Annotated in this window: 64 protein-coding genes (2 of these 64 cut by a window edge); 47 read left to right on the top strand and 17 right to left on the bottom strand. The window is 66.2% G+C overall.

All coding sequences use genetic code 11. The features are described 5' to 3' along the window. The 5 genes in view from G6N43_RS28870 to G6N43_RS28850 are tightly spaced (each overlapping or abutting the next) and all read right to left on the bottom strand, a layout consistent with a single transcriptional unit that may run on beyond the window. Positions 1-662 carry the 5' portion of an MCE family protein gene (locus tag G6N43_RS28870; protein WP_083150611.1) on the bottom strand. 607 nt of this gene lie to the left of the window's left edge, so the window shows 662 of its 1,269 coding nt (coding positions 1-662); its start codon is at positions 660-662; the stop codon falls past the left edge of the window. Beyond that, a complete protein-coding gene (locus G6N43_RS28865) occupies positions 659-1,975 on the bottom strand; it encodes an MCE family protein (RefSeq protein WP_083150610.1) in 1,317 nt (438 codons plus the stop codon). Before G6N43_RS28865 ends, G6N43_RS28870 begins: the two co-directional genes overlap by 4 nt. Continuing rightward, positions 1,975-3,030, bottom strand: coding sequence for an MCE family protein (locus tag G6N43_RS28860; protein WP_083150609.1), 1,056 nt, complete (start codon positions 3,028-3,030; stop codon positions 1,975-1,977). The genes G6N43_RS28865 and G6N43_RS28860 overlap by 1 nt, the downstream gene beginning before the upstream one ends. Beyond that, entirely contained in the window at positions 3,023-4,051 is a 1,029-nt protein-coding gene (locus G6N43_RS28855; protein ID WP_083150608.1) for an MCE family protein, read from the bottom strand. Before G6N43_RS28855 ends, G6N43_RS28860 begins: the two co-directional genes overlap by 8 nt. Then, on the bottom strand, positions 4,048-5,316 hold the full coding sequence (locus G6N43_RS28850; protein WP_083150607.1) for an MCE family protein: 1,269 nt from the start codon (positions 5,314-5,316) through the stop codon (positions 4,048-4,050). Before G6N43_RS28850 ends, G6N43_RS28855 begins: the two co-directional genes overlap by 4 nt. A gap of 373 nt (positions 5,317-5,689) precedes the next feature. Here G6N43_RS28850 and G6N43_RS28845 point away from each other — a divergent pair, with 373 nt between their 5' ends. From G6N43_RS28845 to G6N43_RS28805, 9 genes are all read left to right on the top strand, one after another. Continuing rightward, positions 5,690-7,159 (top strand): aldehyde dehydrogenase family protein, encoded by a 1,470-nt coding sequence (locus G6N43_RS28845; protein ID WP_083150606.1) that lies wholly within the window; start codon positions 5,690-5,692, stop codon positions 7,157-7,159. Continuing rightward, the gene (locus tag G6N43_RS28840; protein WP_083150605.1) at positions 7,156-8,400 is read left to right on the top strand and encodes an amidohydrolase family protein; all 1,245 of its coding nucleotides are present in this window, start codon (positions 7,156-7,158) and stop codon (positions 8,398-8,400) included. Before G6N43_RS28845 ends, G6N43_RS28840 begins: the two co-directional genes overlap by 4 nt. Further along, positions 8,397-9,182 (top strand): SDR family NAD(P)-dependent oxidoreductase, encoded by a 786-nt coding sequence (locus G6N43_RS28835; protein WP_083150604.1) that lies wholly within the window; start codon positions 8,397-8,399, stop codon positions 9,180-9,182. Before G6N43_RS28840 ends, G6N43_RS28835 begins: the two co-directional genes overlap by 4 nt. After that, a complete protein-coding gene (locus G6N43_RS28830; RefSeq protein ID WP_083150603.1) occupies positions 9,179-10,432 on the top strand; it encodes a cytochrome P450 in 1,254 nt (417 codons plus the stop codon). The genes G6N43_RS28835 and G6N43_RS28830 overlap by 4 nt, the downstream gene beginning before the upstream one ends. Positions 10,433-10,438: 6 nt before the next feature. After that, complete coding sequence (locus G6N43_RS28825) at positions 10,439-10,873, top strand: nitroreductase family deazaflavin-dependent oxidoreductase (RefSeq protein WP_083150602.1); 435 nt, start codon at positions 10,439-10,441, stop codon at positions 10,871-10,873. 56 nt (positions 10,874-10,929) lie between these two features. Further along, positions 10,930-11,559: a TetR/AcrR family transcriptional regulator gene (locus tag G6N43_RS28820; RefSeq protein WP_083150659.1), complete on the top strand. Its 630-nt coding sequence runs from the start codon at positions 10,930-10,932 to the stop codon at positions 11,557-11,559. After that, a complete protein-coding gene (locus G6N43_RS28815) occupies positions 11,556-12,851 on the top strand; it encodes a cytochrome P450 (protein ID WP_083150601.1) in 1,296 nt (431 codons plus the stop codon). The genes G6N43_RS28820 and G6N43_RS28815 overlap by 4 nt, the downstream gene beginning before the upstream one ends. Continuing rightward, positions 12,848-13,357 (top strand): Rv2253/PknI dimerization domain-containing protein, encoded by a 510-nt coding sequence (locus G6N43_RS28810; protein WP_083150600.1) that lies wholly within the window; start codon positions 12,848-12,850, stop codon positions 13,355-13,357. The genes G6N43_RS28815 and G6N43_RS28810 overlap by 4 nt, the downstream gene beginning before the upstream one ends. A 107-nt stretch (positions 13,358-13,464) precedes the next feature. Then, positions 13,465-13,770, top strand: coding sequence for a cupin domain-containing protein (locus tag G6N43_RS28805; protein WP_197745395.1), 306 nt, complete (start codon positions 13,465-13,467; stop codon positions 13,768-13,770). Here the strand turns inward: G6N43_RS28805 and G6N43_RS28800 are convergent. From G6N43_RS28800 to G6N43_RS28785, 4 genes are read right to left on the bottom strand one after another with little or no spacing between them, the layout of a single operon-like run. Continuing rightward, positions 13,764-14,045: a cytochrome C oxidase subunit IV family protein gene (locus G6N43_RS28800; protein WP_083150658.1), complete on the bottom strand. Its 282-nt coding sequence runs from the start codon at positions 14,043-14,045 to the stop codon at positions 13,764-13,766. The two genes, G6N43_RS28805 and G6N43_RS28800, sit on opposite strands and share 7 nt — an antisense overlap. A 3-nt stretch (positions 14,046-14,048) precedes the next feature. Next, entirely contained in the window at positions 14,049-14,636 is a 588-nt protein-coding gene (locus G6N43_RS28795; protein WP_083150598.1) for a cytochrome c oxidase subunit 3, read from the bottom strand. A gap of 15 nt (positions 14,637-14,651) precedes the next feature. Next, the gene (locus tag G6N43_RS28790) at positions 14,652-15,398 is read right to left on the bottom strand and encodes a hypothetical protein (protein WP_083150597.1); all 747 of its coding nucleotides are present in this window, start codon (positions 15,396-15,398) and stop codon (positions 14,652-14,654) included. Further along, entirely contained in the window at positions 15,395-16,138 is a 744-nt protein-coding gene (locus tag G6N43_RS28785; RefSeq protein ID WP_083150596.1) for a hypothetical protein, read from the bottom strand. Before G6N43_RS28785 ends, G6N43_RS28790 begins: the two co-directional genes overlap by 4 nt. Positions 16,139-16,260: 122 nt before the next feature. Between G6N43_RS28785 and G6N43_RS28780 the strand changes: the two genes are divergently transcribed. Further along, positions 16,261-16,854: a TetR/AcrR family transcriptional regulator gene (locus G6N43_RS28780; RefSeq protein ID WP_083150595.1), complete on the top strand. Its 594-nt coding sequence runs from the start codon at positions 16,261-16,263 to the stop codon at positions 16,852-16,854. 125 nt (positions 16,855-16,979) lie between these two features. After that, positions 16,980-17,573, top strand: coding sequence for a TetR/AcrR family transcriptional regulator (locus G6N43_RS28775; protein ID WP_083150657.1), 594 nt, complete (start codon positions 16,980-16,982; stop codon positions 17,571-17,573). On the opposite strand, the gene G6N43_RS28770 is transcribed toward G6N43_RS28775, so the two are convergent. Continuing rightward, the gene (locus tag G6N43_RS28770; protein ID WP_083150594.1) at positions 17,557-18,069 is read right to left on the bottom strand and encodes a DUF2505 domain-containing protein; all 513 of its coding nucleotides are present in this window, start codon (positions 18,067-18,069) and stop codon (positions 17,557-17,559) included. The genes G6N43_RS28775 and G6N43_RS28770 overlap by 17 nt on opposite strands. Before the next feature lie 26 nt (positions 18,070-18,095). Here G6N43_RS28770 and G6N43_RS28765 point away from each other — a divergent pair, with 26 nt between their 5' ends. Together G6N43_RS28765 and G6N43_RS28760 are read left to right on the top strand one after the other, a co-directional pair. Further along, positions 18,096-19,151, top strand: coding sequence for a UDP-N-acetylmuramate dehydrogenase (locus G6N43_RS28765; RefSeq protein ID WP_083150593.1), 1,056 nt, complete (start codon positions 18,096-18,098; stop codon positions 19,149-19,151). Positions 19,152-19,166: 15 nt separating this feature from the next. Further along, positions 19,167-20,462 carry a L,D-transpeptidase gene (locus tag G6N43_RS28760; RefSeq protein WP_083150592.1) on the top strand — a complete coding sequence of 432 codons (1,296 nt, stop codon included), beginning with the start codon at positions 19,167-19,169 and terminating at the stop codon, positions 20,460-20,462. Positions 20,463-20,512: 50 nt separating this feature from the next. Here G6N43_RS28760 and G6N43_RS28755 read toward each other — a convergent pair whose 3' ends face one another. Then, entirely contained in the window at positions 20,513-21,274 is a 762-nt protein-coding gene (locus G6N43_RS28755; RefSeq protein ID WP_083150591.1) for an SDR family oxidoreductase, read from the bottom strand. 182 nt (positions 21,275-21,456) lie between these two features. Here G6N43_RS28755 and G6N43_RS28750 point away from each other — a divergent pair, with 182 nt between their 5' ends. From G6N43_RS28750 to regX, 6 genes are all read left to right on the top strand, one after another. Next, positions 21,457-22,761, top strand: coding sequence for an ROK family protein (locus G6N43_RS28750; protein ID WP_110810347.1), 1,305 nt, complete (start codon positions 21,457-21,459; stop codon positions 22,759-22,761). Between the two features lie 36 nt (positions 22,762-22,797). Then, a complete protein-coding gene (gene mshA / locus G6N43_RS28745; RefSeq protein WP_083150589.1) occupies positions 22,798-24,141 on the top strand; it encodes a D-inositol-3-phosphate glycosyltransferase in 1,344 nt (447 codons plus the stop codon). Beyond that, positions 24,138-24,656 (top strand): type III secretion system chaperone family protein, encoded by a 519-nt coding sequence (locus G6N43_RS28740; RefSeq protein WP_083150588.1) that lies wholly within the window; start codon positions 24,138-24,140, stop codon positions 24,654-24,656. The genes mshA and G6N43_RS28740 overlap by 4 nt, the downstream gene beginning before the upstream one ends. Before the next feature lie 10 nt (positions 24,657-24,666). Beyond that, positions 24,667-25,416: a phosphoglyceromutase gene (locus G6N43_RS28735; RefSeq protein ID WP_083150587.1), complete on the top strand. Its 750-nt coding sequence runs from the start codon at positions 24,667-24,669 to the stop codon at positions 25,414-25,416. 141 nt (positions 25,417-25,557) lie between these two features. Beyond that, on the top strand, positions 25,558-26,757 hold the full coding sequence (locus G6N43_RS28730) for a sensor histidine kinase (RefSeq protein WP_083150586.1): 1,200 nt from the start codon (positions 25,558-25,560) through the stop codon (positions 26,755-26,757). Continuing rightward, positions 26,754-27,440, top strand: a complete 687-nt coding sequence (gene regX / locus G6N43_RS28725; RefSeq protein WP_083150585.1) for a two-component sensory transduction protein RegX — start codon at positions 26,754-26,756, stop codon at positions 27,438-27,440. The genes G6N43_RS28730 and regX overlap by 4 nt, the downstream gene beginning before the upstream one ends. A 62-nt stretch (positions 27,441-27,502) precedes the next feature. On the opposite strand, the gene G6N43_RS28720 is transcribed toward regX, so the two are convergent. Then, positions 27,503-27,796, bottom strand: a complete 294-nt coding sequence (locus G6N43_RS28720; protein WP_179967941.1) for a YciI family protein — start codon at positions 27,794-27,796, stop codon at positions 27,503-27,505. Further along, entirely contained in the window at positions 27,793-28,578 is a 786-nt protein-coding gene (locus G6N43_RS28715) for a DUF3109 family protein (protein ID WP_083150584.1), read from the bottom strand. Before G6N43_RS28715 ends, G6N43_RS28720 begins: the two co-directional genes overlap by 4 nt. Positions 28,579-28,602: 24 nt before the next feature. Between G6N43_RS28715 and G6N43_RS28710 the strand changes: the two genes are divergently transcribed. The 9 genes from G6N43_RS28710 (at position 28,603) to G6N43_RS28670 (ending at position 36,318) form a co-directional block, all read left to right on the top strand. Then, a complete protein-coding gene (locus tag G6N43_RS28710) occupies positions 28,603-29,568 on the top strand; it encodes a Ppx/GppA family phosphatase (RefSeq protein WP_083150583.1) in 966 nt (321 codons plus the stop codon). A gap of 14 nt (positions 29,569-29,582) precedes the next feature. Next, positions 29,583-30,794, top strand: a complete 1,212-nt coding sequence (locus G6N43_RS28705) for an Rv0497 family membrane protein (protein WP_083150582.1) — start codon at positions 29,583-29,585, stop codon at positions 30,792-30,794. Positions 30,795-30,833: 39 nt separating this feature from the next. Beyond that, complete coding sequence (locus G6N43_RS28700) at positions 30,834-31,679, top strand: sugar phosphate isomerase/epimerase family protein (RefSeq protein ID WP_083150581.1); 846 nt, start codon at positions 30,834-30,836, stop codon at positions 31,677-31,679. A 25-nt stretch (positions 31,680-31,704) separates the two neighbouring features. Then, positions 31,705-32,532: a thioesterase family protein gene (locus tag G6N43_RS28695; protein ID WP_110810344.1), complete on the top strand. Its 828-nt coding sequence runs from the start codon at positions 31,705-31,707 to the stop codon at positions 32,530-32,532. Positions 32,533-32,562: 30 nt separating this feature from the next. Then, entirely contained in the window at positions 32,563-33,435 is an 873-nt protein-coding gene (proC, locus tag G6N43_RS28690; RefSeq protein ID WP_179967940.1) for a pyrroline-5-carboxylate reductase, read from the top strand. 139 nt (positions 33,436-33,574) lie between these two features. Then, positions 33,575-33,832, top strand: coding sequence for a helix-turn-helix domain-containing protein (locus G6N43_RS28685; RefSeq protein ID WP_083150579.1), 258 nt, complete (start codon positions 33,575-33,577; stop codon positions 33,830-33,832). 157 nt (positions 33,833-33,989) lie between these two features. Continuing rightward, positions 33,990-34,091, top strand: a complete 102-nt coding sequence (locus G6N43_RS28680) for a 30S ribosomal protein bS22 (RefSeq protein WP_003402602.1) — start codon at positions 33,990-33,992, stop codon at positions 34,089-34,091. 29 nt (positions 34,092-34,120) lie between these two features. Beyond that, positions 34,121-35,209, top strand: coding sequence for an SDR family oxidoreductase (locus tag G6N43_RS28675; RefSeq protein WP_083150578.1), 1,089 nt, complete (start codon positions 34,121-34,123; stop codon positions 35,207-35,209). 38 nt (positions 35,210-35,247) lie between these two features. After that, positions 35,248-36,318 (top strand): lysophospholipid acyltransferase family protein, encoded by a 1,071-nt coding sequence (locus G6N43_RS28670; protein ID WP_083150577.1) that lies wholly within the window; start codon positions 35,248-35,250, stop codon positions 36,316-36,318. A gap of 80 nt (positions 36,319-36,398) precedes the next feature. Here the strand turns inward: G6N43_RS28670 and G6N43_RS28665 are convergent, their stop codons facing one another. Both G6N43_RS28665 and G6N43_RS28660 read right to left on the bottom strand, forming a co-directional pair. Continuing rightward, positions 36,399-36,938, bottom strand: a complete 540-nt coding sequence (locus G6N43_RS28665) for an FAS1-like dehydratase domain-containing protein (RefSeq protein WP_083150576.1) — start codon at positions 36,936-36,938, stop codon at positions 36,399-36,401. Positions 36,939-37,001: 63 nt separating this feature from the next. Next, on the bottom strand, positions 37,002-37,904 hold the full coding sequence (locus G6N43_RS28660) for an HAD family hydrolase (protein WP_083150575.1): 903 nt from the start codon (positions 37,902-37,904) through the stop codon (positions 37,002-37,004). Between the two features lie 38 nt (positions 37,905-37,942). Here G6N43_RS28660 and G6N43_RS28655 point away from each other — a divergent pair, with 38 nt between their 5' ends. The 9 genes from G6N43_RS28655 (at position 37,943) to G6N43_RS28615 (ending at position 44,824) form a co-directional block, all read left to right on the top strand. After that, positions 37,943-38,197 (top strand): glutaredoxin family protein, encoded by a 255-nt coding sequence (locus tag G6N43_RS28655; RefSeq protein ID WP_083150574.1) that lies wholly within the window; start codon positions 37,943-37,945, stop codon positions 38,195-38,197. A gap of 90 nt (positions 38,198-38,287) precedes the next feature. Beyond that, positions 38,288-39,631, top strand: coding sequence for a glutamyl-tRNA reductase (locus G6N43_RS28650; protein WP_083150573.1), 1,344 nt, complete (start codon positions 38,288-38,290; stop codon positions 39,629-39,631). Between the two features lie 51 nt (positions 39,632-39,682). After that, entirely contained in the window at positions 39,683-40,612 is a 930-nt protein-coding gene (gene hemC, locus G6N43_RS28645) for a hydroxymethylbilane synthase (protein ID WP_407664930.1), read from the top strand. A 7-nt stretch (positions 40,613-40,619) separates the two neighbouring features. Continuing rightward, positions 40,620-42,296 carry a bifunctional uroporphyrinogen-III C-methyltransferase/uroporphyrinogen-III synthase gene (locus tag G6N43_RS28640; RefSeq protein ID WP_083150572.1) on the top strand — a complete coding sequence of 559 codons (1,677 nt, stop codon included), beginning with the start codon at positions 40,620-40,622 and terminating at the stop codon, positions 42,294-42,296. 9 nt (positions 42,297-42,305) lie between these two features. Beyond that, positions 42,306-43,286: a porphobilinogen synthase gene (gene hemB / locus G6N43_RS28635; RefSeq protein ID WP_083150571.1), complete on the top strand. Its 981-nt coding sequence runs from the start codon at positions 42,306-42,308 to the stop codon at positions 43,284-43,286. After that, the gene (locus G6N43_RS28630; protein ID WP_083150570.1) at positions 43,283-43,699 is read left to right on the top strand and encodes a hypothetical protein; all 417 of its coding nucleotides are present in this window, start codon (positions 43,283-43,285) and stop codon (positions 43,697-43,699) included. Before hemB ends, G6N43_RS28630 begins: the two co-directional genes overlap by 4 nt. 20 nt (positions 43,700-43,719) lie before the next feature. Further along, positions 43,720-44,103, top strand: a complete 384-nt coding sequence (locus G6N43_RS28625) for a hypothetical protein (RefSeq protein WP_165761861.1) — start codon at positions 43,720-43,722, stop codon at positions 44,101-44,103. Continuing rightward, on the top strand, positions 44,100-44,591 hold the full coding sequence (locus tag G6N43_RS28620; protein ID WP_083150568.1) for a transport-regulating membrane protein Mce1N: 492 nt from the start codon (positions 44,100-44,102) through the stop codon (positions 44,589-44,591). The genes G6N43_RS28625 and G6N43_RS28620 overlap by 4 nt, the downstream gene beginning before the upstream one ends. After that, on the top strand, positions 44,588-44,824 hold the full coding sequence (locus G6N43_RS28615; protein WP_083150567.1) for a hypothetical protein: 237 nt from the start codon (positions 44,588-44,590) through the stop codon (positions 44,822-44,824). Before G6N43_RS28620 ends, G6N43_RS28615 begins: the two co-directional genes overlap by 4 nt. A gap of 9 nt (positions 44,825-44,833) precedes the next feature. On the opposite strand, the gene G6N43_RS28610 is transcribed toward G6N43_RS28615, so the two are convergent. Beyond that, a complete protein-coding gene (locus tag G6N43_RS28610) occupies positions 44,834-46,231 on the bottom strand; it encodes a WS/DGAT/MGAT family O-acyltransferase (protein WP_083150566.1) in 1,398 nt (465 codons plus the stop codon). Between the two features lie 137 nt (positions 46,232-46,368). Between G6N43_RS28610 and G6N43_RS28605 the strand changes: the two genes are divergently transcribed. From G6N43_RS28605 to G6N43_RS28585, 5 genes are read left to right on the top strand one after another with little or no spacing between them, the layout of a single operon-like run. Continuing rightward, entirely contained in the window at positions 46,369-47,226 is an 858-nt protein-coding gene (locus tag G6N43_RS28605) for an oxygenase MpaB family protein (RefSeq protein ID WP_083150565.1), read from the top strand. Beyond that, positions 47,213-47,833 carry a TetR/AcrR family transcriptional regulator gene (locus tag G6N43_RS28600; protein ID WP_083150564.1) on the top strand — a complete coding sequence of 207 codons (621 nt, stop codon included), beginning with the start codon at positions 47,213-47,215 and terminating at the stop codon, positions 47,831-47,833. The genes G6N43_RS28605 and G6N43_RS28600 overlap by 14 nt, the downstream gene beginning before the upstream one ends. A gap of 44 nt (positions 47,834-47,877) precedes the next feature. Continuing rightward, positions 47,878-48,189, top strand: coding sequence for a hypothetical protein (locus G6N43_RS28595; protein ID WP_083150563.1), 312 nt, complete (start codon positions 47,878-47,880; stop codon positions 48,187-48,189). A gap of 19 nt (positions 48,190-48,208) precedes the next feature. Beyond that, positions 48,209-48,700: a pyridoxamine 5'-phosphate oxidase family protein gene (locus G6N43_RS28590; RefSeq protein WP_083150562.1), complete on the top strand. Its 492-nt coding sequence runs from the start codon at positions 48,209-48,211 to the stop codon at positions 48,698-48,700. Positions 48,701-48,710: 10 nt separating this feature from the next. Continuing rightward, positions 48,711-50,069, top strand: coding sequence for a cytochrome P450 (locus G6N43_RS28585; RefSeq protein WP_083150561.1), 1,359 nt, complete (start codon positions 48,711-48,713; stop codon positions 50,067-50,069). 4 nt (positions 50,070-50,073) lie between these two features. Here the strand turns inward: G6N43_RS28585 and G6N43_RS28580 are convergent, their stop codons facing one another. After that, positions 50,074-50,454: a nitroreductase family deazaflavin-dependent oxidoreductase gene (locus G6N43_RS28580; protein ID WP_083150560.1), complete on the bottom strand. Its 381-nt coding sequence runs from the start codon at positions 50,452-50,454 to the stop codon at positions 50,074-50,076. A gap of 445 nt (positions 50,455-50,899) precedes the next feature. Between G6N43_RS28580 and G6N43_RS28575 the strand changes: the two genes are divergently transcribed. From G6N43_RS28575 to G6N43_RS28555, 5 genes are all read left to right on the top strand, one after another. Then, the gene (locus G6N43_RS28575) at positions 50,900-52,867 is read left to right on the top strand and encodes a YncE family protein (protein WP_110810342.1); all 1,968 of its coding nucleotides are present in this window, start codon (positions 50,900-50,902) and stop codon (positions 52,865-52,867) included. Between the two features lie 212 nt (positions 52,868-53,079). After that, positions 53,080-53,973, top strand: a complete 894-nt coding sequence (locus G6N43_RS28570; protein WP_163658255.1) for a DivIVA domain-containing protein — start codon at positions 53,080-53,082, stop codon at positions 53,971-53,973. A 68-nt stretch (positions 53,974-54,041) separates the two neighbouring features. Next, positions 54,042-55,358, top strand: a complete 1,317-nt coding sequence (gene hemL, locus G6N43_RS28565) for a glutamate-1-semialdehyde 2,1-aminomutase (RefSeq protein WP_083150557.1) — start codon at positions 54,042-54,044, stop codon at positions 55,356-55,358. Continuing rightward, entirely contained in the window at positions 55,355-55,963 is a 609-nt protein-coding gene (locus G6N43_RS28560; protein WP_083150556.1) for a histidine phosphatase family protein, read from the top strand. The genes hemL and G6N43_RS28560 overlap by 4 nt, the downstream gene beginning before the upstream one ends. Then, positions 55,960-56,005, top strand: the start of a protein-coding gene (locus G6N43_RS28555) for a TlpA disulfide reductase family protein (protein WP_083150555.1). Its footprint extends 563 nt past the window's final position; the window shows 46 of its 609 coding nt (coding positions 1-46); it begins with the start codon at positions 55,960-55,962; its stop codon lies off the right edge, out of view. The genes G6N43_RS28560 and G6N43_RS28555 overlap by 4 nt, the downstream gene beginning before the upstream one ends.

Raw genomic sequence — 56,005 nt, 5'->3', positions numbered from 1 at the left:
TCCCTGTCGGCGGCAACGGTGCCCATCAGACGATTGAGTGCTTCGACCGCGGCATTGAAGCGGTCCCGTTGTCCATCAACGGTTCCCACAACAGCATCGAGTCGGGCGATCAGTTGGCGGATTTCGCCCTCGCGGCCCGCAAGCGCCGTCGAGGCGCTGTGGATCAACTCACCCACCTGTCCGAGACCGCCGGCATTGACCACGAACGACAGCGCCGACAGGGTTTGTTCGGTCGAGGGGTAGGTCGACGCCCTGTTCAGACCTATCGTGGCTCCTGGCTCCAGGCGGCCCTGTGGGGCCTCGCCCAACGGGGGATTCAGTGCCAGGTGCATCGACCCGAGCAGGCTCGTCTGGCCCACAGTGGCGACCGCGTTGGCGGGTATGACCACATCGCGCTTGACACGCACCTCGACGATGGCATGCCAGTCCTGCACCCCGATGGTGCCGACGCTTCCGACCACGACGTCGTCCATCATCACCGGTGAATTGGATTCCAGCGTACCGACGTTCGAGATGTGAACGTGGTAGACGGTGTTGTCGGAACCGCTGGCCACCGCACCGGGCAGGGGTAAGGAGTTGACGCCGCCGAACCCACATGACGCCACCGCGAGGGAGACGCTGAGGGCGATGGAAACCATACGGGCGAGGGCGCGTGTGCTCATGACGGTGGCGTCCCTTCGGCCGACGGTGGCGCCTCGGCGGGCAGTGGACCCGGCGGCGGTGCGAACCCTGGCGGAGGCGGGACATCGCTGGCACCGGTATACGCCGACACGGCTGGGGGAGGTTCGGGCGGGTCAACCGGTCCGACACCACCAGGAGCCAGCGCTGGATCGGTATAGATCAACTTGTCCGGGGTGACTGTCGATTGGAGGGCGAAGTTCTGCGGAACCGGCAGGTAGTTCAGGCCTACCGTGTTGAGTGCCGGACCGAGATACTGCGCACAGAGTTTGCCCGACTCCGCGGCGGTCACGTTCGCCGCGCCCGTGATCGCACCGCACAGGAAACTGAGCGGGTCGGAGATGTTGTTGAGGATGAACGATCCGACCGCGCCGGGATAGTTGGGGTTCAGGATGCTGTAGGCGTTGGCGAATGACGTCGGTGCGATGTGAAGAATGTTCTCGACATCCAACCGCTGGTCCGCCAGCACCTGTGTCACGTTGGCGAGGCGCGCCACCTGCTCGCTGGCCTTGTCGCGGGTACCTGCGATGAAGCGCTGGACTTCCGAAACCGCCACGGAGAGCTCTTTCATCGTGGCGTCGAGATCGCTTCTGCTGTCTGCGAGCACCGTGCTGAAGGTGGCAAGGCGGTCGCCGAACAGGACGAGTTCCTCACTGCTGTCGCGAAGCACGGTGACGAACGTCTGCAGGTTCTTGATCGTTGCGACGACGTCGCCGCTGCCGTCGGACAGGATGCGGGCAAGCTGCGAGAGCTGCGCGAAGGTCTGCCGTAGCTTTGCGCCGTTGCCCGCCATCGCGTCGGCCGTACTGTCGATGAATCTGCTTACGGAGGTGTCCGACAACTCACTCGTCGGGCCCAACTCGGTTGCGAGCCTGGTCAGTTGCGTCTTGACCTCATCCCACTCCACCGGCACGGCGGTGCGCTCCTGAGGGATGGTGGCGCCGTCGGCCATCTGCGGTTGGCCGCGCTTGTAGAGCGGAGCCAGCTGCACGTAACGCGCGGCCACCAGGTTCTGCGCGACGATCACCGCCTTCGCATCGGCGGGCACGCGCACGCCGTGGTCGATCTCCATGACGACGACGGCGCGATCGGGTTGCGGAGAGACGGCGCGGATCTTGCCGACCTTCACCCCGGCGATGCGAACCTCGTCCCCGGGGTACAGCCCGGTTGCCGAGACGAAGTCGGCGGTTATCGTCGTGGGCGCGAAGAATGATTGGCGCACGACGACAGCTGAGCCGACGACCAGACAGAGGGTCAGCACTGCGAGCAGAATGTTGCGCTTCCAGCGGTTCACCATTAACCCCCTGGAATCCCATTGCGGGGCCACTGAATCCGCGCGCGGGGTAGGTAGGGGTCACCGTCACGGAAGCCGAAGGCATAGTCGAAGAACGGCTGAACCAGACCTGGCAATGCGAGGTTGGGAACGTATGCGCTGTAGTAGGGCCCGTTGGCGACGGCTTCACTGGCGGTGATCTGGAATTTCTTCAGACCCGGTAACGCCTTGGAGATGTTGTCGCGGTTCTTCTCCAGCATCGCTGTCACCGAGTTGAGACGGTCCAGGGTCGGTGCGAGTTCCGCCTCGTTGTCGGCCACGAGACCGGTGAGATTTCTGGCCACCGCGGCGGTGTTCGCGAGCAGTTCGCTGATGGCGTGCCGCCGTTGCACCAGCATCGCGAGCAGATCGTTGGCGTTGAGGATCAGCGTGTTGACCTGCTGGCTGCGCTCGGCGAGCACATCGGTGACGGTGACGGCGCTCGTCAGCAGCTTTTGTAAAGATTCGCTGCGGCTGTTGAGTGACCGCGAAAGTCGGGACAGACCATCGAACGTCGGGCCCAGCTGCGGTGAGATCTGATCGAGTGTCGCCGAAAGCGTGTCGAGCGACTCGTTGAGAGCTCCCATGTCTGTCGCGGCGACGTTCGTCGTCAGATCGTTGACCGCCTCGTTGAGCGAATACGGCGAACCCGTACGCGACAGCGGGATGGTGTCGCCGAAACGCATGGGCTTCGAACCGGTGGGCTCCAGCGTGAGAATCCGTGCACCCAACAGAGATCCGGTCCGGATGTGTGCGGTGGTCTGGTCGCCAAGGCGCACGGTGTCCCTGACGACGAAGGTCACCACTGCCCCTTGCTCGCCGAGCGAGACATCGGTCACGGTGCCCACGTCGATACCCGAGACCTTGACGTCGGCGCCGCTGGCCAGACCGCCCGCCTCCGCAAACTCGGCGTAATAGCGGATACCTGTGGCCCAGGAGACCAGTCGCTCGGGCTGCAGTCCGATGGCTATGATCAGCGTCGCGAGCACGACGCCGAGGACTCCGACCCTGACGAGTTTGGCGTTGCGGTACTTAAGCATCCGGTTCCGCACACCTCCCGTCTTTCTGCTCGATCCACGGGAAGACGGCTGCGCGTCCCTGCAGGTCGGTCACCCGGACAGACAGCCCGCACAGGTAGTAATTCACAAAACTCCCATACGAGGCGGGCCGGATCAGCTTGCGGTAGTTCTCCGGTGCCCGTTGCAGCGCCACGTCGATTTGGTCCTTGCCGTCATCGAGTGCGGGAGCCAGCCGGTTGAGCTGGTCGACGGTATCCGCAAGGGGCGGACGGGCATTGGTCAACAGGTCGGCCATCGAAGCGGTGCCGCTGTTCAATGATTCGATTGCGGTTGCGATCGTGTCACGGTCGGCCGCCAGCTCGGTGGTCAGCTGTTCGAACCGATCGAGTGCGTCGGAGAACCTGTCGCCCTCTTTGCCCAGCGTCGAGACGACGGTCTCGAGGTTGCCGACAAGTTGTTCGAGCGCCTCGTTGTTGTCGGCCAGCGCGTTGGTGAATGAGGATGTCTGGTCGAACAGCGAGCGCATCGTGTCTCCCTGACCCTGGAATATCTGCAACAGCGCACCGCTCAAAGCGTTTACGTCCTGCGGGTCCAACCCGCGGATCACGGGTTTGAGGCCACCAAGCAGGAGGTCGAGGTCCAACGCCGGCTGGGTGCGGTCTTCGGGGATCTGCGAGCCACGCGGCATCACCCGGGTCGAGCCGGGGCTGTCCAGCAGCTCCAGATACCGATCGCCGACGAGGTTGAGGTACCGCACGGCAGCGCGCGTACCGGTCGTCAACACCACGGTGTCGTCGGCGTCGAAATCCACGACCACCGAGTTGTCCTCACGCAGAGTGACATCACTGACCGTTCCGACCCGTACCCCCGCCACCCGGACCGAGTCGCCGGGTTCCAGATCGGAGGCGTCGTTGAAGACGGCCGAGTAGCCGTGGGTCGAGCCGCCCCGATACTCACCGAAGATGAGGAACAAAGATGTTGTCAGCGCGGTCATGACGACAACGAAGGCACCGAATTTCACCAGTGTGCGGCGGACGCTCATCCCGGCATCCCCATCTGGGCGCTGTTGCGGGGCGGGCCGTCGAGCGGGCCGTACAGGATCTCTTTGAGCAGGTCGGAATTCACCAACGGACCCACATTGCCGTATTTGTACGGGTTCGTCCCGATGTCGGCGACGACCTTGGGCGGCCAGCTGTTGAATTGAAGCGGCAGTTGTCCCTTGCACTGTGGCGGTCCCGACGCGGCGACCTTCGGTAGGTCACCCGGATATCGATAGCGTTCGATTCCGAGTGCGAGCGCGCCGACGTCGGTGACGCCCGGGTTGGGCCCCGGTGGTTTCAGCACGTAGTTGTCGTAGATGCCGGCCAAGCTGCAGTCGAGCGCTTCGCGGTATTCGTAGATGAGGTCGGTGGTCGGCACCAGCAACCGCTGCCAGTCGGCGAGCGCATCGGAGTTGGAGCCGATGACGTCCTGGCCCGTGTCGGCCAGCCCGATCGTCGAGAACAGAATTCGGTCGAGGCTGGATTCCTGGTCGATCAGCGTAGTGCTGATTTGCGTTGCGTTGGAGAGGGTGTCGAGTAAGGCGGGTGCTGAGTCGGCGTACGAATTTGCGACGTCGGCGAACATCGCTATCTCGTCACCCAATTGCGGCAGGCTCGGTTCGATGGTTCCGAGAAATTGGTTGAAGTCGGTCAATGAGCGCCCGAAGGCCTCGCCCCGTCCGCTCATCGCCGTTGCGATCGCACCGAGGGTTTCGTTGAGTTTCACCGGATCGATGTGGGACAGAAAGGACTCGAGGTCCTGAAAGATCGTGTTCGCCTCGACGGTGACATGCCGGGAGTTGATCACCTGGCCTGCGCGCAGCGGCGTCGCCGACGGGTCCGCAGGGGGGAGCAGGTCAACCGACTTCGCACCGAAGACCGTGGTGTTGGCGATCTCGACTTCAACGTTGGACGGCACGATCTTCAGCCGCTCAGGGTCCATCGCCAGCCGGAGCTCCGCTTGCCCGTCCGGAGTCTCCTTGACCGCTGACACCGTACCCACCTGGGCGCCGTGCAACTTCACCTTTGCTCCGGGATCCATCAACAGCCCGGCTCGATCCGCCATGACGGTGACCGGAACCGAGTCGATGAACCTCCCGTTGAAGAGGGCGATCGTGACCATCACGACGATGACCGCCACCACCACCGCGATCAGTCCGGCGAGAGGGCGTACGTAGCTACGGGAACCGAAATCCTTGCCAGGCTCGGCAGCGACGGGACGCGCGCTGGTCGCGGCGCTCCAGGCCGCTCTCTTCATTCCCGGCATAGGAAGAGGCAGGGAAAAGCGGCCAACGATCCACCGGCAAGCGATGACCTTTCGGAGGCGATCACTGAGTTTCCCCTCATGGATGTGATCCAAATCGCATACTCGTAGTGACGAGAAGCGTACACAGGCGATATCAGAAGCTCAAGATGCTAATTGTGGTGGATAGATCTCGTTGTTACGAGAGCATGGTTCTACTATGAACTCGGTATATAGGTCGACGAGTGTGGTATGGGTGGGCCGGAAGATGTCCCATGCCCATTGAGGATCTGCCGCTATCGGCATCTCAACCGGCGTGGATCTTCTCAAGAATGTAGTTGCGCTCTAGATTCGATAAGAATAACGTTCTACTGCGAGCAGCGATTTTAGGAGCAGCGTGGAGATCCTCGCGGAGCAACGGACTTACATCGCGGGCGACTGGGTGACCGGCGAGGAGCTGCTGAGCGTCGAGAACCCGGCGGACGAGACCCACGCCGGCGACGTCACTGTCACGCCGCTGCCGGAGGTCGAGCGGGCCATCGCCGAGGCGCGGCGGAGTTTCGACGACGGTGTGTGGGCAGACCTGCCGGTCGGGGAGCGGGCCCGAATGCTCACCGAATTCGTCGACCACATCGAGGCAAGTGCCGACGCCTTGGTTCCGACCATCGTCGCCGAGGCGGGTCAGTCGACCCGGTTCGCCGAGATGACGCAGGTAGGCGCGGGAACCAGCATGGCCCGCCAGACCATCGACCTGTATCAATCGATGACGCACGAGCAGGCAAGTCCGGTGCCCGTCGACGATCTGGTGCGGGGCAGGGTGGCGCTGAGTATCCGCCGCCACGAACCGGTAGGGGTGGTCAGCGCGATCACGCCGTACAACGCCGCAGTGATCATGGGCTTTCAGAAGCTCATTCCCGCACTGATGGCAGGCAATTCGGTGATCCTGCGACCCAGTCCGCTGACGCCGATGTCGTCCTTGATCTTCGCCAAGGCCGCGGAGGCCGCGAATCTGCCCGCCGGAGTGTTGAGCGTCGTCGTCGAATCCGGAACGGCGGGAGCGGAGCTGCTCACCAGTCACCCCGCAGTGGACATGGTGTCGTTCACGGGGTCGACGGCGGCCGGACGCAGGATTCTCGCGCAGGCCGCACCGACCGTGAAGCGGGTCTCGCTGGAACTCGGCGGCAAGTCAGCTCAGATCTACCTGCCGGACGCGATCGACAAGGTCGCCATGGGCGCGGCAATGGTGGTGATGGGCACGGCGGGTCAGGCCTGTGTGGCCGCGACGCGCATGCTGGTGCCCGACGAACATCGCAGCCAGGTCGTAGAGGCCGTCAGCAGGGTCTATTCCACGATCAAGGTGGGGCCGCCCAGCCAGCCCGACGCCCTGATGGGCCCGGTCATCAGCGCGGCGGCGCGGGAACGATGCGAACGCATTGTCGCCGCCGCCGAGAACAGTGGCGGAAAGGTCGCCTGTGGTGGAGGGCGCCCTGAGGGTCTGGAGCGCGGTTACTACTTCGAGCCGACCGTGCTGGACGTCCCCGACAACGCGAATCCCGCTGCGCAGGAGGAGATTTTCGGTCCAGTCATCGCAGTGTTGGGGTATCGCGACATCGATGATGCGGTCGCGATCGCCAACGACAGCATCTACGGGCTGTCGGGCCAGGTGTATGGGGCTGATGTGGCCGCCGCCGTCGGCGTGGCGCGGCGACTGCGCACCGGCGCGGTGAATGTCAACACCACCGTCTTCTCGGCATACGCCCCGAGCGGGGGATACAAGCAGAGCGGTCTCGGCCGCGAACGCGGGCCCGACGGGATCCGCGAGTTTCAGGAAGTCAAGCACATGTCGATTGGAGAGCTGGCCAAATGACGATCACCGACTCGCGTAGTGAAACAGCCGAAAACGGGGGCGCCGATATCGATCTGAACTGGTTGATCTCCGTCGACGATCACATTCTCGAGCCGCCGAACCTGTGGGTCGACCGTGTCGCCGCCAAGGACCGGGACAAGGCGCCCCACATGGAAACGGGTCCCGACGGCGTAGAAGCCTGGGTCTACGACGGAAAGCGTTATCCGGGTTCGGGACTCAGCGCCGTCGTCGGCAAGTCCAAGGAGGAGTTCAGCCCCGAGCCCCTGTCGTACTCCGAGATGCGGCCGGGCTGCTACGACGCGGCGGCCCGCATCGAGGACATGGACCGCTCGGGAGTGCTTGCGTCTCTGTGCTTCCCGACGGTGACGCGGTTTTGTGGTCAGCTGTTCATGGAGGCCAGCGATCGCGAGTTCGGCTTCGAGTGCCTGCAGCACTACAACGACTGGCTGGTCGAGGAGTGGTGCGCTGCCGCACCCGGCCGCTACATCCCGCTGATGCTGATCCCGATGTGGGATCCCAAGCTCGCCGCCAAGGAGATGGAGCGGATGGCGGCCAAGGGCGTCACGACCTTCGCGTTCTCCGAGAATCCGGAACCGTTGGGGCTGCCCACGATTCACGACCCCAATGGGTACTGGGATCCGGTGATGGCGGCTGCCAACGAGCTGGAGATGGTCGCCAGCATGCACGTGGGTTCCTCCTCCCAGCTGCCGAAGATCTGCAGCGACGCGCCGTTCATGGCCAACCTCACCTGGGGTGCGTCGAGGACCTCGGGAACCATGCTCTCCTGGCTGTTCAGCGGGCTGTTCCAACGCTTCCCGAAGTTGAAGATCGCACTGTCCGAGGGCGAGGTCGGGTGGATGCCCTACTTCCTGGAGCGCGCCGAGCAGGTACTCGACAAGCAGCGGTACTGGGTCAAGCGCGGGACGAAGTTCATGGGCCACGCGGGAAACGACGCCGATCTCGACACCCTCGACATCCGGGAGACCTTCCGTAACCACATCTACGGCTGCATCATCGAGGATCGCCACGCCATCAAGAGTCTCGATGAACTCGGCGAGGACAACATCATGTGCGAGACCGACTACCCGCACTCGGACTCGACGTGGCCGAACTGCATCGACGTCGCCCGCAACACGATGGCAGGCCTCGCCCCCGAGGTGCAGTACAAGTTGTTGCGCGGCAACGCCGAACGGCTCTACCGCTTCACTCCGGCCGAGCCACCGGCACGGGCGGGCGTGTGACCGGCCTGCTGGAGGGCAAGAGCGCCATCGTGACCGGCGCCGGCTCCGGTGTTGGACGGGTCTCGGCGCAGCGGTTCGCCGAGGAGGGTGCGCGGGTGGTCGCGGCGGATATCAACGTCGACAACGCCAAGGAGACGGTCCGCCGGATCGAGGCGTCCGGCGGCACGGGTGTTGCTGTCGGAGTCGACGTTTCCGACGACGGTCAGGTGCAGTCGATGATCGCGGCGGCGGTCGAGGCCAACGGCAGGCTGGACATCTTGTTCAACAACGTCGGCATTCCGACGCCGCGCCTTGGCATGGTGTTCGAGGACCACACGCTGGAGGATTTCAACCGCCTGGTGGCGGTGAACCTCGGCGGAGTATTCCTGGGCTGCAAATACGCTGTGCTGCAGTTCAAGAAGCAGGGTGGCGGCGGCGTCATCCTCAACACCGCGTCCGTCGCGGGGCTGGTGGGATGGGGCGGCTCGGTCTACGGCGCCACCAAGGGCGGCGTCATCCAGCTGACCCGAGGCGTCGCGATCGAGGCGGCTCCGTTCGGGATTCGCGTCAACGCCATCTGCCCGGCCGCGATGCCACTGACCGGTTTCATGGCGGCGGGCGGGCTACAGGTCGACGAGGCCAAGCAGGCCGAAATCGCAGAGGCGGTGGGTGGTCAGCACCCGCTCGGGAAGGCCATCACGGCCGAGGACTGCGCCGAGGCGGCGCTGTACTTGGTGTCGGACGCCGCGCGCAACGTGACCGGGGTGGCGTTGCCGGTCGATGGTGGGTTCGTGGCGAAATGACCAGTCCCACGTTGGATCGTCAGCGGATCAGGGAACTCTTCGATCTGCGTAGCTCCTTCAACGAGTACATCGGGGGGCGCTACCACGACGATCCCTATCCGATATGGCACCGGCTGCGGGAACAGGGCCCGGTGCTGCCCGGGATCCTTCACGAACTCACCGGCGTGCCCGGCACGCTGTACTGGCACGGCCTGCCCAACCCGGATCGCCCGCACTTCACCACATTCGACTTCGAGACCGGCTTCGCCGCCTACCGCAATCCAGAAGTCTTGGCGTCCTCGCCGGAGCCGATCGATCTCGACAACGGACCGCTCGGGGTCATGAACAGCATGCTGTCGATGGACGGGGACCAGCACAAGCGGTACCGCGCTCTGGTGCAACCGTCGTTCTTACCGTCGAACGGCACCTGGTGGACCACGAACTGGGTCTCCGACATCGTGGATCTACTCATCGACGGCTTCGCGCGGGACGGGCGCGCCGAACTGAATGTCGACTTCTGCGCGGCGATTCCGTTGCTGACGATCACCGGCAGCTTCGGGGTGCCGATGGCTCAGGCACTGGAGATCCGGTCCGCACTCGCCCGCGACCCCCAGAAGGTGGTCGACATCGTCAGGCCGATCGTCGAGGCGCGTCGCAAAAATCCCGCCGATGATCTGATCAGCACGCTGGTGCAGGCTGAGATCACCGACGACGACGGTGTCAACCACCGTCTGACCGACCGGGAGATCGACTCATTCGTCCTACTGCTGCTGGGCGCTGGTTCAGGTACCACGTGGAAGCAGATGGGAATCACGTTGACTGCACTGTTGCAGCGCCCTGACGTACTGGAAGCGGTGCGCGAGGATCGCTCTCTGCTTCGACCGGCCATCGAGGAATCGGTGCGATGGATGCCCACCGACCCGATGTTCTCCCGACATGCACTTGTCGACACGGAATTGGGAGGTGTCGAGATCCCCGCGGGGTCGGTCGTGCACATCGGGATTGGGCCTGCGAATCGAGACCCCGCGCGGTGGGATCGTCCCGACGAATTCGACATCACTCGAAAGATGAAGCCCTCGCTGGGGTTCGGGCAGGGGTCGCACATCTGTCTGGGTATGCACGTGGCTCGTGCAGAGATGACCACGGCGATCTCGGCATTGCTCGATCGGCTGCCGAACCTGCGACTCGACCCCGATCAGGAGGCGCCTCGGATCATCGGGTTGTACGAGCGCGGAGCCACCGCCATTCCCGTCCTCTTCGATGCAGGATGAGGCATCGTGTCTGAGCAGAACTACACCGCACCGGATCTCGCGCTCGTCGGCGAAACCCACGTCGCGGCCTACCGCGAGACGAACGGCGAAACCGGTTATCTCTGGAACGGTGTACCGACGCTGCTGCTGACTGTGGTCGGACGGCGCAGCGGCGAGCCGAGGACGTCGGCGCTGATCTTCGGTCGCGACGGCGATGATTATCTCGTCGTCGCGTCGATGGGCGGCGCGCCGGTACACCCCAAGTGGTACTTGAATTTACAGGCGCACCCGGATGCCGAGATCCAGGTGCGTGACGCGCGAATTCCAGTGATCGCGCGCACGGCGACACCCGACGAGAAGCCGCGGCTGTGGCGCATCATGACCGAGGTCTGGCCCAATTACGATGTCTACCAGTCGCGGACGGACCGCGATATCCCCGTCGTGGTGCTCTCGCCGTCATGACCAGCGCGAGCAACTCGTCGGCTTGGCTGGAACGCGCCGTCGAGCGGTCGGCCGCCGTGCAGCGGTCACGGTCGCGGATCGCCGTCCAAATGCGACAGATGCTCGATGCCGCGAGGACGCTCATCGAAGAGAAGGGTGACGAGTTCACCACCCAGGAGCTGGCCGTCAGGGCCGGTGTTGCGCTCCAAACGTTCTATCGGTACTTCACCAGCAAGGACGAGCTTCTGCTTGCGGTCATCGGCGACGCGATGTCGGAAGCCTGTGAGCGGTGGGCGGATACCGCCGCGGGTTATGCAGACCCACTGGACCGTGTCCGCTTCTTCATCCTCTCGACACTGGACCGACTCGACGGTGACAACCGTAACGTCGCGATGTCGAAATTCGTGGTCGCGACCCGGTGGCGGCTGCACAGACAATTCCCCGAAGAACTTGCCGAAGCCGAGCAACCGTTCATCGATCTGCTGCGTGAGGCTATTGACGACGCGATCGAAGCTGGACAACTCAATCCGCAGGATCCGGAATGGGATTCGTGGTTCCTCGGTGAACTCGTGCGGTCGGTGTATCACTTCTACGCCTTCGCCGATCCCGATCCGGACATGATGGGCAGCGTCAAGGATCAGTTGTGGCGCTTCTGCGCGACAGCGCTGGGCGGTGCCACCGGAAACCTGAAAGGAAATGGGCAGTGACCGATTCTGATCTCGGCGCGAAGGACTTCTTCACCGACCCGTCGTTCGTGCCCGATCCGCAGCCCTACTTCGACTATCTGCGTAGCCAAGGGCCGGTGGTGCGGGAACCGCACCACGGTGTGGTCGCCGTGACGCGGTACGAGGAGACCCTCGAGGTTTACAAAGACGCCGAGCAGTGGTCGAACTGCGTGTCCGTCGGGGGTCCGTTCCCGCCGCTGCCGTTCACCCCCGAGGGCGACGACATCAGGCACCAGATCGACGCGCATCGAACTCAGATGCCGTTGCACGAGCATATGGTCGCCATGGATCCGCCGAATCACACCAGGGCGCGCTCACTGCTGAGCCGGTTGTTGACGCCCAGCCGCCTGAAGGCCAATCAGGATTTCTTGTGGGAGCTCGCCGACGAGCAGCTCGACGAATTCGTCGAAGATGGCGCGTGCGAGTTCCTCACCGCGTACAGCAAGCCGTTCTCGCTGCTGGCCGTCGCCGACCTGCTCGGCGTTCCGCGTGAGGACCACAAGAACTTTCGCGACGCGCTGGCCAACCCCCACCTGATGGGCAACATCGAAGGCGAGGCCGCTGCGATCAACCCGCTGCAGTTCCTCGACGAGAAGTTCACCGCCTACATCGAAGAACGTCGCGCGGATCCACGAGATGACGTGCTGAGCGAATTGGCCAATGCCACGTATCCGGATGGATCCGTACCTGCCGTCACCGAGGTTGTCCGCACCGCAAGCTTTCTCTTCGGCGCGGGCCAGGAAACCACGGCGAAACTGCTCGGTGCCGCGCTGCGAATCTTGTGCGACCGCCCGGAGCTGCAGCAGACACTGCGTGACGATCCGAGCCTGGTACCGGTCTTCATCGAAGAGACACTGCGGATGGAGAGTCCGGTCAAGACCCAATTCCGGCTGGCCGTCAGGTCCACATCACTTGGCGGGGTGGATATTCCGGCGGGCACCACCGTGATGATCGCACCGGGCGCGGCCAACCGCGACCCCGATCGTTTCGAATGCCCGCATGAGTTCCGTCTCGACCGCAAGAACGTCCGCGAACAGGTCGCCTTCGCCCGCGGGGTGCATTCGTGCCCCGGCGCGCCCCTCGCGCGTGTCGAGGGACGCATCTCGCTAGAGCGCATTCTCGCGAGGATGAAGGACATCGAAATCGATGAGCGCTTCCACGGGCCGGCCGACGATCGCAGGTTGACCTACGAGCCGACGTACATTCTGCGCGGGTTGACCGATCTGCACCTTCGGTTCACCCCCATCCCGTCGGGACCACACGACGCGCGATGACCAGCAGGGTGGCTCTGCGGGCCGCAGCGATCGTCGGAGCAGCGGCAATGGCCGGTGTCGCAACCGCTCCCGTCGCTCAGGCGGATGACTGGGCGCTCAACGGTAGGTACCTCGCAACATCCAACGGTGACTGGGCACAGATCAACGAGGTCTACCATGACTTGCCCTCCGTGCGTAGCACGTGGACCATCGCCATGACGTGCACGACCTACATCACCTGCTCGGGTCGCGTCGACAGCGACGAGGGATGGAGTGCCGACATAGTGATCACCAACAGTGAATACATCGTTGACGTCGTTCGGCCCAACTGGGAACCCTGTCCGGACGGCACCGCGATCGAGGGTCATCAGCGATTCCGGTTCTTCCCGGTCGCACCCAGCGGATTTCTGCAGCCGGGGTCGCGGGTCTTCGCAGGCATCGACAAGACCAGGGGACGAAGTGGCGGATGCGGTAAGAACGACACCCTCCAAATCGAGATACCGTTCCGGCTCGAAAAGCTCGACTGACGCGGAGGTAGTCCATGCCGGTAAGCAGACCCGCCGACCTACCAGTCGGCGGTGGCGGTCGGTGGCCCCTGTGCGGCAGCGGATTCCGGTCCGCACAGTGGGGCGACATGGAAGTCGGATACACCACGACCGGCGTTGGTGATCACACCCCGGTGTATCAGGGACTACCGGGTGGGGTGTGCCCAGTTCCGCACTACGGGTACGTCTTCACCGGCCGGATCCGGTGCCGGTTCCCGGGCTCGGACTGGCCCGACGAGGTGGCTTCCACCGGGGAGGCCTATTTCTTTCCCGCGGGGCATGTATTGATCTACGAGGAGGAAACCGAGGCGCTGGAGCTGAATCCGGCGGCGGCCCTGCAGACCCTGATGGACCACATCGAGTCGCTGGCTCAACGGTTCCGCGATTCTCAGTAGACGTAGATCACCAGCACGGCCGTCCACAGCGCGACGAGCCAGCCGTCGGTCGCCAGCTTGAGCCAGCGGGGCGCGGTCGCGACCTCCATGAAATAACGAATGATCAGGCGGCACTTGACGAAACCGACCACAATCACGGCCACTGTGATGGGCAGACTGGGTACCGCCGCAGCACCGCCGTGTGCCGGTGACAGCCACCAGGATCCGATCGTCAGGGCACACAGCACCAGCCATGCGGTCGTGATGCCCCGTAGACCTGTCATCGCTGTCGTCATCACTCACCTCATCACGTAGAGCAGGCCGAAGATCGCGACCCACAGCAGATCGACCATGTGCCAGTAGGTGGCGCCCTGCTCCACCAGCGAGACCCGGCGGCGCAACGGGCTGCGCAGTTCCCGCACGCATACCCCCAGAATGATCAGGCCGAGCGCGACGTGGAACATGTGCACTCCGGTGAGGACGTAGTAGAACGAGAAGAACTCGTTCGAAACCGTGTGTCCCTGAAGGAGTTCCGTCGACCATTCGTAGGCCTTGATGGCGATGAACAAGACGCCGCAGGCGCCGCCGGCGTAGATGAGCCGGATCGCCTCGCGGTGACTCCCGGCCCGTGTGGCGTACAAGCTGCGGGCGACCAGCCATGAACTGGTGAGCAACACCATCGTGTTGACGACGCCGACGGTCACGTCGAGATGCTGCTGCGCGGAGAGGAAGGCCTGCGGCGCCATCGCGCGGTGCACCATGTAGACGATGAAGTACGCACCGAAGATCGCCAGGTCGCCGAGGACCATCACCCACATGGCGCCGTCGCCGGGCAGGTGGGTGTCGTCGCGGTCGAGCACCGCCGGTGTCGACGTCGATGTGGTCATGTCCCTCTTCTAGATTCAGTCCGGCGGCCTGGTGCCGGCGAGATGTTCGTCGGTGGCCTTCTTCAGCAGCATGAACTGACAGTTGAGCCAGACCGCGAAGACGATGACCGCGAGCCAGAAGGCGATGGACCCGTTCCAGGCGAACGGCCCCGACGTCTGCTGCCACATCTGGGTGGCGATCACCTCTGTGACGACCTGCCAGATCGTCAGGTAGGCAAGCCATTTGGGGAAGATCTGGTTCTTATCCACGAGGATGGCAAGCGCGAATGCCAGATACGCGGTGGCGAAGCAACCGAGGGACCCGTTGAAGGACAGCATTCCCAGGTCGTAGAGCAGAGCGATGATTCGTGGCTCGCGCTCCGGTCGCAACGCCGCGGCTCCCCAGCAGACGGCGACGAGGAACATTCCGGGCAGCGCCCCGATCGCCAGTCCGCCCATGTACACGTAGGCGAAGGTGGATCCGGAGGTCATTCGCTTCATGTGGTAGGTGACAAACCCGTTGGCTACTGTGTGTCCGCCACAGACGAGACACAGCAGTCCCAGGCCGATGAGAATCGTGGTGCGGTGCGTGTCGAAGTAGTGGGTGATGTACTCGACGCCGACGTCGGGTCGCGGCGGCGGAATGACCCTGAACAACAGCACGAAGATGATCCCGAAGACCCCGAAGAAGACCGGGAAGATCCAGAGCACGATCCAGAGAGTGCGCTTGCTGGCGGGCGGCGCCGACGGGTCGGTGTCGGCGATGGTGGCGTCGACGCTCATACGGTCAGGCCTTCCTCCGCCGCCTGTCGATGGACGGCCTGCCACGTGACTACGAGCATGACGACGAGATACGTGCCAAAGGCGATGTTGCGCAACCAGAATGAGATGGCGCCGTTCCACGCGAACGGACCCGACATGACCGTCATCGAGAACGCCGAAGGCGCCATGGCGAGCGCGACGATCACCGAGAAATGGGCGACCCAGCGCGGATAGACGGGTTGGGGACCGTTGTCGAAGTAGATCGCCATCGCCAACATCAGGTTCTGGACCAGCGCCATGCCCACCGGCGCCACGAACACGATCCAACCGAGATCGTTGAGCACCAGGACAAGATCGGCGTCACGGTCGGGTCGAAATACGGCGGTGGCGAAGAAGATCGCGGAGAACGCGAAGAGCGTCCCGCCGCTGACCGTCGCCATCAGGTAGCAGTAGGCGAAGGCCTGACTCGGTGTCGCCATCCGCTTGATCTGCACGACGATGACGCAGAACAGCGGGAGCAGCATGATGCCGCACAGGTTGAAGGTCACCATGCTGAACCGGATCCAACCGGCGTTGTCGCGGTAGAAGTCGGCGACCTCCTGCGCCGACAGCTGCGGGGACATGGGCGGCCAAAAGCCGGGATAGAGCGCGTAGGCGACTGCCATGATCGCCATCGAGATCGCGGTGATCCACAGGGCCATCAACTGGGTGCGGACGTTGGACGTCCGGGGGAGGTCTTCGACCGCAGAGACGAGTTGCATCAACCCTCATTTCTGATCACCGTCAGTCCAGTGGCACCACAGACTCAGAAATACTGCATGTCATCGAACCACAGTGCGCATCAGATGGTATAGATTTCTGAGTTGAATCAGTTTTGGAGGGCATGGTGTCGGGTAAGGGCGAGCGGACCCGCGAGCGTCTGCTGGGCGCCGCCGTCGGCGAATTTCGGCGGGCGGGTGTGGCCGGAGCCGACGTGAAGGCCATCGCCGCGGATGCCGGCGTCAGCCCCGCCACGTTCTACTTCCACTTTCCGACCAAGGAACACGTGCTGATCGAGCTGGAACGGCGCGAAGAGGACCGCATCGCCGGCGAGCTCATCCGATTCTTCGGTGAGTCGCCCGGGCTGCCTGCCGCGTTGGCGAAGGTCGTCGAGGCCGTTGGCGGCCTGGAGGACCGGCTCGGCGCAACGTTGTTCAAAGATTTTCTGGCGCTGCACTTTTCGTCCGCCCGTCCTCCCGAGGAGATCTGGACGAACCATCCGGTGATCGTCGCCGTGGTCGACGAGTTGCGCCGCGCCCGCGACCGGGGACTGATCCCGCATGACGTTGACCCGCTCTACAGCGGCGTCTTCTTCCTCGTCGGGCTCTACGCCTTGATGATCACGCTGCCTTCGATGGAGCCGGCGCGTAGTCAGGTGCTCGAGCAGTACGTGCGAACATCGCTCTACGGAATGCGGATTGAGCCGACCCCGGCGTGAGGTGAGCGGCGCGGCTGCCCGCGTCGAGGTCTAGCATTTCCGGGGTGTCTTGGGTGGAGCGAGCCGTCGAGCGATCGGCGGCGGTACAGCGGTCACGCGAGCGCATCGCCGCCCAGGTGCGTCAGATGCTGGACGCCGCGCGGACACTGATCGACACCAAGGGTGACGACTTCACGACTCAGGAGCTGGCCGCGGAGGCGGGCGTCGCGCTGCAGACCTTCTACCGCTATTTCGCCAGCAAGGACGAACTGCTGCTCGCGGTGATCGGCGATGCCATGTCCAACGCCGTCGAGCGCTGGGCGGCCACGGCCGCCGAGCTACCCGATCCGTTGGCGCGGTTGAAGTACTTCATCACCTCGACGTTGGAGCAGCTCGCCGGCGACACTCGCGCCGCCGCAATGTCGAAATTCGTGGTGTCGACACGCTGGCGCCTGCATAAGCAGTTCCCGAAGGAACTCGAGGAGGCCGAAAAGCCGTTCGTCGATTTGGTACGCACCGAGATCGAGACGGCAATCGATGCCGGCCTACTCAATCCTCCTGACCCCGAATGGGATTCGTGGTTCCTCGTCGTACTCGTGCGCTCGGTCTACCACTACTATGCCTTCGCCGAGCACACCGACAGCGATCTGGAGACCGTCAAGGAGAAGCTCTGGCGGTTCTGCCTGACGGCGCTCGGCGGCGTCAACCCGGCCGGCTCTGGGCCTACGCGCTCTCGCTGATCCACACCGTGGTGAAGCGCTGTTCAGCGATCAACAGATCGACGAGCTGGCTCCCGATGAAGTTCTCGATCTTGCCGCCGACGAGCGGAATGTTCACCTCGACGGTGGCTTTGAAGTCGAGTCGCGAGCTGGTCGACGGATCTGCGGGCGACAGCGTCGCGTTGCCGCTCAGATGCGCCGGGGCATCCTCGATCCGAAGCTTGATGGTCGCGGTCGCCTGGTCGTCGCGGATCGGCGCCCACACCTCTTCTCGGATCAACACCAGATCGCCGCGGTGGAACTGCTGAACGATCCCGGGCAGGCGGTGGGCCAGCACCGCCTGAGTCGTCACGATGTCGATGCCACCGTCGTCGTCGACGATCAGCCTGTCCAGCGAGTAGGCGTCGGCGCCGGACTCCGTCAACCGGGCCAGCCAGTACCGTTCCTCGCGGAATGCGCTGTGGACCTGTTCGACAGTGCCCTCGTATTCGGTAGCCATGTCGAATGAACGCGGCATAGCTGGCCAGGCTACCGTTACCGCCCGTGGTCACTTCGCTCATAGGCGGCGCGTCCGTCTCCGAGTCGGTGCCGCTGGCGCCGCTGACCACTCTGCGTGTGGGGCCCGTCGCACGTCGGCTTATCACCTGCGACACCACCGAGAAGGTGATCGAGGCGAGCCGTGCGCTCGGCCCCGACAGCGACGCCCTGGTGCTGGCGGGCGGATCCAACGTGGTGCTGTCCGACGAGTTGACCGACCTCGACGTGGTGCTGCTCGCCAACACCGAGATCACCGTCGTCGGCAACATCGTGCGCGCCGAGGCGGGCGCGGTGTGGGACGACGTCGTCGTGACCTCGCTGGCGCACGGTCTGGGCGGGCTGGAGTGCCTGTCGGGCATCCCGGGCTCCGCAGGGGCCACACCGGTGCAGAACGTCGGCGCGTACGGCGCCGAGGTGGCCGACACCATCCGGCGGGTGCGACTTCTGGACCGCCGCGCCGGCGAGGACCGGTGGGTCGAACCGTCCACGCTGCAGTTCGGCTACCGCACGTCCGTCCTCAAGCATTCGGCGGCGGCGATCGTGCTCGAGGTGGAGTTCGAGCTGAACCCCGACGGTCGCAGCGCGCCGCTGCGCTACGGCGAGTTGACCAACGCGCTTGGCGCAGAACCAGATTCGCGGGTTGACCCGGCGCGGGTGCGGGAGGCGGTGCTGGCGTTGCGGGCCCGCAAGGGGATGGTGCTCGACGAGGCCGACCACGACACCTGGAGCGTGGGATCGTTCTTCACCAACCCCGTCGTCGCACCCGAGGTGTTCGAGCAGCTGCGCAGCCGCGTCGAGGGCGAGGTGCCCAACTATCCGGCGCCGGGGGGCGTCAAGTTGGCCGCGGGCTGGCTCGTGGAGCGAGCGGGGTTTGCGAAGGGCTATCCGGGTGACGGCGCCCCGGCGCGGCTGTCGACGAAGCATGCGCTGGCGCTGACGAACCGCGGCAGCGCGACGACTGCCGACGTGATCGCGCTGGCCAGGGCGGTGCGCGACGGTGTCGAAGCCGCATTCGGAATCCGACTCACCCCCGAGCCGATTCTGATCGGGGCCACTCTCTAGGTACGCTGGGTCCACGTGAAGCCAGCCGACGCCGTGCCCTCCATGCCGGCGGTATCCCGACGGCATGCCTTGGCCGCACTGGCGGTCGGGGTGATCGCGCCGGGCGCCTTGGCTGCCTGTTCGAAACAGTCGTCGCCGACCACACCAGGCGAGGCGAGTGCACCGTCCGCTCCGACGCTGTCCTTCGAGCCTGCCGATTCCACCGCCGACGTGGTGCCAACGGCGCCCATCGGCGTGAAGGTCTCCGACGGCTGGTTCCAGCGCGTGAAGTTGACCAACCCCGAGGGCAAGGTCATTGCGGGTGCGCTCAACCGGGCCCGCACCGCGTTCAACGTCACCGAGCCGCTCGGCTACGGCGTCGAATACACCTGGGACGGTTCGGTGGTCGGTCGCGACGGCAAGGCGGTCCCGGTCTCGGGCAGCTTCTCGACCGTCGTTCCGACTACTCAGGTCAACGGTCGCTTCCAGCTCGCCGACGGTCAGGTCGTCGGCGTCGCGGCGCCGATCATCATCCAGTTCGACGCGTCGATCAGCGACAAGGCGTCCGTCGAGCGTGCGCTCAAGGTCACCACCGAGCCGAAGGTCGAGGGCAGCTGGGCTTGGCTGCCCGACGAGGTCGGCGGGTCGCGGGTGCACTGGCGGACCAAGGAGTACTACCCGCCGGGCACCAAGGTGCACGTCGACGCACGGCTCTACGGCGTCCCGTTCGGCGACGGCGCCTACGGCGCGCAGGACTCGACGCTGACGTTCGAGATCGGCAGGCGCCAGGTGGTCAAGGCCGAGGCCTCGTCGCACCGCATCCAGGTGCTCGACGGCGCAGGCGCGGTGATCATGGACTTCCCGTGCAGCTACGGCGAGGGCGACGTGGACCGCAACGTTACCCGTAGCGGCATCCACGTGGTCACCGAGAAGTACGAGGACTTCTACATGACCAACCCCGCCGCGGGCTACGCGAACATCCGCGAGCGGTTCGCCGTGCGGATCTCCAACAACGGCGAATTCATCCACGCCAACCCGGCGAGCTCCGGTGCGCAGGGCAACAGCAACGTCACCAACGGCTGCATCAACCTGTCGACCGAGGACGCCGAGCAGTACTTCAACACCGCGATATACGGCGATCCGGTCGAGGTGACCGGGACGCGGATCCAGCTGTCGTACGCCGACGGCGACATCTGGGACTGGGCGATTCCGTGGGACGAGTGGAAGTCGATGTCGGCGCTGACGTCCGAGGCCTCACCCGCGGGGATCCCGAGCACGGCGCCCGCGACGCCGTCGGGTGCGCCACAACCCGTCGGCGGCCCCGGCCGCTAATGCGATTTGTGTGCATTCAGGAGCGCTCACCGCTCGCGAACGCACACAAATCACTGGGATCGGCGGTTGAAACGGGAGCCGCTCGCCCCGCTGACCTGATCCCGCGGCCTCACCACGATCAGATCCAGGTCGACGTGCGACGGCCGACTGGCGACGAAGCCGATCACCTCGGCGATGTCCTCGGCCACCAGCGGCGTGACACCTTCGTAGACCTTGGCCGCGCGCTCCTCGTCGCCCTCGAAGCGGTTCAGCGAGAAGTCCGTCTTCACCATGCCGGGCGCAACTTCGGTGAGCCGCACCGGTTTTCCGAGTAGCTCGCTGCGCAGAGTGCGGTGCAGTACGCCCTGGGCGTGCTTGGCGGACGTATAGCCGCCGCCGTTGTCGTAGATCTCGACGGCCGCGATCGACGTGACCGTGACGATCAGCCCATCGCCCGAGTCGATCAGCTTCGGCAGCAGCGCCCGGGTGACCAGCAGCGTGCCGAGCACGTTGGCCTCCCACATCCAGCGCCAATGGTCGACGTCCGCCTCCGCGATCGGCTCCAGTCCGCGCGCCCCGCCGGCGTTGTTCACCAGCACATCGACCCTGTTCAGGCTGTCTGCCAGCGCATTCACGGAGTCCTGATTAGTGACGTCCGTCACAATTGCGGTCCCGCCGATCTCGTCGGCGAGGGCCTTGATGGGCTCGGCTCGGCGGGCCGCGCAAACCACATGAAAGCCAAGGGCTGCAAGGGTTTTCGCGGTTGCCGCACCGATCCCGGCGCTGGCGCCGGTGACCACAGCGACGCGCTTGTCGGGCTCTGGTGTCGTCATAGGCCCAACTTTAGTTGGCGTGCTAAGTTCACCCCTATGTCCAGGAGCCAGGCTGCCCGCACCACGCGGCACTGTTGTTGTTGTTGTTGCGCACCTCGCCGCTCCTGATTCCGCTGTCCTGATTGACAGTCGCCGGGGCGGCAACCGAACCCACCGGCCGACTTCACAAAAGGACAACCCCCGTGCGCACTGCAACCGCCACCACTCTTCGTAAGCCCTCTTCCGCCGCTCACGCCAAGCGTGCGCTGCTCGCCCGCCACCACGTCGTCGCCCCGTCACTGCGGGTGGCCGAGGCCGCGGCGGGATCCGTCTTCGGGGCCGCCCGCCTGCGCGGCCCGATCGCGCGTGACGTCATCGCCCAGGTCACCCAGCTCAGCATCGCGACGGTCAACCGTCAGGTCACCGCGCTGCTCGACGCGGGTGTGCTGCGGGAACGCGCTGACCTGGCCGTCTCCGGCGCCATCGGCCGCCCGCGCGTCCCGGTCGAGGTCAACCACGAGCCGTATCTGACCCTGGGCATCCACATCGGCGCCCGCACCACCAGCATCGTCGCCACCGACCTGTTCGGCCGCACGCTCGACGTGGTCGAGACCCCGACACCTCGGGGACCGCAGGCCGCCGCGCTGGCCTCACTGGCGGCCAGCGCCCGTCGCTATCTGGCCCGCTGGCACCGCCGCCGCCCGCTGTGGGTCGGTGTCGCCGCGGGCGGTGTCGTCGACAGCGCGACGGGCTACCTCGACCATCCGCGGCTGGGCTGGTCGGACGCCCCCGTCGGCCCGGTGCTCGCCGAGGCGCTCGGACTGCCGGTGTCGGTCGCCTCGCACGTCGACGCGATGGCCGGTGCCGAACTGCTGCTCGGTGCGCGTCGGCTGCCCGTCAACGAGATCGCGGGCGTGGCCCCGGCGGCCAGCTCGACCAGCCTCTACGTCTACGCCCGCGAGACCGTCGGCTACGCGCTGTCCATCGGCGGACGGGTGCACTCACCCGCGAGCGGTCCCGGCACCATCGCCGCGCTGCCCGCCCACTCCGAACTCCTCGGTGGCACCGGTCAGCTGGAGTCCACCGTGAGCGACGAGGCCGTGCTGATCGCCGCCCGCAAGGCACGGATCATCGCAGGCGACGGGCCATCGTCGACGATGTCGGCGGTGCTGCGTGCCGCCAGGGGAGGCAATGAGCAAGCGCAGGCGCTGCTCGCCGAGCGGGCCAGGGTGCTGGGCGAGGCCGTGGCCCTGCTGCGCGACATGCTCAATCCCGACGATCTTGTGGTCGGTGGCCAGGCCTTCACCGAGTATCCGGAGGGCATGGAACTGGTCGAGGCGGCCTACGCCGCACGGTCGGTGATGCCGCCGCGGCAGATCCGGTTGACGGCGTTCGGCAACCGGGTGCAGGAGGCCGGCGCCGGTGTGGTGTCCCTCGTCGGGCTCTACGCCGATCCGATCGGGGCGATGAAGCGGGCGCTGAACCGACGCCCCGAAGTGAGTGCGTGACAAACCGCCGTCACCGCACGGTGTAGACATGACTGTGTGCGCCCAGCCACGGATCTGAGCCGACCGGACGTCGCCGGTCTCGGGGTTCCCCGACGAGTAGCCGTGTTGTCGGTGCACACGTCGCCCTTGGCGCAGCCCGGCACCGGCGACGCAGGCGGGATGAACGTCTACGTCCTGCAGAGCGCGCTGCACATGGCTCGGCGCGGGGTCGAGGTGGAGATCTTCACCAGGGCGACGTCGTCTACCGATGCGCCCGTCGTCCACGTGGCGCCGGGGGTGCTCGTTCGCAACGTCGTCGCCGGCCCGTTCGAAGGCCTGGACAAATACGACCTGCCCACCCAGTTGTGCGCCTTCACCGCAGGCGTACTGCGCGCCGAGGCCACCCACGAGCCCGGCTACTACGACATCGTGCATTCGCATTACTGGCTGTCGGGTCAGGTGGGTTGGTTGGCACGCGACCGATGGGCGGTCCCGCTCGTGCACACCGCGCACACCCTGGCCGCGGTGAAGAACGCGGCGCTGGCCGACGGCGACGCTCCCGAGCCGCCGTTGCGCGCGGTCGGTGAACAACAGGTGGTCGACGAGGCCGACCGGCTGATCGTCAACACCGAAACCGAAGCGCAGCAACTGGTTTCGCTGCATAACGCCGACCCCGCCCGCATCGACGTCGTCCACCCCGGTGTCGACCTCGAAGTGTTCACGCCCGGCGATCGCGCCGCCGCCCGTGCCGCACTCGGCCTGTCCGATGACGAGCAGGTGCTGGCGTTCGTGGGGCGGATCCAACCGCTGAAGGCGCCGGATGTGTTGCTGCGCGCGGCCGCTCGGCTCACCGACCGGTTCAGCGCGCTGCGGGTGCTGGTCGCGGGCGGACCGTCCGGCAGCGGACTGGCCGCGCCCGAGTCGTTGATTCGATTGGCCGAGGAACTGGGTATCTCCGCACATGTGACGTTCCTGCCGCCGCAGTCGCGCGAGCGACTCGTCGAGGTATATCGGGCCGCCGATTTGGTTGCCGTGCCCAGCTATTCGGAGTCGTTCGGACTCGTCGCCATCGAGGCGCAGGCCTGTGGCACCCCGGTGGTCGCCGCGGCTGTCGGCGGGCTGCCGGTCGCGGTGCGCGACGGGGTCACCGGGACGCTGGTCGACGGCCACGACGTCGACGACTGGGCGAAGGCCATCGGTGCGCTACTGGACCGAGGCCCGCAGACCATGAGCGACGCCGCCGTCGGACACGCCGCCACGTTCTCGTGGGCCCGCACCGTCGACGCCCTGCTGGAAAGCTACGGCCGCGCGATCGCCGACTACCGCGCACGTCAGCGCAAAGACGTTGCGGCCAGGCGCGCCGGCAGGCGATTTTCGATCCGTCGTGGAGTTCGGGCGTGAACCCTGCGGAGATCATCGAGCAGACCTGCAAGGAGAACGGCCTCGTGTGTACCCGCCACGAGGGTGCGCACGGCGGGCTGCCCGGCATCATCGTCGAACTGCCCGGCGAGCGGCGGCTGAAGACCAACACCATCCTGTCGATCGGCGAACACTCGGTCCGCGTCGAGGCGTTCGTCTGTCGTAAGCCCGACGAGAACCACGAGGGTGTCTACCGCTTTCTGCTGAAGCGCAATCGCCGTCTCTACGGCGTCGCCTACACCCTCGACAACGTCGGCGACATCTACCTCGTCGGCCGGATGTCGTTGGCGTCCGTCACACCCGACGAGATCGACCGGGTGCTCGGCCAGGTGCTCGAGGCCGTCGATTCGGACTTCAACACGTTGCTGGAGTTGGGTTTTCGGTCGTCGATCCAGAAAGAGTGGGAGTGGCGGGTGTCGCGCGGCGAGTCGCTGAAGAACCTGCAGGCCTTCGCTCACCTCATCGACGACGAGGACGACGAATCCGACTCGGGATAGTCTCTTCGGCATGGGAGACTCCACGCTGATCCTGCTCCGCCACGGTGAGAGCGAATGGAACGCGCTGAACCTGTTCACCGGCTGGGTCGATGTCGACCTCACCGACAAGGGCAGGGCCGAGGCGGTGCGCGCCGGCGAGCTGATCAAGGAACTCGATCGCCTGCCCGACGTGCTGTACACATCGCTACTGCGCCGGGCGATCACCACCGCGAATCTCGCGCTGGACGCCGCCGACCGGCACTGGATCCCGGTGCACCGCAACTGGCGGCTCAACGAGCGGCACTACGGCGCGCTGCAGGGCCTGAACAAGGCGGAGACCAAGGAGAAGTACGGCGACGATCAGTTCATGAAGTGGCGCCGCAGCTACGACACCCCGCCGCCGCCGATCGAGCCGGGCAGCACCTACAGCCAGGACGGCGACCCGCGTTACGCCGACATCGAGGGCGGAACGCCCCTTACGGAATGCCTCAAGGACGTCGTCGAGCGGTTCGTGCCCTACTACACCAGCACCATCGAGCCCGACCTGCGCGCCGGCAAGACCGTGCTGATCGCCGCGCACGGCAACTCGCTGCGCGCGCTGGTGAAGTACCTGGACGGGATGTCGGACGAGGACGTCGTCGGCCTCAACATCCCCACCGGCATCCCGCTGCGCTACGACCTGGACGAGAACCTCAAGCCGAAGGTCGCCGGCGGCACCTACCTGGACCCGGAGGCGGCAGCGGCCGGCGCGGCCGCTGTTGCGGCCCAGGGCGCGAAGTAGGCCCTCAAACGGGTCTTTTCGGAAAACGGCGGGTTAACAGCGGACAGCCGGGGTTCGAATTTCGGCGATTCCGTATGTGACATGTCCCGTTTTGGCCGCACGCTGCTGGGATGACGTTCACCGGATGCGTACGCTTTTCGCGTGAGTGTGCTTACGGCGGTGCTCCTCGCAGCATCCGTCGCACTGCTCACCCTGGTGATCGGGGTGGCGCTCGGGACGGGGCTGGCGCCCCGTCTACAGGAGCGGAGGCAGCGCCGGGTAACCGCGCAGACGGGCATCACCGTCTCGCAGATGCTCGCCCACATCGTTTCGCAGTCGCCGGTCGGGATCGTGGTGGTCGACACCTACCGTGACGTGGTCTACACCAACGACCGGGCCCGTGAGCTGGGGCTGGTCCGCGACAGGCTGCTCGACGACCGCGCCTGGCTGGCCGCCGAACGCACCTTGACCACCGGCGAGGACGTCGAGGTCGACCTGTCGCCGCGCAAACGCGCCCACCCTGGCCGCTCCGGCCTGTCGGTGCGCGGCCACGTCCGCCTGCTGACCGAACAGGATCGCCGTTTCGCCGTCGTCTACGTCGACGACCAGTCCGAACACGCCCGGATGGAGGCGACGCGCCGCGACTTCGTCGCCAACGTCAGCCACGAACTCAAGACGCCCGTCGGCGCGATGGGAGTGCTCGCCGAGGCGGTGCTGGCATCGGCGGACGACCCCGAGACGGTGCGCCGGTTCGCCGAGAAGATGCTGACCGAGTCGAACCGGCTGGCCAACATGGTCGGTGAGCTGATCGAGCTGTCCCGGTTGCAGGGCGCCGAGCCGCTGCCCGACCTCGAAGCCGTCGACGTCGACACCGTGGTCGCCGAGGCGCTGTCGCGGTACAAGGTGGCCGCCGACAACGCCGACATCGCGATCACCACCGATGCGCCGACCGGATACCGCGTGCTCGGCGACCAGGCGCTGTTGGTCACCGCGATCGCCAACCTGGTGTCGAACGCCATCGCGTACTCGCCGAACGGTTCGTCGGTGTCGATCAGCAGGCGCCGTCGCGGCGACAACATCGAGATCGCCGTCACCGACCGCGGTATCGGCATCGCGAGCGCGGATCAGGAGCGGGTATTCGAACGGTTCTTCCGCGTCGACAAGGCGCGGTCCCGGGCCACCGGCGGCACCGGGCTCGGGCTGGCGATCGTCAAACACGTCGCCGCCAACCACAACGGATCCATCCGGCTGTGGAGTCAGCCGGGCACGGGATCGACCTTCACCCTGTCGATTCCGGCGTTCCCTCAGGGTGACGAAGACCCAGAAGTGCACACCGAACGAGAGGACCAGCTAGACAGATGACCAGCGTGTTGATCGTGGAGGACGAGGAGTCCTTGGCCGATCCCCTGGCCTTTCTCCTGCGCAAGGAGGGCTTCGAGGCCACCGTGGTGGCCGATGGGCCCTCGGCCCTGGCCGAATTCGAGCGGGCCGGTGCCGACATCGTCCTGCTGGACCTGATGCTTCCGGGCATGAGCGGCACCGATGTGTGTAAGCAATTGCGTTTGCGCTCAAGTGTTCCCGTGATCATGGTGACGGCGCGGGACAGCGAGATCGACAAGGTCGTCGGGCTGGAGCTCGGCGCCGACGACTATGTCACCAAGCCGTACTCGGCGCGGGAGCTGATCGCGCGTATTCGCGCGGTGCTGCGTCGCGGTAACGACAACGACGACAACGGGATCGGCGACGGAGTGCTGGAGGCCGGGCCGGTGCGGATGGACGTCGAGCGGCACGTCGTATCGGTCAATGGCGAACCGATCACGTTGCCGCTCAAGGAGTTCGACCTGCTCGAGTACCTGATGCGCAACAGCGGACGGGTGTTGACACGCGGTCAGCTCATCGACCGGGTGTGGGGCGCCGACTACGTCGGTGACACGAAAACCCTCGATGTGCATGTGAAGCGGCTGCGGTCGAAGATCGAGGCCGACCCCGCGAATCCGGTGCACCTGATCACCGTTCGCGGCTTGGGCTACAAACTCGAGGGTTGATTTTTGCGATTTCGGCGTGCTCAGTCTCGCTCAGCGAGACCACGCACGCCCAAATCGCAACATTATGCGGTGACGCCGCCGAGGATCTCGAACACCTCGAAGGTGTTGACGCCCGCGGTGACTGACGGGTCGCTCTCGGCGACGGCCAATGCCTCGGCGCGATCGGCGACGCGCAGCACGCCCAATCCCCACACCCCTTCGGGATCGGCTACCGGACCGTAGACCACGACCCGGCCTTCGCGCAGCAGCTGCTGCCAGTACTCCTGATGGTCGGCCATCGCCTGCTGCTCGGCGGGTGTCATCGTCTGCGCGAAATCGGCTCGCGGAGGTATCAGTCGGAAGAAGAACAGGCTCATTCGGCTGCGCGTGTCGCGGGGTGCACGGCGATCAGCCCTAAAGCGCTGCGCCGCTTACACATTGCGGCCAACTCGGCGTAGGCCTTCTCGCCGATCAGCTCGGTGAGTTCCGGGCGGTAGGACTCCCACACCTGCTTCTTACCGACGTGCGCATTCGGGTCACCCGTGCAGTACCAGTGCAAGTCGGCACCGCCCTCCCCCCAGCCGCGTCGGTCGTACTCGGTGATCCACGTCTTGAGGATCTCGCTGCCGTCCGGGCGCTCCACCCATTCCTGGGTGCGGCGGATCGGCAGCTGCCAACACACCTCGGGTTTGAGCGTCATCGGCTCGACGCCCATCTTGAGCGCCTTCGAGTGCAGGGCGCATCCGATGCCGCCGGGGAAGCCGGGGCGATTCAGAAAAATGCAGGCGCCCTTGTACTTTCGGGTGCGCAGGTTGGGCTTGTCGTCGTACTCGTCCATCTCGAGGTAACCCTTTTTGCCGAGCCCCTTCTCGCGGAACTGCCAATCCTCATCGGTCAGGAGTTTCACCGCCGCGTCCAGGTTGGCGATGTCGTCCTTGTCGGACATGAACGCGCCGTGCGAGCAGCAGCCGTCGTCAGGTCTGCCCTCCACCGTGCCCTGGCAGGCGGGCGTGCCGAACACACACGTCCACCGGGACAGCAGCCAGGTCATGTCCGCGGCGATCAGATGTTCGGGGTTGTCGGGGTCGTAGAACTCGACCCACTCTCGGGCAAAGTCGAGTTCAACCTCACCGGGATGCGATGCGCTCACAGTTTTCAACGGTAAACCTATTAGGTTGAAAGGGTGCGATTAGGCGTGCTGGATGTCGGCAGCAATACCGTCCACCTCCTCGTGGTGGACGCGCGTCGCGGCGGCCATCCGACACCCATGAGTTCCACCAAGGCCTCGCTGCGTCTGGCCGAGGCAATAGACAACAACGGCAAGCTCACCCGCAAGGGTGCCGACAAATTGATCAGCACCCTCGACGAGTTCTCGAAGATCGCGGCGAGTTCGGGCTGCGCAGAGTTGATGGCCTTCGCCACCTCCGCTGTCCGCGATGCGAAGAACTCCGAGGAAGTCTTGGCGAGGGTGCATGCCGAGACCGGTGTCGCCCTGCAGGTGCTCACCGGGGTCGACGAGTCCCGGCTGACGTTCCTGGCGGTGCGTCGCTGGTACGGGTGGAGTGCGGGACGCATCATCAACATCGACATCGGCGGCGGCTCGCTGGAGCTGTCGAACGGCGTCGACGAGGAGCCCGAGGTGGCGCTGTCGCTACCCCTCGGCGCGGGCAGGCTGACCCGGGAGTGGCTGCCCGACGATCCGCCGGGCCGGCGCCGCGTGGCGATGCTCCGCGACTGGCTGGCGACGGAGTTAGCCGACGCCGGTGCCGAGATGCTCAAGGCCGGCCCGCCGGATCTGGCGGTGGCGACGTCCAAGACGTTCCGCTCGCTGGCCCGCCTCACCGGCGCGGCGCCGTCCGGGGCAGGTCCGCGCGTGAAAAGGACGCTCACAGCGACCGGGCTGAGGCAGCTCATAGCATTCATCTCTAGGATGACCGCGGCCGACCGTGCGGAATTGGAAGGAGTGAGTGCCGAGCGCGCGCCGCAGATCGTGGCCGGAGCGTTGGTAGCTGAGGCGAGCATGAAAGCCCTTGATGTCGATTGTGTGGATATCTGCCCCTGGGCATTGCGGGAAGGGCTGATTCTGCGGAAACTCGACAGCGAGGCTGATGGAACCGCCTTGGTGGAGACGTCCGTGCAGCGACGCTGACCGGCAGAAAGACGATGACAAGATCAGACGACAGCCAGAACACGCGACCGATCTCGGTCGCGGAGTTGCTGGCGCGCAACGGCACCATCGGTGCCCCGCCTGCAGGTGGACGCCGCAGGCGTCGTCGCGGCGCTACCGGCACGATCTCCGTCGCTGAGCTGACCGGCGAAATCCCGATCATCACCGATCGTGACCTCGCCCGTCAGCCCGTCGTCGAAGAGCCCGCCGAAAAGCCCGTCGAGGAGCCTGCCGAGCCCGAGCAGCCCGTCGCCGAGGAACCTGCCGCCGCTAAGGCCGAACCCGAGGCCCAACCCGAAGCCGAGGCCGAACCTGAGGCCGAGCCCACCGACCTGAGTAGCCCCGCTGCCGGCAACGGCGTGGTCGAGCATGCCGACGAGGTCGAAGAGGCTGAGGTCGAAGAGGCTGAGGTCGAAGAGGCTGAAGACCCCGACGCTGCAACCGAAGCCGAGGCGGAGGACGTCACGGAGGCGGAAGGCGTCACAGACGTCGAGGAAGCCGAAGCTGAAGAAGCGGAAGCTGAGGAAGCCGACGCTGAGGAAGCCGAGGAAGCCGACTACGCCGGCGCGGTTTCCGACTACACGGCCCACATCAAGCAGCGGGAAGCCGACGTCGACCTGCCGTTCTTCGTGCCGCCGCGGCGGTCCGGCACCGCGCGCCGGCTCAGCGTGGTCCCCGACGCCGAGGAGATGAGCCCCGATCCGGAACCGGTCGAGGACGAGCTCGCTCTCGACTGGTCGGATTCGGCGGATACGAAGGCCGACGAGGCCGTCGACACCGACGGTGACGTCGAAGAAGACACCGCGGCGTCGAAGCCCTCCTACCAGCGCACCGGTGGAGACGAGTTGTTCGGCGGCCCCACCGTCGACGACGACGCGGCCGTCCGCGGCAGCGCCGACACCGAGGTCATCGCCATCGACCGCAAGGCCGAGTCGGGCGGGGCCATGTCGTCGTTCATGCACGGCGTGTGGATCGTCGGCCAGTGCGTTTTCGCCGTCGCGTTCGGCGCCGGGCTGTTCGTCGCATTCGACCAGCTGTGGAAGTGGAACAACATCGTCGCGCTCGTGCTGTCCGTGCTGGTGATCCTCGGCCTGGTGGTCGGCGTCCGGGTGGTCCGTAAGACCGAGGACATCGGCAGCACGCTGATCGCGGTGGCCGTCGGGGCGCTGGTCACACTGGGCCCCCTGGCGCTGCTGCAGTCGGGTTAACGGCGACCGCTGCCAGCGAATAGACGCCGAATAGACAACGTGCGCCCCGCGATCAAGGTCGGTCTTTCGACGGCCTCGGTGTATCCCCTGAGGACCGAGGCCGCCTTCGAGTACGCGGCGAAACTCGGCTACGACGGTGTGGAGCTCATGGTGTGGGCCGAGACCGTCTCGCAGGACATCGATGCGATCGCCGAACTGTCCGAGCGGTACGACATGCCGGTGCTCTCGGTGCATGCGCCGTGCCTGCTGATCTCGCAGCGGGTGTGGGGCGCCAACCCGATCCCGAAACTGGAGCGCAGCGTGCGCGCCGCCGAACAACTGGGCGCGCAGACCGTCGTGGTCCATCCGCCGTTCCGGTGGCAACGCCGCTACGCCGAGGGGTTCACCGAGCAGGTCGCCGAACTCGAGGCGTCCAGCGAGGTAATGGTGGCGGTGGAGAACATGTTCCCCTTCCGCGCCGACCGGTTCTTCGGCGCCGGCCAGACGTCCATCGAGCGCATGCGCAAGCGCGGAGGCAAGCCGGGGCCGGGCATTTCGGCGTTCGCGCCGTCCTACGACCCGCTCGACGGTAACCACGCGCACTACACGCTCGACTTGTCGCACACCGCGACCGCGGGCACCGACGCACTCGAGATGGCCCGCCGCATGGGCGATGGCCTGGTGCATCTGCATCTGTGCGACGGCAGCGGTGCGTCGACCGACGAACATCTGGTCCCGGGCCGGGGCACCCAGCCCACCGTCGAGGTCTGCGAGATGCTGGCCGCCAGCGACTTCGCCGGGCATGTGATCCTCGAGGTGACCACATCGGGGGCGCGGACGGCCGCGGAGCGGGAGGCGCTGCTGGTCGAGTCGCTGCAGTTCGCCCGCCAACACCTGCTGCGCTGAAATCGCTTACAACATAAGGAAATACGTGCCGAGATCAACCCTGTTCACCGACGCCATGAAGCTGACCAGTGCCGGCGACGGCGTGTATGACGGTGAGCTGAACGAGCATTGGACCATCGGCGAGAAGGTGCACGGCGGGGCGATGCTCGCGCTGTGCGCGAACGCCGCGCGCACCGAACACTGGGCAGGCGCCGACGACGACAGCGCGCAGCCGATCGCGGTGTCCGGAAACTTCCTGTGGGCGCCCGATCCCGGGCCGATGCGCATGATCACGACGGTGCGCAAGCGTGGGCGTCGGGTAAGCCTGATCGACGTCGAACTCACGCAGGGGGACCGCACGGCGGTGCGGGCAGCGGTGACGCTCGGCGAACCGGAGCATCACGTTCCCCCGCTGCTGTCGGTCAACCCGGTGGTGCCGTTGATGCAGCCCGATCCGCCACCCGGGCTGGAGCAGATCGGTGCGGGCCATCCGATGGCCGACATCGTCCACCTCGCGCACGGCTGCGACATCCGTCCGTCGCTGACCACGATGGCGCCCCGCGCCGACGGCGGCCCGCCGGTGATCGAGTACTGGGTACGGCCCAAGGGAGTGGCTCCCGACGTGCTCTTCGCGCTGCTGTGCGGCGACGTGTCGGCTCCGGTGACCTTCGGGGTCAACAGGTTCGGTTGGGCGCCCACGGTGCAACTGACCGCCTATCTGCGGGCGCTCCCGGCCGACGGCTGGCTGCGGGTGCTGTGCACGACGGTGCAGATCGGCCAGGACTGGTTCGACGAGGACCACATCGTCGTCGATTGTGAGGGCCGCATCGTCGTGCAGAGCCGCCAGCTGGCGTTGGTGCCGCCCGCGCAGTAACCGGTCGCGGCGTCTGGAATGCTTGCCCGCATGGCCAGAATCGCGATCATCGGTGGTGGAAGTATCGGTGAGGCACTGCTGTCGGGCATGTTGCGCGCCGGACGGCAGGTCAAGGACCTCGTGGTCGCCGAGAAGGACCCGGACAGGGCCAAGTACCTGTCGGAGACGTACTCGGTGCTGGTCACGACGGTCGGCGACGCGGTCGACACCGCCACCTACGTGATCGTCGCGGTGAAGCCGTTCGACGTGGAGGGCCTGGTCGCCGAGATCGCCGATGCCGCCGCCCGAGCCGAAACCGACACCGCCGAAAAGGTTTTCGTGACTGTCGCGGCCGGCGTCACGGCGGCGTTCTACGAGAACAAACTACCCGCGGGGTCGCCCGTCATCCGGGTGATGCCCAACGCTCCCGTTGTTGTCGGCGGCGGCGTGAGCGCCTTGGCGCCGGGTCGATTCGCCACCCCGGAGCACCTCAAGGCGGTGTCGGCGATCTTCGACGCCGTCGGCGGTGTGCTCACCGTGCCGGAATCGCAGCTCGACGCCGTCACAGCGGTCTCCGGGTCGGGCCCGGCGTACTTCTTCCTGATGGTCGAGGCCTTGGTCGACGCGGGTGTGGCGGTCGGTCTGACGCGGTCGGTGGCGACCGATCTCGTCGTTCAGACGATGGCTGGCTCGGCCGCGATGTTGCTGGAGCGCCTCGACAAGTCGGAGCCGACCGGCGATGTGGCGCTCGGGGCGACGATCGACACCACCGCCGCCCAGCTGCGCGCGACAGTTACCTCGCCCGGGGGTACCACCGCCGCTGGTCTGCGAGAACTCGAGCGGGGCGGTTTGCGGGCCGCGGTCGCGGCAGCGGTGGAAGCTGCAAAAACGCGCTCTGAGCAGCTAGGAATTACATCTGCGTAGTTCAATCAATTCAAATTGATTAGCCCACACCCGTCGCAGTAACCCCATCCGCCACGCTATTCTCCTCGTGTAAGCACGAGTCTGTGCCAGCGGTGGGGAAGCCGCTGGAACTGCCCGTGCCTGAACTGATTGGGTTGCGATGACGTCTATGAACGGGCCATCGGGGCGCGATTCGGCAAGCGGCAAGCGAGACAACGCCGCTTCCGACGGCCAGCCGCCACGTGCTCAATTCCTTACCGTCGCTGAAGTGGCCAGTCTCATGCGGGTCAGCAAGATGACGGTATATCGATTGGTACACAACGGAGAGCTGCCCGCGGTGCGTGTCGGCCGCTCGTTCCGGGTACACGCCAAGGCAGTGCACGACATGCTCGAAAGCTCGTACTTCGACGCAGGCTGATCGCCAGCGCCGGTCGCCCTCCGTCGCCTGACCACCGTCACGCGTTTTTTAGTTACCCGGTCCGCCCAGGTAAGGTGACAGGTCGAGTCACGTGCGCGGAGTGCACAGACCGTCGTGGTGCATGTAGGTGCACAAATACATCTAGGTAGCGGAGTCCATGGGTTCAGTCATCAAGAAGCGGCGCAAGCGCATGTCGAAGAAGAAGCACCGCAAGTTGCTTCGGCGCACCAGGGTCCAGCGCAGAAAACTCGGCAAGTAGTTCTCTCGCTTCGTCGCTAGGCTGACCGGATGGATTCTGAGGGTCGCTCTTCAGACCGCTCGTCAGACGATGTCGCCGGCTACCCCAAGGTTGTGCTGGTCACCGGCGCGTGCCGGTTCCTGGGCGGGTATCTGACGGCCCGGCTGGCCCAGAATCCCTTGATCAACCACGTGATCGCCGTCGACGCGATCGCGCCGAGCAAGGATCTGCTGCGCAGGATGGGCCGCGCCGAGTTCGTGCGCGCCGACATCCGTAACCCGTTCATCGCCAAGGTCATCCGCAACGGCGAGGTCGACACCGTCGTGCACGCTGCCGCGGCGTCCTACGTGCCGCGCTCCGGTGGGCGTGCCACTCTCAAGGAACTCAACGTGATGGGCGCGATCCAGTTGTTCGCCGCCTGTCAGAAGGCGCCGTCGGTGCGCCGGGTGATCGTGAAGTCGACATCCGAGGTCTACGGCTCGCACCCGCACGATCCGGTCATGTTCACCGAGACCAGCACCGCGCGGCGGCCACCGGGCGAGGGCTTCGCCCGCGACAGCATCGACATCGAGGGCTACGCGCGCGGGCTGGGCCGACGCCGGCCCGACATCTCGGTCACCATCCTGCGACTGGCGAACATGATCGGCCCTGCGATGGACACCGCGCTGTCGCGCTATCTCGCGGGTCCGGTGATGCCGACGATCATCGGGCACGATGCGCGGCTGCAGCTGCTGCACGAACAGGACGCACTCGGCGCGCTGGAGCGTGCCACGATCGCGGGCGTTCCGGGCACGTTCAACATCGGCGCGGCGGGCATCATCATGATGAGTCAGGCCATCCGGCGCTCGGGCCGCGTGCCGCTGCCCGTGCCGCGGTCGGCGTTGTCCGCTGTGGATTCGCTATGGCGCGCGACTCGCTACACTGAAGTCGATCGCGAGCAGCTTGACTACCTGAGTTATGGGCGCGTCATGGACACGACGCGGATGCGCAACGAGCTTGGGTACAACCCGAAGTGGACGACGTTGGAAGCATTCGACGATTACGTCCGGGGTCGCGGGTTGACTCCGATCATCGACCCGAAATGGGTACGCTCATTGGAGAGCCGCGCCGTGTCTGTGGCGCAACGATGGGGAAGATAGGCCAGCAATCCATATCGGGTGGGGGAGAGGGAATCAACGTGGCGGGTGATTCGAAGGCCAAAGTTATTCCGCTGCACTCGAATTCGGGCCGATCAACAGCGGCCCGGCGCGCCGCCGCCGCGCGCGCGGAGAGTTCCCGTCGACATCCCTCCCTGCTCTCGGACGGCGGACCGCACGCTTCTGCCGAGCAGATCGCCGCGGTCGTCCATGAAATCGACCAGATTCGTGGCACCGGTTCGGGTGCGGCAGCCGCTGACGAGACGCCCACCGAGCTCGCCAAGCGAATCGGTGCCGCCGCGGAGTTCATCCGCAAGCGGATGATGGGCGACTACACGGTCGACGAGTTCGGGTTCGATTCTCACCTCAACGACGCAATCTTCCTGCCTTTGCTGCGCGTGCTCTTCAAGTCGTGGTTCCGGGTCGAGGTGAGCGGTATCGAGAACCTGCCCGAGACGGGCGCCGCGTTGGTGGTCGCCAACCACGCCGGGGTGCTGCCCTTCGACGGGTTGATGGCATCGGTGGCCGTCCACGACAACCACCCGACGAATCGCGATCTGCGTCTGTTGGCCGCCGACATGGTCTTCAGCATGCCGGTGGTCGGGCAGGCCGCGCGCAAGGCCGGCCACACCATGGCATGCACGTCCGACGCGCACCGACTGTTGGCCGCGGGCGAGCTGACCGCCGTTTTCCCCGAGGGCTACAAGGGTCTGGGCAAGCGCTTCAAGGACCGCTACAAGCTGCAGCGATTCGGTCGCGGCGGGTTCGTCTCGGCTGCTCTGCGGACCAGGGCGCCGATCGTGCCGTGCTCGATCGTCGGCTCGGAAGAGATCTATCCAATGGTCGCCGACGTCAAGCTGTTGGCCCGCCTGCTCGGGCTGCCGTACTTCCCGGTCACCCCGCTGTTCCCGTTGGCGGGGCCCGTCGGGTTGATACCGCTGCCCTCGAAGTGGCACATCCAGTTCGGCGAACCCATCTACACCGCCGACTACGACGAGGCGGCCGCCGACGATCCGATGGTGACGTTCGAGCTCACCGACCACGTCCGCGAAACCATCCAGCAGACGCTGTACCAGCTGTTGGCCAATAGACGAAACGCGTTCCTCGGATAGCGCCACTTCGCGAGCAGACGTAAAAACCCCCTAAAACACGTTGTTTAGGGGGTTTTCGCGTCTGCTCGCCGGGAAAGCGGCTAGCTGTCCTTAGAGCTTTGCCCAGCAATCATTTTCGCGATCGCGGCATCACGCGCGGCGGCGATCTGCGCGCTCACCTCGTCGGCCTCCGAGTCGCTCTCGGCCTCGCCCATGACGGTCACGATGCTCGTGATCACCGGCTTGCCCTCGGCATCGGTGACCTCGCCGCGGATCTCGGTGAGGATCGCGCCGTGCGACTCCATGACTGAATCCAGGTAGGAATCGAAGTACAGCTTGTCCCCGGCCAGGATGGGCCGGTGGAAGATCAGCTTCTGGTCGCGGTGCAACACTCGCTCCATGTTGATCGGCACATCGAAATGATTGAAGATCTCCAGCTGCACTCGACGGCCCGCGACGGCCAGGAAGGTCAGTGACGCGACGAGCGCGTCGTGGCCGTACTCCTTGGCGGCTTCCTCGCTGTAGTGCGCCGGGTGGTCGTCCTTGACCGCGCGCGCGAACTCACGGATCTTCTCCCGGTTGACCTCGAAGTAGTCGGGGTAGCGGTAGTGGGTTCCGATGATGTTTTCAGCGATAGCCATGGCTTCTCTTCGTTTCGTACGGGCGGCGCGAGCCTATCAGCGCGGCTCTGCCGCTCCGGCGGATCAGCGGCCCTCCTGGCGCCGCGACACGATAGCCGCCAGCGCACCGCCGACGGCGCCGAGTGCCAGCGCCGACGGCACACCGATGCGCGCGGCCTTGCGCGCCGTGCGGAAGTCCCGGATCTCCCAGCCGCGCTCCCGGGCGAGGTCGCGCAGGTCGGCGTCCGGATTGATCGCCACGGCCGTACCCACCAGCGACAGCATCGGCACGTCGTTGAAGCTGTCCGAATACGCCGTGCAGCGCCGCAGGTTCAGGCCCTCGCGGATCGCCAGCGAGCGCACTGCGTGGGCCTTGCCCGCGCCGTGCAGGATGTCGCCGACCAGCCGGCCGGTGAACACGCCGTCGACCGACTCCGCGACGGTGCCCAGCGCACCGGTCAGGCCGAGCTTCTTGGCGATGGTGGCGGCCAGCTCATAGGGCGTCGCGGTGACCAGCCACACCTGCTGACCGGCGTCGAGGTGCATCTGCGCCAGTGCGCGCGTCCCCGGCCAGATCTTGTCGGCGATGATCTGGTCGTAGATCTCCTCGCCCAACTCCATCAGCTCCGCGGTGGACCGGCCCTCGATGAATGCGAGCGCCTTGCGCTTGCCCTCGGCCACGTCGTCGCTGTTCTCCCGGCCGAGGAGTTGAAACTTGGCCTGCGCGTAGGCGAATCGGCCGAGGTCCTTGTAGGTGAAGTACTTGCGGGCGGCCAGGCCGCGCGCGAAATGGATCAGTGACGACCCGTGCACCAGCGTGTTGTCGACATCGAAGAAGGCCGCCGCGGTCAGATCGGGCGGCGGCGCGGGCGGTGTGACGGCCGCGCTCAGGTCGGTTACGGCAGCGCTCGCGCTGGCCTCGCCCGCGAGCCGCTGATCGTCGGCGTCAGCACCCGCGTGAGGCTGGATGACGTCGGAATCGGACACGAATTCAGCCTAGGTCACCGTGCGACGATACTTGCGGGATGCACAGGCGGGTTGAGTTGCTCACACGGGCGGGCTGCACGCTCTGTACCGGGGCCGCGGCACGGCTCGGCGAGCTGGCCGGCGAGCTGGGTTTCGAGCTGACGGTCACCGACGTCGACGCCGCCGCTGCCGCGGGCAATCCGGCGCTGCGGGCGGAGTTCGGCGACCGGCTGCCGGTGGTGCTGCTCGACGGCGCCGAGCACAGCTACTGGGAAGTCGATGAACCCAGGTTGCGAGCCGACCTGAGCAGCTGAACAAATTTGGTGGCCCAGCAGGTCAGCGGCTACCTTGGAGGACGTTCCTGGGGCGAGCGAAGCGACGGGGTGAGATCTGGTGGACAAGCCGTGAGCGTGCTGCTTTTCGGGGTCTCGCACCGCAGCGCGCCGGTGTCGGTCCTCGAGCAGTTGAGCACCGATGAGGCTGAACAGGCCAAGATCGTCGAGAAGGTGCTGCAGTCGTCGTTGGTGACTGAAGCCATGGTGCTGTCCACCTGCAACCGTGTCGAGGTCTACGCCGTCGTTGAGGCGTTCCACGGCGGGCTGTCGGTCATCGGGCAGGTGCTCTCCGAGCACTCCGGGATGGGCCTGCACGACCTGACGAAATACGCCTACGTGCGCTACGCCGAAGCGGCCGTCGAGCACCTGTTCGCGGTGGCCAGCGGTCTGGACTCCGCGGTCGTCGGCGAACAGCAGGTGCTTGGTCAGGTGCGACGTGCGTACGCCACCGCCGAAGCCAACAACACCGTCGGCCGCACGCTGCACGAGCTGTCGCAGCGCGCCCTGTCCGTCGGCAAGCGGGTGCACGCCGAGACGGGAATCGACGCCGCAGGTGCCTCGGTGGTGTCGGTGTCGCTCGACATGGCCGCGGCGAAGCTCGGCACCTTAACGGACCGTAGCGCGGTCGTCATCGGCGCAGGCGCGATGGGGTCGCTGGCAGCCAAGTACCTGGTCAAGGCGGGCGTCGCGCGCATCCACGTCGTCAACAGGTCGCTGCCGAGGGCCAAGCGGCTCGCCGAGAAGGTCCGTGAGCTCGGGGTGGTCGCCGAGGCGTTCCCGTTCGACCATCTGACTCCGACGCTGACCGACGCCGACGTCGTCGTGAGCTGCACCGGTGCCGTCCGTCCCGTCGTATCGCTGGCCGACGTGCACCGCGGGCTGGCGCACGGCCACGCGCCCAAACAGCTGGTGATCTGCGACCTCGGCATGCCGCGCAACGTCGACCCCGCCGTCGCCGGGCTGCCCGACGTCTACGTCGTCGACATGGACCGGATCCAGCGTGAACCGTCGGCGCGGGCCGCGGCGACCGACACCGAGGCCGCCCGCGCGATCGTCGCCACCGAGGTCGCCAACTACCTGGCCGGCCAGCGGATGGCCGAGGTCACCCCCACCGTCACCGCGTTGCGGCAGCGCGCCGCCGACGTCGTCGAGGCCGAGTTGCTGCGCCTCGACAACCGACTGCCGGGCCTTGATGCCGCGCAGCGCGACGAGGTCGCCAAGACCGTGCGGCGCGTCGTCGACAAACTGCTGCACGCCCCGACAGTGCGGGTCAAGCAGCTCGCCAGCGCGCCGGGGGGCGACAGCTACGCCGAGGCGCTGCGGGAGCTCTTCGAGCTCGACCAGCAGGCCGTCGATGCCGTCGCGGCGAGCGAATTGCCTTTGATCACAACCGATCTCGACAAGTCCGAGTAGAGCTTGACTAGACCTTCCCCCGAGTCGCTGAGCTCCTACCCCCAGGGACCCATCCGGATTGGCACTCGCGGCAGCCTGCTCGCCACCACACAGGCCGGTGTCATCAGAGACGAATTGATCTCCAGAGGGCACGCCGCCGAACTCGTCATCGTGTCGACCGAGGGCGACCGCTCCGACCAACCCGTCGCCGAGATCGGGATCGGCGTTTTCACCGCCGCCCTCCGTGAGGCCATCGACCGGGGCGAGGTGGACATGGCCGTGCACTCCTACAAGGATTTGCCGACCGCGCCCGACCCCCGCTTCAAGATCGCCGCGATACCCCCGCGCGAGGACCCCCGCGACGCTCTGGTGGCACGCGACGGACTGGTCCTGGGGGAGTTGCCAGCGGGCTCGGTCATCGGGACCTCGAGCCCGCGACGAGCCGCGCAGCTTAGTGCATTGGGTCTCGGTTTGGAAATCCGCCCCCTAAGAGGCAACCTTGATACCAGGTTGAACAGGGTTAGCAACGGTGATCTCGACGGCATCGTCGTCGCCCGGGCGGGTCTGGCCCGCATCGGACGACTGGCCGATGTCACCGAGACTCTTGAGCCGGTGCAGATGTTGCCAGCGCCAGCTCAAGGTGCGCTTGCGGTCGAGTGCCGCGCAGGCGACACCGAGCTCGCCGCGCTGCTGTCGGAATTGGACGACGCCGACACCCGCGCAGCGGTCACCGCTGAACGGGCCCTGCTCTCCGCACTGGAGGCGGGTTGTTCTGCTCCGGTGGGTGCGATCGCCGAGGTGGTCGAGTCCATCGACGAGGACGGCCGAGTCTTCGAAGAGGTGTCGCTGCGCGGCTGCGTGGCGGCGCTGGACGGATCCGACGTGATCCGCGCGTCCGGGGTCGGGACGACCGATCGGGCACGGGAGCTGGGGCTCTCGGTGGCCGACGAGTTGTTCGAACTCGGGGCGCGCGAGCTCATGGATCGCACAGAGCAGAGGTGAGTGATAGATGACAGGCCATGGGAGCGGGCGAGTCCGCAAGCCGAAGCCGGGCCGCATCACGTTCGTCGGTTCAGGCCCGGGTGACCCCGGCCTGCTGACGACGCGGGCCCGCACCGTGCTGGGCACCGCCGCCCTGGTGTTCACCGACCCCGACGTACCGGAAGCCGTGCTCGCCCTTGCGGGCTCCGAGCTGCCGCCGCCATCCGGCCCCGAACCCGCTGAGGCCCCGCAAGCCGCCACCGACGGTGACGGACCCGACGCGGCTGCGCCGGTCGAGCTGCCGACCATCTCGGGCGGCCCCGACATCCGGCCCGCACTTGGTGATCCGGCCGAGGTGGCCAAGACGCTGGTGGCCGAGGCTCGTACCGGTGTCGACGTCGTGCGACTGGTCGCGGGCGACCCGCTTTCGGTCGACGCGGTGATCGCCGAGGTGACGGCGCTGGCGAAGACGCATCTGGATTTCGAGATCGTTCCGGGTCTGCCCGACACCACGGCGGTGCCCACGTATGCGGGCCTTCCGCTCGGCTCGGCGCACACTGTCGCCGATGTCCGCGGCGAGGTCGACTGGGAGTCGCTGGCCGCGGCGCCGGGCCCGCTGATCCTGCGCGCCACCGCGTCGCATCTGCCCGACTCGGCGCGCACCCTGATCGAGCACGGGCTGGCCGACACCACACCCACCGTCGTGACCGCGAACGGCACTACGTGCCAACAGCGTTCGGTACAGACGACGCTCGCGGGCCTGCTCGACAAGGCCACACTTGCGGGTAGTGAACCGGCCGGGCCGCTGGCGGGACCGCTGGTGGTGACGATCGGTAAGACCGTCGCCAACCGGGCGAAACTGAACTGGTGGGAGAGCCGCGCACTGTACGGCTGGACCGTGCTGGTGCCGCGCACCAAGGACCAGGCCGGCGAGATGAGCGAACGGCTGGTCTCCCACGGCGCATTGCCGATCGAGGTGCCGACCATCGCCGTCGAACCGCCGCGCAGCCCCGCGCAGATGGAGCGCGCGGTCAAGGGTCTCGTCGACGGCCGGTTCCAGTGGGTGGTGTTCACCTCCACGAACGCGGTGAAGGCAGTGTGGGAGAAGTTCAACGAGTTCGGCCTCGACGCCCGCGCGTTCTCCGGAGTGAAGATCGCCTGCGTCGGTCAGGCGACCGCCGATCGGGTGCGGGCCTTCGGTATCAATCCCGAGCTCGTGCCTGCCGGGGAGCAGTCGTCGCTGGGCCTGCTCGACGAGTTCCCGCCCTACGACGACGTTTTCGATCCGGTTAACCGGGTGCTGCTGCCGCGCGCCGACATCGCCACCGAGACGTTGGCCGAGGGTCTGCGTGAGCGCGGCTGGGAGATCGAGGACGTCACCGCATACCGCACCGTGCGCGCGGCACCGCCGCCGGCGCACACCCGCGAGATGATCAAGACCGGCGGCTTCGACGCGGTGTGTTTCACCTCGAGCTCGACGGTGCGCAACCTTGTCGGCATCGCGGGCAAGCCCCATGCGCGCACGATCGTGGCATGCATCGGGCCCAAGACCGCCGAAACCGCAGCGGAATTCGGCCTGCGCGTCGACGTGCAGCCCGAGGTCGCCGCGGTGGGTCCGCTGGTCGAGGCACTTGCCGAACACGCGGCCCGGTTGCGCGCCGAGGGGGCGCTGCCGCCGCCGCGTAAGAAGAGCCGCCGCCGCTAGGAGCCGACCGTGGCCTTCCCCAGCCATCGACCCCGCCGGCTTCGGTCGACGCCTGCGCTGCGTCGCCTGGTCGCGCAGACATCGCTGGAGCCAAGGCATCTCGTGCTGCCGATGTTCGTCGCCGACGGCATTTCGGAATCGCGGCCCATCTCATCGATGCCCGGCGTCGTGCAGCACACCCGTGACTCGCTGCGCCGCGCCGCCGCCGATGCCGTCGCCGCAGGGGTCGGCGGTCTGATGCTGTTCGGCGTGCCGCGCGATGAGGACAAGGACGCCAGCGGGTCGATCGGCGTATCCGAGGACGGCATCCTCAACGTGGCGTTGCGCGACCTGGCCAAGGATCTCGGGGAAGACACCGTGCTGATGGCCGACACCTGCCTCGACGAGTTCACCGACCACGGCCACTGCGGCGTCCTGGACGCCACCGGCAGGGTCGACAACGACGCCACCAACGCCCGGTACGTCGAACTCGCTGTCGCACAGGCGGATTCGGGCGCACACGTCGTCGGCCCGAGCGGCATGATGGACGGTCAGGTCGCAGCCATCCGTGCCGGCCTCGACGCTGCCGGGCACACCGACACGGTGATCCTGGCGTACGCCGCGAAATTCGCCTCGGGCTTCTACGGCCCGTTCCGCGAGGCGGTCGCATCCAGCCTGCGCGGCGATCGCCGTACGTACCAACAGGATCCGGGCAACGCGCGCGAGGCGCTGCACGAGGTGCAACTCGACATCGACGAAGGCGCCGACATCGTGATGGTCAAGCCCGCGATGGCGTATCTCGATCTGGTGCGCGCGGCCGCCGACATCTCGCCGGTGCCCGTCGCGGCCTATCAGGTCTCCGGTGAGTACGCGATGATCAGCGCCGCGGCCGCCAACGGCTGGATCGATCTGCAGACCGTGGCGCTGGAGACGCTGACCGGAATCCGGCGTGCGGGTGCCGACATCGTGTTGACGTACTGGGCGGCCGACGTCGCCGGCTGGCTGGCGTGACGGCACCGGTCGAACCCGCCACCCGGCCGGTGGACGTCGACACCGGGTTCTGGCTGTGGGTGGCGTCGCTACCGCTACTGGTCATCGGGCAGATCGTCGATATGTTCACCAGCCCAGCCAGGCAGCTGCCGGGTCCGGTCCTCGCGATCTCAGTGCTCTTCGTGGTGATCCTGACGGCGGTCGTGCTGACCTTCCAGATTCTGATGCGTCACGGCTATCGCTGGGCCCGCACGCTGCTCACCGGCGGTGGCGTCGCGACGATCGTGTACGTCGCGAGCAACCTGTTCACCGTTGAGCGACCCACCGCGGCGGCGCTGACCTACGCGATCACCGGCATCCTCGGAGCGGTGCTGATCGCCGGCGGAGTGTTCCTGCTGCACCGCAAAGACGCCCACGAATACTTCACGCGCTGAGACGCTAGGCTGACCCGACCATGACAGCTCCCCAGGCACGACCGCGCGTCGTCACCGCCGGATTCTTGTGTTGGGCGGCAGCCGCGGTGATGTTGGTGGCGTTCGGGCTGCTGCTCGCGTTCGCGCCCGACGGACTGCCCACGCTGTTCCGCGGCCTGGGGGGATTGTTCGCCGCGTCGGGCCTCGCGCTGGGCTTTCTGGCCGGCCGGGCCCGCGTCGGGCATGCACAGTTTCGGCGCGCGGGGATCGCGCTCGCGCTGGCGATCGTGGTGGTGCTCGCCCTCTTCGCGGTCTTCAGCCGCGGTCCGATCTGGCTGCTGGTGATGATTCTGACTATGGTCGGTGCCGTCCTGATGATGCGGCCGTCCGCGCAGGAGTGGTTCGACCAAGAGGAAACCCAGTGACGGAAACCAGTACGCCGCGGCAGGTCCTGTTCTACGAGCAAGGGGCCAGCTGGTGGTGGCTCCTGGCCGGTCCCGGCGCGGGAATCGCGATGGCGTTGATCCAGCTGTCGGCCGGGTACGGCATCCAGTGGCTGGTGCCGGGGATCTTCTTCGTTCTCGTCACGGGGTTTCTGGCGATCCAGGTCAAGGCGGCCCGGATCCACACCTCGGTCGAGCTGACGCCCGACCAGCTGCGCCAAGGCGAGGAACGGCTCAGCATCGACGAAATCGTGCGCATCTATCCCGAGCCCAGTGGTCCAGAACCGCCGAAATGGCAGTCGTCGCGCGCACTCGGTGAGCTCACGGGGGTGCCGCGCGGACGCAAGGGCATCGGCCTGAAGCTGACCAACGACCGCAGCGCCCAGGCGTGGGCGCGTAAGCACCAGCGGCTGCGTACCGAGCTCACCCGCCTCGTCGAGGAGCGCATTCCGCCGGAGTCGGCTTCGTGAGAGCCCGCCCTGGCGGAATCGTTCAACTGGCGCTCGCGTTCGCGGCGACGGTCGGTTCCGTGCTGAGCTGGATGGCCTCGATGTCGACGGTGCAGGTGCCGCCGATCATCGAGGGCGAGCCGTTCACCACGTCGCTCGTCTACAGTCCGCCGCTGCTGACGCTGTCGCTTCTTTTGGCCACGGTGGCAGGCGTGTTGGCGGTACTGGGTGTGACGCGGCTGCGGCGGGGCTGACACCCGCGATCAGGCCAGCTTTTCCAGCTCGTCGAGGGTTTCGCCGGTGTACACCGCGAGCCGTTGCAGGTGTGGCAGGGCGTCGCGGCATCCGATGAACCCGAAGTTCAGCATGTCGGCGTAGCTGTGCAGCGTGACGTTGAGAGCCATGCCGTGCATCGGGATGGACACCGGATACGTGGCCTCCAGCCGGCTGCCGTTGAGGTACAGCGTCTCCTTGGGGCCGGGGACGTTGCTGACGCACAGGTTGAAGGTGAACGGCACCGGCGGGGTGATGCCGGTCATCGCGCTGGTCACCTGCAACGCCGACGGCGCCATCAGTGCCGCGCTGTAGGCAAGCGCCTCGGTCTGCGACATGTTCTGCAGCTGCGCCTTCGTCACCTTCGTCGCGGTGGTGATCGACTGCAGCCGCTCGACCGGGTCGGCGATGTCGGTGCCCATGCTGACCAGGATCGTGCCGACGGCATTGCCGCCGCCGACGTCGTCCTTGGGACGAATGTTGACCGGAAGGAAGGCGATCAGCGGCTTCTCGGGCAGTTGGCCGAGCTCGGAGAGGAACGCGCGAAGGCCGCCACCGATGATGGCCAGGGCGACGTCGTTGACGGTGGCGCCGTGCTTGATGCCGATCGTCTTCAGACGCTCGAGGGGGTACACCTGCGTGGCGAATCGGCGATTGCGGCTGATATGGCCGTTGAGGATCGAATGCGGGGCCTGCAATGAAGTGGCGATCTGCCCGTACTCGTCGTCACCGCGAATCTGTGTGTTGTACAACGCCATTCCGACGTTGAGCAGCGACCGGGTGCTGCCGACGGCCGCACCGAGCAGGCTGGTCAATGGATTGCGCGACGGGCCCGGCTCGCTGCTGCGCGGCCGCGAGGGCGGCGAGACGTTGAAGAACAGCGGCTGCCCGCGAAGCGACGGGTCGGTCGTCATGCTGCGCTGCAAGATCTTCGTTCCGGTGTAGCCGTCGACCAGTGAGTGGTGGATCTTCATGTAGATCGCGAAGCGGCCACCCTCGAGGCCCTCGATGAAGTGCAGTTCCCATGGCGGGCGGGTGAAGTCGATCGGATGGCTGTGCAACCGCGAGACCAGGATGCCCAACTCGCGTTCGTCGCCCGGACTCGCGAGCGCCGACCGGCGGACGTGGTAGTCGATGTCGAACTTGTCGTCGACCACCCACGCCTGGTCCGGCCGGTACAGCATCCGCGGGTGGGCCAGCTTGCGATTCCACGGCGTCACCACTTCGAGGTCGCGGGTGTCCTCGAACATCTGGCGCAGATAGTTCGGTGGCGCATCGGGAGGAGGCGTGAACGGCATCAGCGCCGCGACGTGCATCATCGAACTCGGGGTTTCGCCGTATAGGAAGAGCATGTCCTGCGGGCTGAGACGTTTGCGGGTGCCACTCACCCTGTCGAGGGTAGGCGGCGCAGCGCAGCACCGAAGCGTCATCGAGAACGTGGTTTCCGCAGCCGTCGTTTCACTTCGCGCGTGAGCCCCCTCACAAGAGGTTGGTACAAAGTGCGAAATTTGTAACACTGTTGCACATGACTGACTTGGCGGAGAACGCCGAACAGACGCTCGATGCTCTGCCGCTGGGCCCGCAATCGCTGGTCTGGCGGTATTTCGGGGACAACCGCATGTACCTGATCGGTCCGCGGCCGGCCGTGCTGCAGAACATGCTCGCCGAGCTCGGCCAGGGGGTGCTGGACCATTCGGTGTTCTTCGCCGACACCGCGGCACGGGTCAAGCGGTCACTGCCGCCGATCTTCATGACGGTCTACGGCGCCGACGACGACAACGAGGGCACCCGGGTCCGTGACTTCCACACGAGCATCAAGGGCGAGATGCCCGACGGGTCGCGCTATCACGCCCTGGATCCCGACACGTACTTCTGGGCCCACGCGACGTTCGTCGACCAGGTGCTCTACTTCGCCGATACCTTCGTCAAGCGGCTGACCCGCGAGGAGAAGGAACAGATCTACCTCGAGTCGAAGACCTGGTATCGCCGCTACGGGGTCAGTGAGCGGCCGATGCCCGCCGACTACGACGAGTTCGAGCGCTACTGGAACCGGATGATCGACGAGATCGTCGTCGCGCATCCGACCGCGAAGTACGGCGTCGGCTATGTCACCAAGGGTTTCCCGTGCCCCAAGGGAATTCCGCCTCTCGCGTGGCGCATGATCGCGCCGGTGTTCAACCCGGTTGCGGCCTTCCTGACCACCGGGGGAATGCCGCCGCGGACCCGCGACCTGCTCGGTCTGCCGTGGAGCGAGCGCCAAGAGCGTCGATATCAGCGCTTCGCCGCGTTCTGGCGTTCCCGGCCGGTGAACTGGGTGTGGGATCATCTGCCAATGCGGTTGCGCTACAACGGCTTCGCTCAGACCGGTTATGCGAGGGGCTGACCCCACGACCGTGCCTGATTCGTCGTCCACGACGGAAGCCATCCTCGACGCCGCCATCGTCGAGTTCGAACAACACGGGTTCCGCCGGGTTGCGCTCGACGACGTCGCACGCCGCGCAAAAATCAGCCGCACGACCATCTACCGGCGCTTCCGCAACAAGGACGAGCTTGTCTCCGCCGTCATCGAACGTGAGAACGCGACGCTGTTCGCCGACATCGCCAACGAGCTGAAAAAGGCTGGTCCGCAGTCGAATTACTACGTCGAAGCATTCACCCTCGCGATCTTGAAGTTCCGCAGGCATCGGGTGCTGGACCGGATGATCAGGGACGAGCCCGCGCTGGTCCTCGATCTGTTGGGGGCGCACTACGGCGCGGCGATCGTCCGGATGGCCGAGGCGTTGCGCGTCATCTTCCCGGCCGGTTTCGCCGAGCGGATCGGCGAGCAGACGGTCAACGAGTTCGCCGACACGATCCTGCGCTACGCGGCAATGGTGCTGCTGCTGCCCGCCGCGCAACCCCTGGAGACCGCGGACGACATCCGCGCTTTCGCCACTCGGCACTTCCTGCCAAGCCTGCCGGTCGCACTTCGGTCGGTGTTAGCTGGTTAGCAAAGCTCTGTTTGGTGGATCACATCAGGGGTTAGTCCCTAGGTATGAGCACCGAACCACAGCAGGTCACAGACGAGCTGCAGAGCACACAGGAGCAGCGCGACGCCGAGCCGCAAACCGACGAACACCACAACGTCGTCGATGCTCCCGATCCACCGGAACCCACCGAGAAGCCGGAGATCACCGACGAGCACCGGGACAAAGCCAAGGAAATGCGCAAGGACTACGAGGAGGACCGTCCCACCGTCACCATGCCGGGCACCGACGGCGCAGTATCGGGCACCGCGGTCAACGACTGGATCGACGACGACGGCAATCCGAAGTTCAGCGAGCAGAGCGAGAAGGGCAAGCCGTAAGGCCGCGTAGAGTTCCGGCGTGACCTCTCTCGAGCAGATTGCGCCGGCCTTCATCGAGATGGCCCATTCGATCGTGTGGGCGTCGGCCGCCACCGTCGATGCCAACGGTCATCCGCGTAGCCGCGTCCTGCACCCCATCTGGGAGTGGGACGGGACGGACCTGTTCGGGTGGATCGCGACGGTGCCCAGCCCGGTGAAGAAGGCCCACCTCGCCGTGCACCCGCAGATGTCGTTGAACTACTGGGCGCCCACCCATGACACGTGCAGCGCCGAATGCCTGGTCGAGTGGTACCTCGACGACGAGACCCGCACTGCGGTCTGGGACAAATTCGCCACAGCCCCTGCGCCGGTCGGCTACGACCCGCGAATCATTCCGCACTGGGTCGACGGACCGACCTCCGACGATTTCGCCGTGCTGCGCCTCGCCCCGTATCGGCTGCGGGCGATGGCCGGAACGGTCATGACGAAGGGTGAAGGTGCGCCCCTCACTTGGTCCTCAGGCTCTGAGTGATGAACGAAATATGACGACGAGCCTCGACGTCAGTGCCTTGCCGTTGGCGCCGAAGAACCCGCTGCCGATCAGGGAATTGGTGAAGCTGGTACGCCGGCTCGACACCGGGCAGGAAGTCATCCGCGACGCCGGCGGGCCGATCACCAGGATCCAACTCGGACCGAAGAAGCTGATGCCACCGATCGTCGCGGTGTTCTCGCCGGAGGCGATGCGTGACGTGTTGGGACGCGGCGACGCGTCCTCTGATCGCTGCGTTGTCCACGACGAGGTGCGGAACATGGCTGGCGACAGTCTGTTCGTCCTGCCCAACGAACAGTGGCGCCCCCGCAGGAGGGCGTTACAGCCGGTGTTCACCAAGCAGAACGTCAAGAACTTTGGTGGCCACATGTCCAGGGCGGCACAGCAATTCGTCGACAGCCGACCGGATGGCGGAGACGTGGATCTCGACGTCGAGTGCCGCCGCGTCGCCATGCAGTCGCTCGGCCGTTCGGTGCTGGGCATCGATCTCAACGAACGTGCAGACACGATCGCATCCTGCATGCACGTCGCGTCCTCGTACACCGCCGACCGCGCGCTGCGGCCGGTGCGCGCACCGCGATGGATGCCGACGCCCGCGCGCCGGCGGGCTCGTGCGGCGGTCGCTGGAATGCGCAAGATCACCGACGAGATGGTGCGTGCCAGCAGAGCGGACCCGACGCGGGACGCGCCGCTGGTGCAGGCACTGCTTGCGGCCAGGGACCCGGAGACCGGGCTGCCGATCTCCGACGAGGACATCTCGAACGACCTGCTCATCTTCATGCTCGCCGGTCACGACACCACCGCGACGGCGCTCACGTACTCGCTCTGGGTGCTGGGACACCACCCCGACATTCAAGATCGCGTGGCCGCCGAGGCGGCCGCGATCGGTGATCGGGAGCTGACGCCCGACGATGTGCCCAGACTCGGATACACCGTGCAGGTGCTGCACGAGGCGTTGCGCCTGTGCCCGCCCGCTGCCGGCGTGGGGCGGTTGGTGACGCGCGACATCGCGGTGGCCGGCTATCGCATTGAGGCGGGCACGTTGGTGGCTGTGGGAATCTATGCGCTGCACCATGATCCGACGCTCTGGCCCAATCCCATGGAGTTCGACCCCGACCGGTTCAGTGAGGAGAACGTCAAGGCGCGGGACCGCTGGCAGTTCCTCCCGTTCCTCGGTGGCGGGCGGCCGTGCATCGGCGAACACTTTGCGCGGTTGGAGACGACGCTGGCACTGGCGACCATCGTCCGAGCGCTGAAAGTCCGCTCGGTGGACGGCGACTTCCTCACCGAGGTGCCGTTCACCACGGTGGCCAAGGGGCCCATCCGAGCGCGCGTCGACGTGCGGCGCTGACCGGCTACACCCGCGTGAGCAACACCGCCTGCTCGAACGGCAGAAACGCGAAGAGTGGCCGCCAACGGCCGGCGACAACGGGCGCCGCCTGTGCCTTGGGCATCACCACCGGGTCGCGCAGCTGAAAGGTTTTGCCGTATCGCTTCATTCGACCGCCGCCGGCGGCCGTTATGTTCTTCAACCAGTCACGGTTCGGACCGTAGGTCAGCAGGATGGCCACGCCGTCTTGGGTGGGAAACACCGTCAGCGGGGTGCGGTACGGCTTGCCCGATTTCCGACCGGTGTGCTCGAGAATGCCCATCGTCGGCGCCCAGCCGGCCCAGAGCCGCTGGATCGGGTTGGTGACATGGCGATTGAACCGCGCCAGCCATTGCGGCAGTTGCATTGCACCAGTCAAACACTCGAGGGCTCCTTCGACCAGAGCGCTAATTGGGATCGGTAGCCGTCCCAACTCCGTCCAATTGGTCTGCGACGCCATGGGGTGGCGCACGACTACGGCATTTGCGGGGACTGAGATGGGAAACGCGAAATACATCGGCAGGGTGGGGGCGCTCGCGGTGGCGCTGGGTATCGGGACGGCGGTCGTCGCGTTGCCCTGGGTCGCGGTCGCTGATCCTTTGTCGGACTCGTCTTCGTCTGATTCGTCCTCGTCGTCCGATTCATCAGGTGATTCGGGGTCGGACGCGTCGGGGTCGTCGAGCTCGCCAGGTGCGTCGTCCGCATCGGAGTCGTCGTCGGCACCGGATTCGTCGTCGTCGAAGGAGCCGTCCTCGAAGGACTCTTCGAGCGCAGGGTCCACATCGACGAACGACGAGAAACCGACGACGTCGGTGAGTGCCTCAGGTGGCGCCAACACGAGAGTCGGTTCGTCCAAAGACGCTGACCAGGATAAGGACTCGGACAAGAAGTCCGAAAGCAGCGACAAGAAATCGGACGACCCGGACGAGAAGTCGGACGCCGCATCCACCGACGCGGCCAGCCCCGCCAGTGAGGAGCCCGCCAACGACGAGCCGGCGACTGCGGAGCCTGCGTACGAGGAGCCCGTCGTAAGCGAGGAAGTCGTCGTCGACGTCGAGATTCCCACCACGCCGGAGCCGGTCGGATCGGAGCACACACCCGGCACGACGGTCAGCGAACGCGTCGGCGCTGAGGGGCCGGACAACGACAGCCGCCCCGCAGTACAACCGTCAAACGAGTCACCGGCGCACAGCGAGCCCGCCCCCGACGCCAAACTCGACGTCCCTGATGTCGCCATCCCCGGAGATCCCGCGGTGCGCGAAGCCGAATCGGCTGCGATCGTGCCGGAAGTGGTGATCCGGACGGAGCCGGTCACGATGCCGGTGAGCGTCACCGAGCCGGTCGAGGTGGCCGCGGCCGCTGCCGTCGACGAGGTGCCCGACCTGATGGCGGGAGTGTTGGCGTGGGTGGGGTTGGGTCCGGTGTCGGCGGATGCGCCCGCGTTGCCTCCGGTGGAGGCCCCTGCGTTGTGGGGACTGCTGGAGTTCGCGCGCCGCCAGGAGCAGCAGACGCTGTCCAACAGGGCGCCGACCGTCGCTTACGACCCGAAAGAGAATGTCCAGTTGGCCGACGGGACGATCGTCGGCGATTTGCGCGCGATCGATCCCGACGGCGATGCGTTGACATACACCGTCACCCAACAACCTGACTATGGCACCGTCGTGGTCCACCGTGACGGCACCTTCACCTACACCCCCGACGCCGATGCCGTATCCGCTCGCCCTGAACTCGACACGTTCACCATCGACATCAGCGATGGCCTCGCCAAGCGGGGGCAGGGCCCCGATGTGTCCGTCACGGTCACACTGAACAAGCCACCGCAGCTGTTCGACCCGGTGACCGTCGGTGGCGATATCGATCCCCACCCAGACGTCAAAGTGACGCCCCACGTCGTCGACACCATCGACGTCGGCGATACGCCGTTCGGGGTGGCGGTCAGCCCCGACAGCAACACCGTGTACGTGACCAATTCAGAGGATGACACCGTCTCAGTGATCGACGCGGCCACCAACACCGTCACCGCCACGATCGGCGTGGGCGACCAGCCGTTGGGCATCGTGGTCACCCCCGACGGGGCCACGGTCTATGTTGCAAACGCATCCGGCGAAACCGTCTCGGTGATCGACACCGCCTCGAACACGGTCACCGCCACCGTCGACATCGGCGCCAGCGCGGTCCAGATGGCGGTCAGCGCCGACGGCACGCGCGTCTATGTGTCCAACGCGTCAGAGGATTCGGTCACTGTGATCGACACCGCAACCAACACCGTGGTGGCCACCTTCATCACCGGTGACAATCCCGCAGGCCTGGCAGTCAGTTCGGACGGTTCCACCCTCTATGTCGCCAACAATTTTGTCGGCACCGTGTCTGTGATCGACACCGTCACGGGCAGCACCATCGACGTGATCGATGTGGGCGATGTCCCGATTTCATTGGCGCTCAGCCCCGATGGCACCCGGCTGTACGTAACCGACGACGAACTCCCTGGAGACACGGTGTCGGTGATCGATACCGCGACCAACGAGGTCATTGCCGTCATCGAGGGCGCAAACAATCCTATGGGCCTGGCTTTCTCCCCCGACGGGACCTACCTCTATGTCGCTGGTTTCAACACTGACCTCGGGATCAATGAAGTGGCGGTCGTCAACACCTCGACCAACACGATCGTCGCCACCGTCGATGTCGGGGACGGCGCGTGGATGGTGGTGATGGCCCCCGATGGTGACCACCTCTACGTCGTCAATCACTTGGACGGCACTGTCTCGGTGATAGCGCTGTAAACGGCCGTGATGACCTCCACAATGGGACTCAGCCGCGCCAGCGGGCCACGGACGGAAGGATCCGTCATGAGGCGAACCCTCGTTACCGGATTGACAACGGCGGTAACGATGTTCGGTGGATTCGGGCTGGCGGCCGGAACGGCGCACGCGGATAACCAAGGCCCATCTCAATGGTGCCCGGGCCAGGACATGGTGCCTCTAGTGAGGTTGCGATGAACGAAGACGATCCTGAGCGCCGCATCGCGGAGCTGGAACGCCGGTTGGCCGAGGGGAAACCAGTCGCGGCACCCGAGCCCACCGCCGCTGCTTTCCCGGAGGCCTCCCGCAGCCAGGGTGCCTACCACCGCGACGAGGTCGACGCGTTCGTCCAACGGGTCGAGGTGACGTTGCGCGATCCGGCGGCGCCGGGCGCTCTCACTCGCGCGGATATCGACAACGTGACATTCTCCAAGCCGCCGGTCGGCAGCTTCGGTTACCGCGAAGGCGAGGTCGACCTGTATCTGGATCGGGTGAAACTCGAACTGGCCCGCCGTTTACAGAGCGAGAACCTTCAGGCACCGGTCCGCTACCTGCTCTATCCGTATGGCACCTGGGACCAACAGACGCCCCGCCGTGCAATCGACGTGTGCGGGGATGCGATCCGGGTGATCGACCTCAAGACCAATGAGCTCATCGGCTCGGGACTGTTCGGCGAGCTGACGGCGACCCGAGCGCACTACGGGGGCCTCCCGGTGTTGGTGCTGGACGGCCCTGGCCTGGAAAGCATGGCCATCACACCGCACCCGGCATTTAGCGTCTGGCGCGCGCGACCAAAGGCGAAGAAGCCGGCTTTCCTCCTGTTCGAGGAGGACTGGCTCACGCTTGTCGAGAGATTCGGACTGGCCTCTGAACTGGCAGACGAGGAAGTGGCGCAGAACATCGGCGAACACCTGTCCCGTTTCTTCGGCGAGGGGGACTCCCGATCTACGACCTGGCGAACGTTCGTGATGGTCGCAGTCCTGGTCGGCGTGCCCTCGATCATCTACTTGATCCCCATCGGCCTGCTGATCAGCGGCATCAGCCTGGTCCTGGCAGTTCTGTTCTGGCGGTTCAAGTGGAAAATCTGATGCGCACGGCCTGACGGCTCCTACACCCTGTAGTTGACGCATCGGACCCGGCTGGGAGACTGGTGGCCATGCGTAGCGCCTCATCGACGACGTCGGCGTCTGCCGCGCTGTTCGCCGACGCGTGCTCCGTCATCCCCGGCGGGGTGAACTCGCCGGTCCGCGCCTTCAACGCGGTCGGTGGCACCCCGCGCTTCATCACGTCCGCCAGCGGTTACCGGCTCACCGACGCCGACGGCAACACCTACGTCGACCTGGTGTGTTCGTGGGGGCCGATGATCCTCGGGCACGCGCACCCTGCCGTCGTCGACGCGGTCCAACGCGTCGCTTCGGACGGCCTGTCCTTCGGCGCCCCGACCCCGTCGGAGACCGAACTCGCCAAGGAGATCATCGGCCGGGTCGCTCCCGTCGATCGGATCCGCTTGGTGAACTCCGGCACCGAGGCCACCATGAGCGCGATCCGGCTGGCGCGCGGATACACCGGCCGCGCCAAGATCATCAAGTTCTCCGGCTGCTACCACGGGCACAGCGATGCCCTTTTGGCCGACGCGGGTTCCGGCGTCGCGACCCTCGGTCTGCCGTCGTCGCCGGGTGTCACCGGCGCCGCCGCGGCCGACACGATCGTCCTGCCCTACAACAACATCGCCGCGGTCGAAGAGGTGTTCGCCCGGTTCGGCGACGAGATCGCCTGCGTCATCACCGAGGCCAGCCCCGGCAACATGGGCTGCGTCCCGCCGCTGCCCGGGTTCAATGCGGCCCTGCGCCGCATCACGGAAGAGCACGGCGCGTTGCTAATCTCCGACGAGGTGATGACGGGGTTCCGGGTCAGCCGATCAGGTTGGTACGGAATCGATCCCGTGGACGCCGATCTGTTCACCTTCGGCAAGGTGATGAGCGGCGGCCTGCCTGCTGCGGCGTTCGGCGGGCGTCTCGAGGTGATGGAGCGGCTCGCCCCGCTCGGCCCCGTTTATCAGGCGGGCACGCTGTCCGGCAACCCCGTCGCGATGGCCGCGGGGTTGGCGACCCTGCGCGCGGCCGACGACAGCGTCTACGCCGCACTGGATGCCAGCGCCGACCGCCTCGACGCGCTACTGACCGGTGCGCTGACGGAAGCCGGTGTGGCGCACCGGGTTCAGCGGGCAGGCAACATGCTCAGCGTGTTCTTCACCGACGAGCCGGTCACCGACTTCGCATCGGCGCGGGCCTCCGAGACGTGGCGCTTCCCCGCCTTCTTCCACGCCCTGCTGGAGGCGGGAATCTACCCGCCGCCAAGCGCTTTCGAGGCGTGGTTCGTGTCCTCGGTTCTGGATGACGACGCATTCGACCGCATCGCCGACGCCCTTCCTGGCGCCGCGCGTGCCGCCGCGGAAGCGACCCCGCAGGCATGACCGAGAAAACGATTGTCCACGTGATGCGTCACGGTGAGGTGTACAACCCCGAGAAGATCCTGTACGGCCGCCTGCCCGACTACCACCTGTCGGAGCGCGGCCAGGCCCAGGCGCAGGCGGTCGCGCACTGGCTGGCCGAACGCGATATCGCCTACGTCGTCGCGTCCCCGCTGGAGCGCGCCCAGGAGACCGCGGCGCCGATCGCAGCGCTGCGCGACCTGCCCATCGACACCGACGACGACCTGATCGAATCGACGAATATCTTTCAGGGCCAACGGGTATCGCCGGGCGACGGTGCGCTGCGCGATCCGCGCAACTGGTGGCACCTGCGCAACCCGCGGCAGCCGTCATGGGGCGAGCCGTACACGGAGATCGCCGCGCGGATGATGGCGGCGCTGGAACGGGCCCGGGTCAAGGCGGCCGGACATGAGGCGGTGTGCATCAGCCACCAGCTGCCGGTCGAAACCCTGCGCCGCGCCATGACGAAGAAGAACCTGCATCACTTCCCGACCCGGCGGCTGTGCAACCTGGCCTCGGTGACGTCCTTCTATTTCCACGACGACCGCTTCGTCGGCTGGGGATATTCGGAGCTGGCCGGGCAGTGAAGCTGTTGGTGGCCATCCTGGCGAGTGCGGCGTGCGTCGCGC

This window comes from Mycolicibacterium moriokaense, assembly GCF_010726085.1.
Taxonomy (GTDB): Bacteria; Actinomycetota; Actinomycetes; order Mycobacteriales; family Mycobacteriaceae; genus Mycobacterium; species Mycobacterium moriokaense.
Note: the sequence above shows the minus strand (reverse complement) of the source record. Positions and strands in the feature narration are given on the sequence as shown.

Excerpts from the sequence above, each read along its gene's own strand:
- G6N43_RS28685 (WP_083150579.1), top strand. The coding sequence starts at position 33,575 with ATGACGTCTATGAACGGGCCATCGGGGCGCGATTCGGCAAGCGGCAAG.
- proC (WP_179967940.1), top strand. The coding sequence starts at position 32,563 with ATGGCCAGAATCGCGATCATCGGTGGTGGAAGTATCGGTGAGGCACTG.
- G6N43_RS28665 (WP_083150576.1), bottom strand. The coding sequence starts at position 36,938 with ATGGCTATCGCTGAAAACATCATCGGAACCCACTACCGCTACCCCGAC.
- G6N43_RS28755 (WP_083150591.1), bottom strand. The coding sequence starts at position 21,274 with ATGACGACACCAGAGCCCGACAAGCGCGTCGCTGTGGTCACCGGCGCC.
- G6N43_RS28735 (WP_083150587.1), top strand. The coding sequence starts at position 24,667 with ATGGGAGACTCCACGCTGATCCTGCTCCGCCACGGTGAGAGCGAATGG.
- hemL (WP_083150557.1), top strand. The coding sequence starts at position 54,042 with ATGCGTAGCGCCTCATCGACGACGTCGGCGTCTGCCGCGCTGTTCGCC.
- G6N43_RS28840 (WP_083150605.1), top strand. The coding sequence starts at position 7,156 with ATGACGATCACCGACTCGCGTAGTGAAACAGCCGAAAACGGGGGCGCC.
- G6N43_RS28865 (WP_083150610.1), bottom strand. The coding sequence starts at position 1,975 with ATGGTGAACCGCTGGAAGCGCAACATTCTGCTCGCAGTGCTGACCCTC.
- G6N43_RS28775 (WP_083150657.1), top strand. The coding sequence starts at position 16,980 with ATGCTGGACGCCGCGCGGACACTGATCGACACCAAGGGTGACGACTTC.
- G6N43_RS28855 (WP_083150608.1), bottom strand. The coding sequence starts at position 4,051 with ATGAGCGTCCGCCGCACACTGGTGAAATTCGGTGCCTTCGTTGTCGTC.
- G6N43_RS28605 (WP_083150565.1), top strand. The coding sequence starts at position 46,369 with ATGACTGACTTGGCGGAGAACGCCGAACAGACGCTCGATGCTCTGCCG.
- G6N43_RS28830 (WP_083150603.1), top strand. The coding sequence starts at position 9,179 with ATGACCAGTCCCACGTTGGATCGTCAGCGGATCAGGGAACTCTTCGAT.
- G6N43_RS28625 (WP_165761861.1), top strand. The coding sequence starts at position 43,720 with ATGACAGCTCCCCAGGCACGACCGCGCGTCGTCACCGCCGGATTCTTG.
- G6N43_RS28640 (WP_083150572.1), top strand. The coding sequence starts at position 40,620 with ATGACAGGCCATGGGAGCGGGCGAGTCCGCAAGCCGAAGCCGGGCCGC.
- G6N43_RS28860 (WP_083150609.1), bottom strand. The coding sequence starts at position 3,030 with ATGCTTAAGTACCGCAACGCCAAACTCGTCAGGGTCGGAGTCCTCGGC.
- G6N43_RS28780 (WP_083150595.1), top strand. The coding sequence starts at position 16,261 with ATGGTGTCGGGTAAGGGCGAGCGGACCCGCGAGCGTCTGCTGGGCGCC.
- G6N43_RS28680 (WP_003402602.1), top strand. The coding sequence starts at position 33,990 with ATGGGTTCAGTCATCAAGAAGCGGCGCAAGCGCATGTCGAAGAAGAAG.
- G6N43_RS28675 (WP_083150578.1), top strand. The coding sequence starts at position 34,121 with ATGGATTCTGAGGGTCGCTCTTCAGACCGCTCGTCAGACGATGTCGCC.
- G6N43_RS28785 (WP_083150596.1), bottom strand. The coding sequence starts at position 16,138 with ATGCAACTCGTCTCTGCGGTCGAAGACCTCCCCCGGACGTCCAACGTC.
- G6N43_RS28655 (WP_083150574.1), top strand. The coding sequence starts at position 37,943 with ATGCACAGGCGGGTTGAGTTGCTCACACGGGCGGGCTGCACGCTCTGT.
- G6N43_RS28800 (WP_083150658.1), bottom strand. The coding sequence starts at position 14,045 with ATGACGACAGCGATGACAGGTCTACGGGGCATCACGACCGCATGGCTG.
- G6N43_RS28810 (WP_083150600.1), top strand. The coding sequence starts at position 12,848 with ATGACCAGCAGGGTGGCTCTGCGGGCCGCAGCGATCGTCGGAGCAGCG.
- regX (WP_083150585.1), top strand. The coding sequence starts at position 26,754 with ATGACCAGCGTGTTGATCGTGGAGGACGAGGAGTCCTTGGCCGATCCC.
- G6N43_RS28595 (WP_083150563.1), top strand. The coding sequence starts at position 47,878 with ATGAGCACCGAACCACAGCAGGTCACAGACGAGCTGCAGAGCACACAG.
- G6N43_RS28560 (WP_083150556.1), top strand. The coding sequence starts at position 55,355 with ATGACCGAGAAAACGATTGTCCACGTGATGCGTCACGGTGAGGTGTAC.
- G6N43_RS28600 (WP_083150564.1), top strand. The coding sequence starts at position 47,213 with ATGCGAGGGGCTGACCCCACGACCGTGCCTGATTCGTCGTCCACGACG.
- G6N43_RS28790 (WP_083150597.1), bottom strand. The coding sequence starts at position 15,398 with ATGAGCGTCGACGCCACCATCGCCGACACCGACCCGTCGGCGCCGCCC.
- G6N43_RS28580 (WP_083150560.1), bottom strand. The coding sequence starts at position 50,454 with ATGCAACTGCCGCAATGGCTGGCGCGGTTCAATCGCCATGTCACCAAC.
- G6N43_RS28850 (WP_083150607.1), bottom strand. The coding sequence starts at position 5,316 with ATGCCGGGAATGAAGAGAGCGGCCTGGAGCGCCGCGACCAGCGCGCGT.
- G6N43_RS28795 (WP_083150598.1), bottom strand. The coding sequence starts at position 14,636 with ATGACCACATCGACGTCGACACCGGCGGTGCTCGACCGCGACGACACC.
- G6N43_RS28570 (WP_163658255.1), top strand. The coding sequence starts at position 53,080 with ATGAACGAAGACGATCCTGAGCGCCGCATCGCGGAGCTGGAACGCCGG.
- G6N43_RS28805 (WP_197745395.1), top strand. The coding sequence starts at position 13,465 with ATGGAAGTCGGATACACCACGACCGGCGTTGGTGATCACACCCCGGTG.
- G6N43_RS28720 (WP_179967941.1), bottom strand. The coding sequence starts at position 27,796 with ATGAGCCTGTTCTTCTTCCGACTGATACCTCCGCGAGCCGATTTCGCG.
- G6N43_RS28770 (WP_083150594.1), bottom strand. The coding sequence starts at position 18,069 with ATGCCGCGTTCATTCGACATGGCTACCGAATACGAGGGCACTGTCGAA.
- G6N43_RS28705 (WP_083150582.1), top strand. The coding sequence starts at position 29,583 with ATGACAAGATCAGACGACAGCCAGAACACGCGACCGATCTCGGTCGCG.
- G6N43_RS28585 (WP_083150561.1), top strand. The coding sequence starts at position 48,711 with ATGACGACGAGCCTCGACGTCAGTGCCTTGCCGTTGGCGCCGAAGAAC.